We start from the raw sequence: 55967 nt of genomic DNA, 5'->3' as shown, positions 1-55967 counted from the left end.
GAGAACGTGGCCCTCAAATTCTTTGCCACCGTGACCAGCTTCGCGGCCGTTCGTCCCCTGGTCATCGCACATGGCGGCCAGCTGTGGGAGCAGTCCTGGCAGGGGCCGGGCTTTCGCGTCTGCAACGCCATGGACCCCGAAGGCAACCTGTTCCAGCTGCGCGAGCCGCTGCCCGCATGATGCAGATCCTCACCTGGAACACCCAATGGTGCCTGGGCCTGGACGGCCGCATGGACCCGCAGCGCATCGTGGCGCATGCGCTGTCCATGGCCGATATCGACGTGCTGTGCCTGCAGGAAATCGCTATCCACTATCCCGGCCTGCAGGGCGCGCCCGGCGACCAGGTGGAGCAGATCCGCCAGGCCCTGCCCGAAGGCTGGAAGGTCTTCTTCGGCGCCGCCGTGGACGAGTTCACGGCCGTGGGCCGGCAGCGCTTTGGCAACCTGGTGGCCACGCGCCTGCCGGTGCTGCAACTGGCCCACCACCGCCTGCCGTATCCGCACGACGGCGGCGTGCGCAGCATGCCGCGCTGCTGCACGGCGGCCACGGTGATGGATGCCGCGCTGGGCCCCGTGCGGGTGATGAGCACCCACCTCGAATATTTCTCGCGCCGCCAGCGCATGGCCCAGGCGCTGGCGCTGCGTTCCCTGCAGATCGAGGCCCTGGGCCAGGCCGAGGCGCCGCCCCAGCCTGCCAGCGACGGCTCGCCCCAGCAGACCAAGCCGCACACGCCGCATGCCGTGCTCTGCGGCGACTTCAACTTCGAGCCCCATGAGGACGAATACGCCGGCCTGTCCGCCCCCTGGGCGGCCGGCGAGCAGGGCGCCCTGAGTGCCGGCCAGTGGCACAACAGCTGGAGCGTGCTGCACCCGGACCAGCCCCAGCCGCCCACCTTCCGGTTGTTCGACCGCCAGTGGGGCCCCGAGCCCGGCGCCTGCGATTTCGCCTGGGTCAGCGACAGCCTGCGCGGCCATGTGCGTGGCTGGGCCGTGGACAGCGACACAAGGCTCTCGGACCACCAGCCCGTGCTGCTGCAACTGGATTGATCCAGGTCAGGGTCCGCCGCCAAGCCGGCCTTCGCCTACAGACAGTGTGGCGGGCCTGCTCCAAGGTCATGGGGACTGTTTTGAAGGAGCATCCATGAGCCCCAATCCGCTGTCCACGATTCTTCACCGCACCTGGTGGGTGCTGCTGCTGCGCGGTCTGGTCGCCATCGCCTTCGGCGTGCTGACCTGGGCGCAGCCGGCGGTATCGCTGGCGGCGCTGGTGCTGACCTTCGGCGCCTTCACCTTCGTCGATGGCCTGCTGGGCGTGTACTCGGCCATCCAGGGGCGCGACCAGATGCGCCATTGGTGGGTGCTGCTGCTGTGGGGCCTGGCCGGCGTGGTGGTGGGCGTGCTCACCGTGGTCGCGCCCGGCGTCACGGCGCTGGTGATGACGCTGTACATCGGCGCCTGGGCCCTGGTCACGGGCCTGCTGCAGATCGTGGCGGCCGTGCGGCTGCGCAAGGAGATCACGGGCGAGTGGCTGCTGATCCTGGGCGGCGTGCTGTCCGTGCTGTTCGGCGCCTTCGTGCTGGCCCAGCCGGGCGCGGGCATGATGGCCATGCTCTGGGTGCTGGCCACGTATGCGGTGGTCTTCGGCGTGCTCATGGTGCTGCTGTCCTTCAAGCTCAAGAAGGGCATACGCCATTCTTCCTGAGCCGCTGGTGCAAAGGCGGACAATGCCGGCTCCATGATCGAATCCCGGCGACCTTCTCCCTTCATGCGTCTTCCCCGCGCGGCCCTGGCGGCCGCGCTGCTGTTCGCGGCGGCAGGTGCCGCCCAGGCGCTGCCCAGCTTTTCCGAAGTCCGCGAAGGCCACCGCTCCTCCGAGACCGAACTGCTCTCGCGCGAGGGCGAGGTGCTGCAGCGCCAGCGCACCGACGCCAGCGTGCGCCGTGGCGACTGGGTGGCCCTGGCTGACATCTCGCCCGCGTTGCGCACGGCCCTGGTGCTCAGCGAGGACAAGCGCTTCTACGAGCACAGCGGCGTGGACTGGGCGGCCGTGTCCTCCGCAGCCTGGGGCAACCTCTGGAACCAGCGCACGCGCGGCGCCAGCACCATCACCATGCAGTTGGCGGGCCTGCTCGACGGCGACTGGCGCCAGGGCCCGGGCGGGCGCAGCGTGGTGCAGAAACTGGGCCAGACCGTCTCGGCCCAGGTGCTGGACCGGCGCTGGCGCAAGGACCAGATCCTGGAGGCCTACCTGAACCTGGTGCCCTTCCGTGGCGAGATCGTGGGCATCGATGCGCTGTCGCGCACCCTGTTCGGCAAGGCCGCGCACGGGCTGGACGCGCGCGAGGCCGCCATTGCCGCCGCCCTGGTGCGTGCCCCCAACGCCTCGCCCGAGCGCGTGGGCCGGCGCGCCTGCGGCGTGCTGCAGTCGCTGGCGCCCGAGGATGCGGCGGCGCGCGACTGCACGGCCATGGAATTGCTCACCGCCAGTGTGCTGCTGCGCCGGCAATGGGCGGCCAGCGAAGGCCAGGCCCCGCACCTGGCGCGCCGCCTGCTGGCCGAGCCGCAGTCCAAAGGCCAGGCCCGCGTGCGATCCACGCTGAGCGCGCCCGTGCAGCGCTTTGCCGTGCAAAGCCTGCAGCAGCAACTGCGCGAGCTGCAGGGCCGCAACGTGGAGGACGGCGCCATCGTCGTGCTGGACAACGCCACGGGCGAGGTGCTGGCCTGGGTGGGCTCATCGGGCGAATTGAGCCAGGCGGCCGAGGTGGACGGTGTCACGGCCATGCGCCAGCCCGGCTCCACGCTCAAGCCCTTTCTCTATGCCCAGGCGATTGCCGAGCGGCGGCTGACGGCGGCCTCGCTGATCGAGGATTCATCGGCCCACATTCCCACGCAGAACGGGCTCTACATCCCGCAGAACTACGACCGGCGCTTCAAGGGCTGGGTCTCGGCCCGCACGGCGCTGGCGTCGTCGCTCAACGTGCCGGCCGTGCGCACCCTGGTCATGGTCACGCCCGATGCCTTCTTCTCGCAACTGCAGCGCCTGGGCCTGCCGCTGCGCGAAAGCGGCGGCTACCACGGCTTCAGCCTGGCGCTGGGCAGCGCCGAGGTGCCGCTGCTGCAGCTCACCAACGCCTACCGCGCCCTGGCCAACGGCGGGCAACTGACGCCCGTGCGCTGGGCGGCGCAGCCCACGGGCGCGGGGTCCGCAGCGCAAAAGTCGGCTGCGCCCGTGCAGGCCATCGACGCACGCGCGGCCTTCATCGTGGGCGACATCCTGTCCGATCCCATGGCGCGCGCGCCTACCTTCGGCACGGACAGCGTGCTGGCCACACGCTTCTGGTCGGCCGTCAAGACCGGCACCAGCAAGGACATGCGCGACAACTGGGCCGTGGGCTGGTCGCAGCGCTACACCGTGGGCGTGTGGGTGGGCAATGCGCGCGGCGAGGCCATGCACTCGGTCAGCGGCACCAGCGGCGCGGCACCTGTCTGGGCCGCCGTGATGGGTTTCCTGCATGCCCGCACACCCAGCCGCGCGCCCAAGGCGCCGGCGGGCGTGCTGCAACAGGCGGTGCGCTTCGGTCCCGATGCCTCGGGCCTGCCGCTGGAGAGCGCGCGCAGCGAATGGTTCGTGGCGGGCACGCAGCAGAGCCTGTTCGCCATGGCGGGCAGCGGCCTGCCTGCCGCATCCGCATCGACACGCGGGACTTCGGCGGCCTCGCCCGTGCGCATTGCGCGCCCGGCCAACGGCACCATCCTCGCGCTGGACCCCGACATTCCGCCGGACCGACAGCGCGTGCAGCTGTCGGCCCGGCCCTCGGGCACGGCCGCCACGCAGGAATGGCAGGATGCGAGCCTGCGCTGGCGCATGGTCAGCGCCGCCCCGCCCGGCGCGGCCGAGCCGCCGCCCAAGGAGATCGGCCGGGGTGCTGCCGCTGCCTGGATGCCCTGGCCCGGCCGGCACCGGCTGGAACTGGTCGATGCCAAGGGGCAGGTGCTGGACAGCGTGCAGGTGGAGGTGCGCGGCGCCGGCGTGGTGGCTTCGCGCGCGGGCGGGCGCTGATCAGGCGCCGGTCGTGATCACTGCGCCGCGCGGGGGCCCGCCGCGCGGAAGCCCGCCGCACGGAAGCCCGCCGCACGGAAGCCCGCCGCAGTGAAGGCCACCAGCTCGTCGATCACATGCTCCACGGGGTCGGCGCGGTGGCCGCCGCCCAGCATGCGGCTGACTCGGCCGTTGTCGGAGCGGATGTACATCATGGCGCCGTACATGCATTCCAGGCGCCACTGGAAATCGTGCTGCGACAGCTGCGGCAGAGCCTGGCGCAGCAGGGCCGCAAAGCGTTTGGCAGCCTCGTCGTAGGCGGCAAACACCACTTCCCTGACTGCCTGGTCGGGATCGACCGAGCACAGGGCCGTGACGCGGTTGAAGTCGGCCTCGCCCTCGCTATGGGCGGCGCGCAGCGCAGGGGCGATGAAGGCCCGAAGAATGTCCTCCACGGCGGGCTGCGGCGACTGCTGCTCCAGCCTTTGCAGCAGCGCATGGCGCTGTCCGTTGACGGCCATCACGCGCTGCTCGAACAAGGCCTTGAGCAGGCCCAGCTTGTTGCGGAAGTGGTAGTGGATGGCGCCCGTGTCTACCTCGGCCAGCGCCATGACGGCGCGCAGCGACGTGCCCGCGTAGCCATGCCGCGCAAACAGCTGCTCGGCGGCTTGCAGAAGGCGTTCGCGGGCCTGGGCGCGGGGTTCCTCGGCCGCGGTGTCATCGGTGCTGGACGTCATGGCTGCGGATCATAGACAGCGCCAGGCCCTTGCCGCACCAAACCATGGCATGGTGGTGACATGGATTGATTCAGTCGACTGACTGAATTAACATGCGCAGCCATCACACAACGACAAGGAGACACAGCATGACCACCCGCAAGTGGCTCGGCGCCCTGATGGCGCTGGGCTGCACCCTGGCCACCGCGCAGGAGCCGTTCCCGTCGCGGCCGCTGACCCTCATCAACCCCTGGGCGGCGGGCAGCTCCACCGATGTGATGGCGCGTACGTTGGCAGAGGAATTCCGCAAGCAGCTGGGCCAGAGCGTGGTCGTGGTCTCGCGCGACGGGGGCTCGGGCGTGATCGGCATGAATGTGCTGGCCCAGGCGCCGGCCGACGGGCTGACGCTGGCCTTCACGCCCATGACCCCCATCACCGTGCAGCCCCACTACGTCAAGGGCCTGAAGCTGGGGCCCGACAGCGTGCAGCCGCTGTGCGGCGTGACGGAGAACATCCTGGGCGTCAGCGTGCGCGCAGACAGCCCTTTCAAGACGATAGGCGAGCTGGTGGCGGCGGCGAAGAAGGGCTCGCTGAGCTACGGATCGCCGGGACCGAACTCGGCGCCCTTCCTGGCCATGGACCAGCTGGAGCGCGACCAGGGCCTCAAGCTCGTGCATGTGCCCTACAAGGGCGATGCCGGCTCGATACAGGAATTGCTGGCCGGGCGGCTGGACTTCGTCAGCAGCATCGCGGCCTCGGCTGCGCCCCAGATACGCGCGGGCAAGCTGCGCCTGCTGGCCGTGGCCTCGGAGCGCCGCCACCCGGCCTTCCCCGAGGTGCCCACCTTCAAGGAACTGGGCATGGCGGTGCAGGAGGAATCGTTTGCGGGCCTGTTCGTGCCGCGTGGCGTGCCCGAGGCGGTGCTGGGCCGGCTGGACGCTGCCTGCGCCGCCGCAGCTCGGTCCGATGCCGTCAGGCAGGTGGCCCAGCGCGGCGACCAGGTGGTCTTCCACCAGGACCGCCGCCAGTGGGACCGGCGCATCCACGACGAATTCCGCAAACAGGGCGCAGCGGCCGAACGCCATGCGCAGTGAACTCCTTTCCGCCAGCTCTTCATCCATGACCGATTCCAGCCTGCCCCCCATCCGCCGCGTGATCACGGCCAACGACGCACAGGGCCGCTCCTTCATCGCCGAGGACGGCGCCTCGCCCGCCGTGCGCCTGGTCGAGGAACGCCCCGGCTACCGCATCACCAACCTGTGGCGCACCGATGCCTCACCCGCGCAGATCAATGCGCCCGACACCATTGCCATCCATCAGGGCGTGGCACCGCCGCCCTATGGCACGGTGCTGCGCATCCTGGACATTCCGCCCGAACCTGCCGATCCGCAGGAGCTGGCGCGTGCCCTGCATGCCACCTTTACACGCATGTACGGCGACGCCCACCGCAACGTGCAGCCCGGCGAGCATCCGGGCATGCACCGCACGGATACCGTGGACTACGCGCTGATGCTGGAGGGCGAGCTGGTCGCCATCCTGGACCGCCATGAAACCGTGCTGCGCGCCGGTGACGTGCTCATACAGCGCGGCACCAACCATGCCTGGGCCAACCGCTCGGGCCGGCCTGCGCGCATTGCCTTCGTGCTGGTGGCGGGCGAGCAGGGCTCCTGACTCAGGTTGCCTGGCCTGCCCATGCCGCCGCGGCAGGGCGTGGCCGCACGAAGCGCTGCTCGATCACGGTCTCGCCCCATTGCTGGCCCGGCCATTCCTCGGCCAGGGTGAAGCCTGACGATTCGTAGAGCCGGCGTGCTGCATCCAGGCCCCGGAAGGTCCACAGCTGGGTGGCCTCGAAGGCCTGCTGGTCGCAGAACGCCAAGGCCTGCTGCAGCAGCTGGCGCCCCGTGCCGGCGCCGCGCAGGCCGTCTTCCAGGATGAACCAGCGCAGATGCGCCTGGCGGTCCTCGGGGTGCTTGCCCAGGTCCTCTCCATCGATGGCCACGGAGCCCACGATGCGGTCGCCGTCCAGCGCCGTCCACAGCTGGTTGCAGGGCTTGTCCAGCCGGCCCGCGAACTCGGCCAGGCCGCTGGCCACGCGGCTTTCGAAGAAGACGCCAAAGCCTGCGTGGCGCGCATAAAAGCGCGCATGCATGTCCACGATGCGGCCCAGGCAGCCGGGCCGGTATCCGGGCAGGACCTGTATCTGTGCGGGCACGGGTACGGGCTGGGGCAGGGGCTCCTCCTGCCGGTGCGCCTGCAGCGCCCGGGCGTACAGTGCCAGCCCTTGGGCGACGGCCTGCTGCTGCGGCGCCTGCATGCGGTCCAGCGCCGCCGTCACCTGCTGGCGCCCGAAGGCCTCGATGGCGGCCAGCGTGCGCCGGCCCTTGGCGGTCAGGGCCAGCTGCTTGACGCGGCCATCCTCTCCATCGGCGGCTTCCTTCAGCTCGCCCGCCTCCACCAGCTTGCGCACCATGCGGCTGACGCTGGATTTCTCCAGCCCCAGGACCAGGGCCAGCTGCGAGGCCGCCATGCGCCCCTGTGCGCCGATCTCCAGAATGGCATGCACGGCCGAGGGCGGATAGTCCGTGGCCGCCAGCGTGGCCTGCATGAAGCCCAGCTCGCGCACCATCTGGCGCGAGGCGGCGCGGATGCCATCCACCAGGGAAAGATCGTGCTGCGGCATGGGTGCTCCTTGGGGCCGTGCAAGGTTTGAATATGGTTGCATGGTACAACCATAAATGCCGCTGCGCATCTGTTGATGCAGCGATGCATGCCCCAGGCGTAAAAAAGCCGCCCGGCGCATGCGGGCGGCTGGGGCCTGGCGCAGATGCGCAGGGCTCAATTGACCATCAGGCGGAACGGCCAGACATAGGCCTGCAGCGTCACGAAGATGCCCATCAGGCAGGCCAGGGCGACGGAGTGGAAGAACACGTAGCGCAGGATGTCGCCCTCATGGTTGAACCAGCGCGTGGCCGTGGAGGCGACGACGATGGACTGCGCATCGATCATTTTGCCCATCACGCCGCCCGAGCTGTTGGCCGCGCCCATGAGGTTGGGCGACAGGCCCAGCTGCTCGGCCGCCACCTTCTGCATGCCGCCGAACAGCACATTCGATGCCGTGTCCGAACCCGTCAGCGCCACGCCCAGCCAACCCATCAGGGTGCCGAAGAAGGGGTAGAACACGCCCGTGTTGGCGAAGGCCAGGCCCAGCGTGGTGTCCGTGCCCGAGTAGCGCGTCAGCGTGCCCAGGGCCAGCATCAGCACGATGGTGATGAGCGAATAGCGCACCAGCCAGATGGTGCGCACGAACTGGCTGACCAGCTGCACGGGGTTGTACTTCATGACCAGGCCGCCCACGATGGCCGACAGCAGGATGCCCGTGCCCGTGGCCGACAGCAGGTTCAGCGTGTAGATGGCGCCTTCCTTGGTGGGCTGGCGCACGACGGGCGGCACCTTCTCGATCAGGTTGTGCAGGCCTTCCATGGGAAAGGCCGGGGCGAACAGGCCGTTGAGCGCGGCCTTGACCGAGGGCAGGCCCCAGATGAAGACGAAGACCGTGAGGATGGCCCAGGGCGTCCAGGCGCGGATCACGTCGGCGCGCGGGTGCTGGGTCACGGCGCGGGGCGCCTGGGCCTCGCCGCCGCTGTTCTCATGGCCCTTGAGCGAGGTCGAGCGCCAGATGGTCCTGGGCTGCCACATGCGCAGGAAGCCGACCGTGCAGACCATGGAGACGATGGCCGCGATGATGTCCACCAGCTCGGGGCCGATGAAGTTGGACACCAGGTACTGCGGAATGGCGAAGGACACGCCGGTCACCAAAATGATGGGCCAGATCTCCATCATGGCCTTGCGCCCGGCAAAGGCCCAGATCAGCCAGAACGGCACCAGCACCGAGAAAAACGGCAGCTGGCGGCCGACCATGGCAGTGACCTCCATCAGGTCGTAGCCGTGCACCTTGGCCAGCGTGATCACCGGCGTGCCCAGCGCGCCGAAGGCCACGGGCGCGGTATTGGCGATCAGCGACAGGCCCGAGGCGGCCAGCGGCGAAAAGCCCAGTCCGATGAGGATGGCCGCCGTCACGGCCACGGGCGTGCCGAAGCCGGCCGCGCCCTCGAAGAAGGCGCCGAAGGCGAAGGCGATCAGCAGCAGCTGGATGCGCCTGTCCTCGGTGATGCCGGCAATGGAGTCCTGCAGGATCTTGAAGCTGCCGTTCTTCTCGGTCAGCTGGTGCAGGAAGATGATGTTCAGGACGATCCAGCCGATGGGCAGCAGCCCCGTGAAGCCGCCGAACAGCGCCGCGCGCCCGGCCATGCCTGCCGGCATGTTGTAGACGAAGACCGCGATCACCAGCGCCGCAATCAGCCCGGCGCCGGCCGCCAGGTGGGCCTTCATGTGCAAAAAGCCCAATCCCACCAGCATGACCACGACCGGGATGGCCGCGAGCAGTGTGGACAGCCACATGTTGGAAAGAGGGTCGTAGACCTGCTGCCAAACCATAGGAGCGTCTCCTGAAGAGTTTTTAGGATGTTGTGCGGGGCGGATCGTCGCTCTCATGGCTGGTTGGCACACTAGCGTTAGCCCTCGGTTGGGCTGCGAGAGAGAAAATTTCAATCGGCGCACAAATCACTTCAAACCCGAACGGGTGACTGGAACGCGCCCTGCGCACTACCATGCTCGGCAGTCCCGCGGCATGCGGGTTCCAGAAAGCCAGAAAACGTGTCCACCGACCTTTCCAAAATCACCTGCATCGAAGACCTGCGCGTCGTGGCCCAGCGCCGCGTGCCGCGCATGTTCTATGACTACGCCGACTCGGGCTCCTACACCCAGGGCACCTACCGGGCCAACGAGGACGACTTCCAGAAGATCAAGCTGCGCCAGCGCGTGGCCGTGAACATGGAGGGGCGCAGCACGCGCACCACCATGATCGGCCAGCAGGTGGCCATGCCCGTGGCCATTGCGCCCACGGGCCTGACCGGCATGCAGCACGCCGACGGCGAGATCCTGGGCGCGCGCGCGGCCCAGGCCTTCGGCATTCCGTTCACGCTGTCCACCATGAGCATCTGCTCCATTGAGGACATTGCCGAACACACGGCCCGCCATCCGTTCTGGTTCCAGCTCTATGTGATGCGCGACCGCCGGTTCATGGAGCGCCTGATCGAGCGCGCCCGTGCCGCCAACTGCTCGGCCCTGGTGCTGACGCTGGACCTGCAGATCCTGGGCCAGCGCCACAAGGACATCAAGAACGGCCTGTCCACGCCCCCGAAGCCCACGCTGCGCAACCTGGCCAACCTGGCGACCAAGCCGCACTGGTGCCTGGGCATGCTGGGCACCAAGCGCCGCACCTTCGGCAACATCGTCGGCCATGTGGATGGCGTGGCCGACATGAGTTCGCTGTCGTCGTGGACCGCCAGCCAATTCGACCCCAGCCTGAACTGGGGCGATGTGGAGCGCATCAAGAAGCTCTGGGGCGGCAAGCTCATCCTCAAGGGCGTCATGGACGCCGAGGACGCGCGACTGGCGGCCGACAGCGGCGCCGATGCGCTCATCGTCAGCAACCACGGCGGCCGCCAGCTCGACGGCGCACCCTCGTCCATCGAGGCGCTGCCCGGCATTGCCGAGGCGGCGGGCAAGGACATCGAGGTCTGGATGGACGGCGGCATCCGCAGCGGCCAGGACGTGCTCAAGGCGCGTGCCCTGGGCGCCCAGGGCACCATGATCGGCCGCAGCTTCCTCTACGGCCTGGGCGCTTATGGCCAGGACGGCGTGACGCGTGCACTGCAGATCATCCAGAAGGAGCTGGAGACCACGATGGCCTTCTGCGGCCATACGCAGATCGATACCGTGGACCGCAGCATCCTGCTGCCCGGAACCTATCCGGGCGCCGTGCGCTGAACCGGCAAAAGCCGCACGAGAAAAGGACCGCCTCGGCGGTCCTTTTTCCTTTCAGGCTGCGCCTCAGGCTTGGGCAGGTACGCGCCGGCTTTCCGGCTGCGCCGCCACCAGCCGGCCCGCCGCATGCAGCACCGCCAGGATGGACGCGGTCACGATGTTGGCATGGCGCCCCGCACCGAAGCGCGTGCCCGCCACGCCGGGCAGGGCGGCCTCGACGATGGCCAGCGCCATGGCCCCGGCGCCCTGGCCCAGGCTGCGCTCCTCGTAGTGGTCAATGCGCAGCGCCACGCCCAGGTGCTGGCCGAGGGCGGCGGCCACGGCATCGATGGGGCCGCTGCCTTCGCCATACAGCTGCAGTCGAAGGCCGTCTGGCCGCACCACTTCCAGCGCAATGCCCTGGCCCTGGGCGCTGTCGAACAGGTGGTGGCTGCGGTAGTGCCAGGGAAGCTGCAGGGGTGCGAGGTAGGTCGCCTCGAACAGCTTCCACAGGTCGTCGCTGGCCAGCTCGGCCTCGCAGGCGTCCGCCTGTTTTTGCACCACGGCGCTGAACTCCACCTGCATGCGGCGCGGCATGGTCACGCCATGGTCGCGCTGCAGCAAAAAGGCAATGCCGCCCTTGCCCGACTGGCTGTTGACGCGAACGATGCTGTCGTAGGTGCGGCCCAGGTCCTGCGGGTCGATGGGCAGGTAGGGAACGCGCCAGGGCGCATCGGGCCGCTGCGCCGCAAAGCCCTTGGCGATGGCGTCCTGGTGCGAGCCCGAGAACGCCGTGAACACCAGGTCGCCCACATAGGGGTGGCGCGGGTGGATGGGCAGGGCCGTGCATTCCTCCGCAATGCGCGCCACGGCGGCGATGTCCGAGAAATCCAGGCCCGGCGCGATGCCCTGCGTGTACAGGTTCAGCGCCAGCGTCACCACATCGAGGTTGCCGCTGCGCTCGCCGTTGCCGAACAGGCAGCCTTCCACGCGCTGGGCGCCGGCCAGCAGCGCCTGCTCGGCGCAGGCCACGCCCGTGCCCCGGTCGTTGTGCGGGTGCACGGACAGCACGATGTGCTCGCGCCGTTCCAGGCGGCGGTGCATCCACTCGATCTGGTCGGCGAAGACATTGGCCGTGCTCACCTCCACCGTGGTCGGCAGGTTGATGATCATGGGCCGCGCGGGGCCTGCATCCCAGGCGCGGATGGCTGCGTTGCACACGGCCAGCGACACGTCGAGCTCGGCCATGCAGAAGGTCTCGGGTGAGTACTGCAGCACCCATTCGGTCTCGGGATGGGCATCGGTCAGTTCGCGCAGCAGGGCGATGTGGTGCTCCACCATGGCGATGATCTCGGGCACCTGCATGCCGAAGACGATCTCGCGCCAGGCCGGGGCAATGGCGTTGTAGAAGTGCACGATGGCGCGCCGCGCTCCGGCCACGCTGTCCACCGTGGCGCGGATCAGGTCCTCGCGCAGCTGGGTGATGACCATGGGCGTCACGTCGCCGGGGATCAGCCCGTTGTCGATCAGGTGGCGCACGATGCCGTAGTCGGTCTGCGAGGCCGAGGGAAAGCCCACCTCGATCTCCTTGAAGCCTATGCGCACCAGTTCGTGGAACAGGCGCAGCTTGCGCTCGCGGTTCATGGGCTCGAACAGGGCCTGGTTGCCATCACGCAGGTCGGTGGACAGCCACACGGGCGCCTGGCTCAACTGGCGTGAGGGCCATTGGCGCTCGGGCAGGTCGACGGCGGGGAAGGGAAGGTATCTGGACGCGGGATTCTTCAGCATGCGGGCCTCGCAGGAAACGCTGGGGTTTGCAGCCACCGGATCGGCCGGTGGCCCCGCTCTCCTGGCTTCCCGGTGTGGGGAAGCTGCGCCAGGCCGGGATCAGGGAGAGTCGGTGCGAAATGCGGCGCCTGCGCAGGCGCCCGGACCCCGGCCATGGGCCAGGGGTGGTAGGGAGGGCGAGGGCAGGCAGTGCATGGTGCGATGGCGGTGAATCACAGGGAACGGATGCCAGTTTGCGGGCAGGGTGTCTGTCTGTCTTTATAGAATTTCTCATTTTCTATATGGATCTGGACAATATGCGCACGACCCATGCCCCGGCTTCGGCAGCCGCCGTTCCCTGCAGCCATGCCGGGCTGCCCGAGCTGCAGGCCGCCGCACCGCTGCCGGTCACGGGCGTGGCCGCCGACTATCCGGCGGGGCTGGAGGTGGAGGAACACTCCCACGAATGCTGCCAGCTGCTCTACGCCGTGCAGGGGGTGCTGGAGGTGCGCGCAGGCAGCGGGCGCTGGGTGGTGCCGCCCACGCGCGGCGTCTGGCTGCGCTCGGGCGTGCCCCACGGCCTGCGCATGCGCGGCGCGGTACAGGTGCGCAGCCTGTTCGTCGATGCGCAGGCCGCTGCAGATCTGCCGGGTACGGACTGCGTGATCGAGGTCTCTCCCCTGCTGCGCGAGCTCATCAGCGAGGTGGCGCGCTGGCCTGCATCGGCACCGCCGGGGCGGCGTGAATCCATGGTGGTCGAGCTATTGCTGCAGGAACTGCGCCAGCCGCCCGTGGTGCCGTTTCACCTGCCCTGGCCGCAGGATGCGCGCATGGCCGCTGTCTGCCATGCGCTGGCCGAAGGAGACGGGGCGGATGGCTTTGCCGCCACAGCCGCCGCAACTGCCACAGCCGCCGACTGGGCCGCACGGCTGGCCATGGGCGAGAAGACCTTCCATCGCCACTTTTTGCAGGCCACGGGAATGAGTTTTGGCCGCTGGCGTCAGCGCGCACGGCTGCTGTCATCCATGCAGGCGCTGCTGGCCGGACGGCCCATCGTGCAGGTGGCGCTGGAGGCCGGCTATGAAAGCCACAGCGCCTATTCGCTGGCCTTCAGGCGCCAGTTCGGCATGCCGCCCTCGGCCTTCGGGGCCAGGGGCGACAGGCTGTAGGGGGGGCAGGCCGCGTCAGGCGGCCTTCCAGATGATGTAGTCGGCCTGGTACTGCACGACCTGCTTCTGGCCCAGCGTGGAGCTGTTGCAGGCCATGGCAGGGGCCACGCCGCCGCGCGTGGCCACGCGCTGGATATAGGTCACGCCCTGCATGGCGCCCATGCCGGTGGCGGGCTCGGCCTTGACCAGCTGCATGGGGATGTTGCCCGCGCTGGACGGCGCCACGGCGACCTGGGTGGCCGTGACCTTGGAGCCGTCCTGGTGCGCCCAGGTGGCGGGCGGGCCGAAGTAGCGGCCGATGACGCGGCCCTGGCGGTCCGTCAAACGCGCATCGGGGCCGACAAAGGCCCATTCCTGCTCCATCGCCTGGTCCTTCTTGGCGCGGCATTCATAGGTGATCTGGCCTATGCCCACCGTCTCCATGGCAACCTTGTGGCCTGCGGGCACCTGCACGGCGGCCGGCAGGTCGGACTGGGAATAGCTCTTGCCCATGTCCATGGAGGAGCAGGCGCCAAGGGTCAGTGCGGCCATGGTGGCCAGGCCGAGGGGGAGGATGTAGCTCATGAAGGTCTCCAGGTCGATGGGTTGAGGGGTGTCGCCTTGGACCGCTTTCCGGGGCGCGACACAGGGAATACGCAGCAAGGCAGCGGCTGGATTCACCTGAATGGAAAAAAAATTTATCCGCATCCGGTTCGCAATGTGCTGCGTATTGCTCACGGAGGGCCGGTGCAAGCCGGGAGACCCCTGCCAGACCTTCTGCAAACCCCGGCTGAGCACCGATATGCCCCTTGAATCCGATCGAAAGACAGAACAAGCCCCCGGGCGGCCACGCAACAGTGCGGGCCACGGGGCCGCCCGCTCGCCCACAATGCGTGCATGGGCACCACACCAACCGACCAAGAGCTGATGGACCTTCTGGACCGCATCGCAGCGCAGGACGAGCCCGCGCTCCGCAGCCTGTACGAGGCCACCTCGTCCCGGCTGTACGGGCTGGCGTTGCGCATCCTGCGGCACAAGGACTGGGCCGAAGACGTGCTGCAGGACAGCTACCTGCACATCTGGCGCAGCGCCTCGGGCTACCGGGGCACGCTCAGCCCGCCGCTGGCCTGGATGGGCCTGGTGGTGCGCAGCCGGGCCCTGGACTTTCTGCGCCGGCGCCGCGCCGAACGCCTGCACCTGAACGAAGAGTTCGACGAGGCGCAACTGGCGGCCCATGGCGGTGGGGACGATGAAAGCCAGGGCCCGCTGCAACTGGCCGAGGCCAGCGAACAGGCCGTGGCGCTGTACCAGTGCCTGGAGCGGCTGGAAGGCCGCCAGCGCGAGGTGGTCAGCCTGGCCTATCTGCGCGACCTCAGCCATGGCGAGCTGGCGGGCCAGCTGCAACTGCCGCTGGGCACGGTCAAGACCTGGATACGGCGCGGCCTGGAGCAGCTGCGCCGCTGCCTGTCACGCCATGCGTGAAGCAGTTGACATGCTCTGAGCGGCCAAAGGATTTGCCATGAATATTTCCCGACACCCCGAACTGCTGGACCGGCTGGCCGCCGCTTACGCCCTGGGCACGCTGCGGGGCGCGGCGCGCCGCCGCTTCGAGCAACTGGCCCGTGACCAGGCTCCGGTGCGCGCCGCCGCCCTGCTGTGGCAGGGCCGCTGGTCGGCCCTGTCCGAAATGCAGGCGCCCGTGCGCCCTGACGATGCGGTCTGGGTCCGTATCGACAACCTGCTGCAGGCCGAAAAGGCCCGCGCCGCCCAGGCGCACCGGCGGCGCGCCGACGATGCGCCTGGCATGGCCCGGCGCACGGAATCCGCCGTGGGGCGCGCCCTGGCCTGGTGGCGCGGCGCCGCCGTGCTGGGCGCCTGCGCCACCGTAGCGGCCGTGGCCGTGGGGCTGTGGTCGCACCAGGACCTGCGCCAAAGCGGCGAGCGCCAGCTGGCCGTGCTGAACAACCAGCTGCAGGCCACCCAGGCTGCGCTGCAGGCCGCGCCCCAGATCCAGTACGTGGCCGTGCTGGCCGACGACAAGGCCGATGCCTCCATGCTCGTGACCTTCGACCCCGGCAAGAACACCCTGGTGCTGCAGCGCGTGGGCGACTTCCATGAGGCCTCCGACAAATCACTGCAGCTGTGGGCCCTGCCGCCCCAGGGCGGCCCGCAATCGCTGGGCGTGCTGGGACGCGACAAGCTGGTCAAGCTGACCGCCGCGGCCGCCGAGGTCCAGGGCGTGCCTGCCCTGGCCATCAGCCTGGAGCCCAAGGGCGGCGTGCCCAGCCAGACCGGGCCCACGGGGCCGGTGCTGTTCAAGGGCGCTCTGATCCGGCGCGACCTGTAGCGCGCCGCGCAGGCCCGCTCGCCATTGGCGACGGCCGTGCTGCTGCACAACGCAGCCTGCTTGCCCTGGCCAGAGCAGGGCGCGCGTGCAGCGCTGGCTGGCCGGCCTCTGTTTCGCTGCCGGGCGCGGCAGCCTTCTCCAAGCGCGTGCGCCTGGTGCCCGACCGGCGGCTATGCTGGCCGGCACTCAGTCGCCCGCGCCTTGCCGGCGGTGCCTTCCCTTTTTTGCCGACATGCTTTCTTCCCTCCAAGACCTGACCTGGCTGTGGGTGCCCGTGGTGCTGTTCGCCGCAGCCGCCCAGACCGTGCGCAACACGGCCCAGCGCTCGCTGACCGCCGAGCTCGGCACCCTGCCGGCCACCCTGGTGCGCTTTCTGTACGGCCTGCCGTTTGCCGGCATCTACCTGCTGGCGCTGTACCTGGGAGGCGATGGCGCCTGGACGCTGCCCCGGTTCTCATGGGCCTACCTGGGCTGGATCGCGCTGGGCGCCTTCTTCCAGGTCGCGGCCACGGCGGCGCTGCTGCTGGCCATGAAGGAGCGCAACTTCGCCGTGGCCGTCACCCTGTCCAAGACCGAGGTGCTGCAGGTGGCCCTGTTCGCCGGCATCTTCCTGCACGAGATGCCCACGGTCGTGGCCCTGTTGGCCATGGGGTTGGCCACCTTTGGCGTGCTCATCCTGTCGCTGCCGCCGCGCGGCCAGATGCTGTCGCTGTCGGCCTGGGCCAGCCGTTCGGCGCTCTACGGCCTGGCCTGCGGTGCCTGCTTTGCCATCGCCACCGTGGGCTATCGGGGCGGCGCCGTGGAACTGGCGCGCCTGGGCGAGATATCTCCCTGGCTGTCAGGCGCTTGGGGCGTGCTGATCGCCCAGCTCATGCAGACCCTGGGCCTGGGCGCCTGGATCGCGCGCACCCACGCGCAGGGCCTGCGCCCCATCTTCCGCGCCTGGCGCGTCTCGCTGCTGGCCGGCGGCATGGGCGCGGCCGCCTCGCTGGCCTGGTTCACCGCCTACGCCATGCAGGGCGCGGCACCCGTGCGCACGCTGGGCATGGTCGAGGTGGTGTTCAGCTATATCGTTTCGCGCCGCGTGCTCAGCGAAAGCCTGAGCCGCCAGGAGAAGATCGGCATGAGCCTGATGGTGTTGGGACTGGTGCTGATCTGCCTGCAGGGATGAATGGTCCAGGGTCTGTGTGAACAAGCCTTGCAGGCTGTATGAATGCACAGTTGCCGCAATAATGGCGGCGTGCCTGAAACGACACCCACGACACCCACGACACCCGCAAGCCCTGCCGATGCTGCGCCCCCGCGCCGCATCGCCCACCTGGACATGGACGCCTTCTATGCCTCGGTGGAGCTGCTGCGCTATCCGCAGCTCAAGGGACTGCCCGTGGTCATCGGCGGCGGACGCCGCGCGCACGACGAGGCGCTGGATGCGCGCTACGCCGGCCGGCTGCACGAGATTCCGGTGGACGAGTTCTCGCGCCTCAAGGACTACGTGGGCCGGGGCGTGATCACCACGGCCACCTACCCGGCGCGGCAGTTTGGCGTGGGCTCGGCCATGGGCATGATGAAGGCCGCGCGCCTGTGCCCCCAGGCCATCCTGCTGCCCGTGGACTTTGCCGAGGTGCGGCGCTTCTCACGCATGTTCAAGGAAATCATCGTCTCCATCGCCCCGCTGATGGAGGACCGCGGCGTGGACGAGGTCTACATCGACTTCACCGACGTGCCTGGCGGCCAGCGCGAAGGCGGGCGCGTGCTGGCTCGGCTGATCCAGAAAACCATCACCGACGCCACGGGCCTGACCTGCTCCATCGGCGTGGCGCCCAACAAGCTGCTGGCCAAGATGGCCAGCGAATTCAACAAGCCCAACGGCATCTCCATCGTCCAGCCCGACGATCTGCAGGCCGTGATCTGGCCGCTGGCCTGCCGCAAGATCAACGGCATAGGCCCCAAGGCCGATGCCAAGCTGCAATCGCTGGGCATACAGACCATTGGCGAGCTGGCCACGCAAAGCCTGCCCCAGCTCGTGCAGTGGTTCGGCCGCGCCTACGGCAACTGGCTGCATGGCGTGTCCTGGGGGCGCGACGAGCGGCCCGTGGTCACGCACAGCGAGCCCGTCTCCATGAGCCGCGAAACCACCTTCGAGCGCGACCTGCACGCCGTGCGCGACCGGGCCGAACTGAGCGCCATCTTCACCGACCTGTGCGAACGCCTGGCCCAGGACCTGCAGCGCAAGGGCTACATGGGCCGCACCGTCGGCATCAAGCTGCGCTACGACGACTTCAAGACCGCCACGCGCGACCACACGCTGGAGCTGCCCATGGCCGATGCCGCCACCCTGCGCCGCGCCGCAGGCCAATGCCTCAAGCGCGTGCCCCTGGCCAAGCGGCTGCGCCTGCTGGGCGTGCGCGTGGGCAACCTCGTTCGCACGGCCGACTGGAACGCCACCGCCCACGACCCGCTGGCGCGCGAGCAACTGCTCAGGGGACCGGCCCAGCCCGCGCCGGACAGCGATCCCTTTACACCTCAACTGTTCTGAATCATCACCACAAATCTGGCGCACACGCTGTAAACCCATGCACCAGTTCCGAGCATGAGACTGCGGTTGCCTTGCTGTGAGATGATTTGGAAATGTGAATTTGTGTTTCCGTTTGATGGATTCCGGTGGCTTCTGAGCGTTTTGCCATGCCATTTCACAAGAACAAGAGACATCCCAAAGGAGTGGTACCCATGCGCGTGAATTTGCCCGTCAGCCAGCTCAACTACGACTTTCCGGGCGATGAGCTGCTGGTATCCGTCACCAACACCAAGGGCGAGATCACCCATTGCAACCCGGCCTTCGTGCGGGTCAGCGGCTATTCCTACGAGGAACTGATCGAGCAGCCGCACAACCTGATCCGCCACCCGGACATGCCGGCCGCCGCCTTCAAGGACATGTGGCGCACCATCGCCCACGGCTACCCGTGGACTGCCCTGGTCAAGAACCGGCGCAAGAACGGCGACCACTACTGGGTGCGCGCCAACGTCACGCCCATCATGGAAGGCGGCCGGCCGCGCGGCTACCTGTCGGTGCGCACCAAGCCCCGGCCGGACGAGATCGAGGCCGCCGAAGCCCTCTATGCCCGCATGCGCGCCGAAGCCGATGCCGGCCAGGAAACCCTGCGACTGCGCGGCGGCGAACTGCGCCGCCTGGGCCTGGCAGGCCTGTGGGACCGCCGCAGCGACCTGGGCCTGACAGCCCGCATGGCGCTGATGCTGGGCGGCGTGGGCCTGGCCGCCATGCTGCCCGACCTGCTGGGCTGGCAGGGCGCCGCAGCCTGGGGCACGCGCCTGGCCGCCTTGCTGGCGGGAGGCAGCTTTGTTCTGTGGCGCTTCCAGCAGCGCTGCGTGGCGGGCCTGGAGCAGGCCAGCGGCTTTGCCGCCGACATCGCCAGCTGCCAGCTGGGCACCAACATGCAGCACGACTACAGCGGCCCCATGGGCGCCCTGATGCAGCGGCTGCAGCAAATCCAGATCAATCTGCGCGCCGTGGTCGGCGACGTGCGCACCGAAATGCGCGGCTTTGCCACCACCGCCCACGAGATCGCCCAGGGCAGCTTCGACCTCGCGCAGCGCACAGAATCCCAGGCCACCAGCCTGCAGCAGACGGCGGCCTCGATGGAAGAGATATCGGGCACCGTGGCGCAGACCGCCGACACGGCCCAGCTCATGGCTCATGAAAGCGACCAGAGCCGCCAGGTCGCCGGCAAGAGCGGCGCCGCCATCCAGGAAGTGGGCTCTGCCATGGAGCACATCCGCGGCTCCTCGCGCCGCATGGGCGAGATCATCGGCGTGATCGAAAGCATTGCCTTCCAGACCAACCTGCTGGCCCTGAATGCCGCCGTCGAAGCGGCACGCGCAGGCGAGCAGGGCCGCGGCTTTGCCGTCGTGGCCGGCGAAGTGCGCGCCCTGGCCCAGCGCAGCGCCTCCGCCGCCAAGGAAATCAGCGGCCTCATCAACCGCACCGTGGACGGCATCAACGACGGCAACGCCCGCATGGACGCCGCAGGCCGCACCATCGACGGCATGGTCGACGCCGTGGGCCGCGTCAGCGACCTGGTCCACCAGATCAGCATCGCCACGCGCGAACAATCCGTAGGCATCGCCCAGGTCAACGACGCCGTGGCCCAGCTCGACTCCGTCACCCAGCAAAACGCCGCCCTGGTCGAACAATCGGCCGGCGCGGCGGGCTCACTGCGCGCCAGCGCCCAGTCGCTGGAGCGGTCGCTGGAGGTGTTTACGTTGCGGTGAGGGGTAGGGGCCGGCCGCCTCTTTTACTGCCGTGCAGAGCGCACGTTGGCCGGCAAGGCGCCAGGATGGCTGGTGCGGAATGGGTTGATGTCCAGGCCACCACGGCGCGTGTAGCGTGCGTAGACCGAGAGCTTGAGGGGGCGGCAGCGCGTCCAGATGTCCATGAAGATGCGTTCCACGCACTGCTCATGGAATTCGTTGTGGTTGCGGAAGCTCACCAGGTATTGCAGCAGGCCTTCCTGGTCGATCTGCGCGCCGCTGTAGCGGATCTGCACGCTGCCCCAGTCGGGCTGGCCCGTGACCAGGCAGTTGCTCTTGAGCAGGTGGCTGACCAGGGTTTCGGTGACGGGGCCTTCTTCATGGTTGGCGCGCAGCAGCTCGGGGGCGGGCTGGTATTGCGTGCACTCCACATCCAGGCGGTCCAGCAGCAGGCCGTCGAGCTCCTGCACCATTTCCTGGTCGAAGCGGTCCAGGCCGATGATCTTCACGCCGATGCTGCCCTTTTGCTCGCTGCCGCGCCACAGCGCTTCGGCCAGGTCGGTGCGCAGGCGTGCCTGGACTTCGGACGCGTCGGCCAGGCGGGTGTTGTTAAAGCTGTTGAGGTAGAGCTTGAAGGACTTGCTTTCGATGAGATTGGGGGTCTCGCAGGGAATCGTGAAATGCACGAGCGCCACCTGCGGCTTGCCGCGCAGGTTGAGCCAGGACAGCTCGAAGGCCGTCCACAGGTCGGCGCCGAAGAAGGGCATCTGTCTGCCCTGAATGCCGATTTCTTCGCGCTTGGGCGCGCGGGGCAGGGGGAACAGCAGCGAGGGGGCGTACTGGTCGATGTAGGCGGAGCTTTTGCCCAGCTGGGATTGTTCGGGAGTGTTCATGGAAAAAGGGCCGGCCGTGCCGGCGCTGGTCAGGCCTGGACGGTCCGCGCGGAGCGCGTGGACCCAGGCTTTGAAGCTAACTGAATTTCCATGCCCGCAGGCATGGGCGGCCATATAAGGTCAATAAGGGTGGGTGCGCCCGGGTCCGATGGTGCTCAGTGGAATTCGCGTTCGCGCAGCCATTTGGTGGCGATCCATTTTTCGCCGGCCAGCACGGGCGCGCCGCCGTGCAGGGTACGCGTGGAGGGGTCGGGGCGCTCATAGCTGAAGAAGACGGCGTTGCCCCGGCGCGGCACCACTTGCAGCGGCACTTCGGGAAAGATGGTGGCGCCGCCGCGCTCGGGCTCGTTCAGGTAGATGACCAGGGTGCCCACGCGCTGGCCGCCGCGCTTGAGGATGGTGGGCGTGCCGGGTTCGCCAGGCGCGAAGTAGTCGTGGTGGGGCTTGTATTCGGCGCCAGGGCCGTAGTGCAGCACCTGCAGGCCTTCGCCATGGTCCAGCGGCCAGCGCAACAGGCGGGCAATGCGTTCTTCCAGCTGGCTGACGATGCCGGTTTCTCCGCGCTGGAAGAACATGCCGTTGCTGGTTCGGTCGTCATTGATCTCTTCGCCGCCGCTTTGCGTGGCCACGGTGAGCGAGCGCGCCATGCGCGGGCGTGCGGCGGCGATGATGGCGTCGCACTCCTCGTGCGCGAGCAGGTTGCCAAAGACCACGATGCGCGGGTTGCGCATGCTGACCAGCACCTGGACCTGGCGGTCGCCGACATCAATGCTGCTGGGGTCCTGGGCAAGGTCCGGCTCGGGCAGGCTCGAGGCCGAGACGACGACGGCCGGTGGCGCTACATCGCCCTGTTCGGGCAGGTCCAGCGCCCGCCTTGCCAGTTCTTCGCTCCAGCCCACGTCGCGCATGGAGCGCAGCAGGGCCGCAGGCCCTATGCCGGATGCGCGCTGGTCGCGCACCCATTGCATGAGTTCAGGCGTGAGACCCACGGGCAGGTCCTGCGCGGCGGTCTGGGAATCTGGTGAGGATTTGAGGCTCATGGCGTGCAGTGCGGCCCTTGCCGCAGTGAATGGACTCCAAAGGCATCGAGGCCGGGGCCGGCCGGTGGCCGGCGAGGCTCAGTCAGCGGTCTTGCGACGGAACACCAGGCGCGCAGGCGTCGAGGAAGCTGGCGCCAGCGCGTAGCCCTCCAGATCGAAGGCTTCGAGTTCAGCCGCGCTGCGAGCGCGTCGTTGTATGGCAAATCGTGCCATCAGCCCGCGCGCACGTTTGGCATGGAAGCTGATGATCTTGTAGGCGCCGTTCTTGTAATCCTCGAATGCGCATTCCACCACCGGGGGCTTGAGGTGCTTCAAGTCTACCGATTTGAAGTATTCCTGCGAAGCCAGGTTGACGATGACGCGTTCGCCCGCCGGCTGCCGGGCCGCGCGCTGGTTCAGGTGCTCGGCAATGCGGCTGCCCCAGAACTGGTAGAGGTTGCTGCCATGCGCGGTTTCCAGCCGGGTGCCCATTTCCAGGCGGTAGGGCTGCATGCGGTCCAGCGGACGCAGCACGCCGTACAGGCCGCTGAGGATGGCCAGGTGCTGCTGTGCCCAGTCCAGGTCCTCGGCATCCAGGCTGCGTGCCTGCAGGCCCTCGTAGACATCGCCGTTGAATGCGAGCAGCGCCTGCCGGGCGTTGGTGGCCGTGAAGCGCGGGCTGAAGGCCTCGTAGCGCGCCACGTTGAGCGCGGCCAGCTTGTCGCTGATACCCATCAGTTCCGACAGTTGCTGGGGCGACTGGCGGCGCAGCACTTCGATCAGCTCCAGTGGCTGTTCGGAGAAGACGGGCAGCGTGTGCGGCAGTTTCGGGGGCAGTGGCGTGTCGTAGTCCAGCGATTTGGCGGGGGAGAGCAGCAACAGCATGGCGGGACGGAAGCTCCTGGAAAGAGGTGGACGGAAGGCGTGGGGAGACGGATGAGGTGAGGGCGGAGGCGGAAACAAACAGGGGCCGCGAGGGCCCCTGTGTTGTCACTGTCTGTGGTCAGACCTGGGCCGCGCCCTGTGGCTGCGGCTGCTGCTCGAACGGCAGTTGCAGCTCGCTGAGGTCCTTGCGTGTTTCCACGAGGATCAGCGGGCCGTCATCCAGAGCGACCACGGGCGGGCGCTCGCGCACGACGCGCTCGGGCTGCGGTTCGGCGGCGATGGCTGCCTGGGCTGCCGCCACCTTGTCGGCATCGGAGCCCACCCATTGCAGGCCCGAAGCGGCGGCCAGCGCCTGCAGCTCGGACATGGGCAGCTGGTAGGCCTGGACCTTGGGCAGGCCGCGTTCGGCGGTTGCTTCAAGGGCCTTGGCTGCTGCGGGCGCGACTGCCACTGCGGCAGGTGCGGCCACGGGTGCCACCACGGGGGCGGGTGCTACCGGCGCGGGGGTCACCGCAGCCACGGGCACGGGAGCGGCAATCTGCTGCTCGGGCACGGGGGCCGCGACGGGTTGCTGCACTGCTTGGGCTGCTGCGGCTGCTGCGGGCTGCGCAGGCACTTGCGCTTCGGCCATAGCTTCAGGAGCCTGGGCTTCGGCGGCAGGGCTGGCTGCGTTGAAGTAGCTGCGGCGGGCAGGCTGGTCCTGCTCGGGAGCGGCGGCTTCGAAGGACTGGACGGCTTCGCCCTCCGCTTCGCGCGGTGCGCGCTCTGCACGGTCACCGCGATCGCCACGCTCGCGGCGGTCACGGCCATAGCGGTCGCGCGAACGGCGCTGGCGCGGCTGCTCTTCGCCGGAGGCGGGGGCAGCGTTGTCCAGGGACGGGTCCTGTTGCTGGGCCTGGTTGTCCAGGTTCTCTTCGGTCTCGGGAGCGACTTCGAACTGGCGGGGCTGGCGCTCGCTGCGTTCGGCGCGTTCACCACGTTCACCGCGCTCGCCACGTTCGCGGCGGCCTTCACCGCGCTCCTGGCGCTCGCCACGCGGGGCGCGCTCGGGACGCTGCTCGATGGTGCTGCCATCTGCAGCGACAGCGGCCACGCCGTTCACGGCTTCCAGCGGCTGGCGGCTTTCACCGTCACGGCTGCGTTCACCACGGCCACGGCGTTCGCCGCGGTCGGCGCGCTCACCGCGCTCGCCACGATCCGGGCGCTCTCCACGCTCCGGGCGTTCACCGCGTTCAGTGCGCTCGCCACGCTCGGCATTGCGGCGGTTGCGGTCGCCGTTGCCGGCCTGGCGTTCGGCATTGGGGGCGCCAGCGCGCTCGCCATTGCGCTCCGAGCGCTCGCCACGCTCACCATTGCGTTCGTTGCGGCGGCCACGGTTGTCGTTGCGGCCGTCACGGCGTGCTTCGCGAGCGGGGGCTTCGGCGGCCGGAGCGGGCGCTGCGACCGGCGCAGGTGCCGCGCTAAAGCCGAACAGGCTCTTGAGCCAGGCAAAGAAGCCTTGCTCGCGGACCACGACGGGGGCGACGGCCGGTGCGGGCGCTGCAGCAGTTGCCGCAGGCTTGGCATCGCGCTGCTGGCCGTTGGCCGGGCGGTTGCGGCTGCCTTCGGGACGGGGCTCGGCGATGGGGGCCGGCATGTCGGGCAGCACGCCCTTGATCATGGGCGTCTGCTTGTTGGTGGGCTCCTGCGAGCGGCGCGTCACCGTGGTTTCCGCGTCCAGCTCCTCGGCCAGCTTGTAGCTGGCTTCCATGCTTTCCAGGCGCACGTCGTCGTGCTTGAGGCGCTCGAGCTTGTAGTGCGGCGTGTCCATGGACTTGTTGGGAACCATGATCACGTTGACGCGCTGCTTGAGTTCGATCTTGGTGATCTCGCCGCGCTTTTCGTTGAGCAGGAAGCTGGCCACTTCCACGGGCACCTGGCAGTGCACGGCGGCCGTGTTGTCCTTCATGGACTCTTCTTGGATGATGCGCAGGATCTGCAGCGCCGAGCTTTCCGTGTCACGCACGTGGCCGGAGCCACCGCAGCGCGGGCAGTTGATGTGCGCGCCTTCGGACAGGGCCGGCTTGAGGCGCTGGCGGCTCATCTCCATGAGGCCGAACTTGCTGATGGTGCCGAACTGCACGCGGGCACGGTCCTGGCGCAGCGCGTCGCGCAGGCGGTTCTCGACCTCGCGGCGGTTCTTGCTCTCCTCCATGTCGATGAAGTCGATGACGATCAGGCCGCCCAGGTCACGCAGGCGCATCTGGCGCGCGACTTCGTCGGCGGCTTCCAGGTTGGTGCGTGTGGCGGTTTCCTCGATGTCGCCGCCCTTGATGGCGCGGGCCGAGTTCACGTCGATGGAGACCAGCGCTTCGGTGTGGTCGATGACGATGGCGCCGCCCGAGGGCAGGGTCACGGTGCGCGCGTAGGCCGATTCGATCTGGTGCTCGATCTGGAAGCGGCTGAACAGCGGGGCGTCGTCACGGTAGCGCTTGACGCGGGCGGCATGCTCGGGCATGACGTGCTGCATGAACTGCTGCGCCTGCTCGTAGATGTCGTCGGTGTCGATGAGGATGTCGCCGATGTCGCCGTTGAAGTAGTCGCGGATGGCGCGGATCACCAGGCTCGATTCCTGGTAGATCAGGAAGGCGCCCTTGGCCGACTTGGCGGCGCCGTCGATGGCGTTCCACAGCTTGAGCAGGTAGTTCAGGTCCCACTGCAGCTCGGGCGCGGTGCGGCCGATGCCGGCGGTGCGCGCAATGATGGACATGCCCTTGGGGTACTCAAGCTGGTCCATCGCCTCCTTGAGTTCGGCACGGTCCTCGCCCTCGATGCGGCGCGAGACGCCACCGCCGCGCGGGTTGTTGGGCATCAGCACCACGTAGCGGCCGGCCAGCGAGATGAAGGTGGTCAGGGCCGCGCCCTTGTTGCCGCGCTCTTCCTTCTCGACCTGGACGATCAGTTCCTGGCCTTCGCGGATGACTTCGTTGATGCGGGCCTGGCTGGGGGAGACGCCTTCGGCGAAATACTGCTTGGAGATTTCCTTGAAGGGCAGGAAGCCGTGGCGGTCCTCGCCGTAATCGACGAAGCAGGCCTCGAGGCTGGGCTCCACGCGCGTGACCACGGCCTTGTAGATGTTGCCCTTGCGCTGCTCGCGCCCTTCGATTTCGATTTCGTAGTCGAGCAGCTTCTGGCCATCGACGATGGCAAGGCGACGTTCTTCCGACTGCGTGGCGTTGATGAGCATCCGTTTCATGATGCGTTTCCTTTATTCGTTTTCTCTGGGGCGCGCCGGAGTGCAGCCTCTGCTGCCAGACCGTCACGCCTTTGACTTGTAATCAAAGACAGGCTCGCGAGGGAGCCGAGATGCCGGACTGACGCGTCGAAACGAAAGGAATCGCCGGATGCCTTGATGCTTGAGACCTGGCTCAAGTCAGCAATGGGGGCAAGGGCAGGGGGACGAGAGCGATGAGAGAGGCACGCCGTCCAGCTTCAAGCGAAGCTGCTGCACGTGCGGGGCAGGCGGGAGGCTTGGGGGCGGCAATGATCCTGGGCGCAGGCGTTTTCCTGCTCCACAGCGTGACCATCCATGCCCAAAAGATCCACATGCTCGCTTTTGATCCGCTGGCAGCGGTGGACGCCGGGTCCGACCCCTTCTGCCAGCTTGAGATTCCGTATCAGTGTTTCAATTCGTCAGCCACAACCGATGCAACGACGAACTTCGCAGGCCATCTTTTCCTGCTGTTTCGCGTGCATGACACCGGATGGCATCGACCTGCCTGTGCGGGGAAATGGTTGTTTGGACTAAACTCCATGAGAATCAACCACTTATAAATAGTTCGGCACAGGTGAAACACATTATAGAGGGCAAACCGGCAGACGACCGTTCCCTGAACGCAGCCACTGCCGCAGTGCGGCTGATCGAAGTCGATGACGATTCGGCCGGACAGCGGTTGGACAACTTTCTCATACGCCATCTCAAGGGCGTTCCCAAGACCCATGTCTATCGCATCATCCGCAGTGGAGAAGTGCGCATCAACAAAGGGCGCGTCAGTGCGGAGACCCGCGTTTCGACCGGCGATATCGTCCGCATACCGCCCGTGCGCATTTCCGAAAAAGTCGCCGAAAAGGCCGAGCGGCCAGCGCCAGCCAGGGATTTCCCCAGTCTGCTGGAAGACGAGCACCTGATCGCCATCGACAAGCCCGCCGGTGTGGCCGTGCATGGCGGCTCGGGTGTGAGTTTTGGTGTCATCGAGCAACTGCGCCAGGCGCGGCCGCAAAGCCGTTTTCTGGAGCTGGTGCATCGGCTAGACCGAGAGACATCCGGCATCTTGCTGGTGGCCAAGAAGCGCTCGGCGCTGACGCATCTGCAGGACCAGTTCCGCGAGCGCGAGACCGGCAAGACCTATCTGGCCCTGGTCCAGGGCACCTGGCCGGCCAACCACAAGGTGATTGATCTGCCACTGCACAAATACCTGCAGGCCGACGGTGAACGCCGCGTGCGGGTGACCACGGCCGATGATCCTGACGGCATGCGCTCCGTCACGCTGGTGCGCGTTCGCAGCACGCTGGCGCCCCAGCCCCTGCTGGGGCTGCCGGCCATGAGCCTGCTGGAGGTGACCATCAAGACCGGGCGCACGCACCAGATCCGCGTGCACCTGTCCAGCCAGGGGCACCCGATTGCGGGCGATGACAAATATGGCGACTTCGACCTGAACCGACGCCTGCAGAAACAGGGTCTCAAACGCATGTTCCTGCACGCATGGCGGCTACAGTTCACCCACCCGGCCAGTGGCGAGCGGGTGGAGCTGCGCGCCGAGCTTCCCGAAGAACTGGCCCGTTTCGCCGGCTGATGCTGGCTCTGACTCCTTGTAGATATGACAAATCCTGGTTCTTCCGAGATGCACCGTGCGCGCCGCTTCGATCTCATTGCCTTCGACTGGGATGGGACGCTGTCGGATTCCACCGCGGTGATCGTCAAGTGCATTCAGGCGGCCGTGGCCGATGTGGGGGGCACGCCTCCCAGCGATGAGGCGGCGTCCTATGTGATCGGCATGGCGCTGATGCCCGCATTGGCGCGTGCAGCGCCCGATGTGCCGCCCGAAAAATACCCCGAGCTGGGCAACCGCTATCGCCACCATTTCATCAAACACCAGGACGACATCAGCCTGTTTGCCGGCGTGCTGCCCATGCTGGCGGCGCTGCGCGAGCGAGGGCACCTGCTGGCCGTGGCCACGGGCAAGAGCCGCCGTGGTCTGAACGATGCGCTGCAGGACCCGCAGCTGCGCGGCATGTTCGACAGCTCGCGCACGGCGGACGAGACCGCCGGCAAGCCGAATCCGCTGATGCTGCAGGAGCTGATGGCCGAGTTTGGTGCGGATCCTTCGCGGGTGCTGATGATCGGCGACACCACGCACGACCTGGAACTGGCCCGCAACGCAGGCTGTGCCAGCGTGGGCGTGGGCTATGGCGCGCATCCCACCGACGGCTTTGGCGTGCTGAAGCCGTTGCATGTGGCGCAGAGTGTTGCGGATTTGCATCAGTGGCTGTTGGCCCATGGCTGAGTCGTCATGCCCGCGTCAGCGCGTGGATTCATGCTCGTGAGGTGTGCCGTTGACCGTTGAACGCATCGTTCTGTGCGCCAGCGATGCCCTGCAGGAAGGGGCGAATGCCGTGCCTTTCGACGTGGTCTACGCGGGTCATGCCTGCCGCGCATTCGCCATCCGCTTCGAGGGACAGGTGCATGCCTATCTGAATCGCTGCACCCATGTGGCCATGGAGATGGACTACCAGCCGGACCGCTTTTTCGATGACACCGGACGCTGGCTGCTGTGCGCCACCCATGGAGCGGCCTACGCGCCCGACAGTGGCGCGTGCGCTGGCGGCCCCTGCCGTGGCGGCCTTGTGAAAATCTCCCTGAGCGAAAGCGCGGGGGTGGTGCACTGGCATACTGCCGATAACCTGAAACCCGTCGAGTTCTGACATGACTTCCCCCATACCTCCGGAAAATCCTGGCTCCGCATCGCACCCATCCCCGGGGGCGGACCTGTGGGCCCGGGCCACGCCCGCCACGGCGGCTGCCGATGCGCGCACGGCGGCATCGAGCGGCTGGGAGCGGGAGGTGCTGGAAAAGCTGGTCTTCGCCACCATCAACGAGCAGCGTGCCTCGCGCCGCTGGCGCCTGTTTGGCCGCCTGCTGTGGACGGCGCTCATCCTCGTGGTGCTGTGGGTGCTGTTTGCCAAGGACACGGCGACCACGACCAGTTCCTCCCCGCACACGGCCGTGGTCGAGGTCAAGGGCGAGATCGCCGCAGGTGCCGACGCCAGCGCGGAATTCGTGGTGGCCGCCATGCGCAGTGCCTTCGAGGATTCGGGCTCGCGCGCCGTGGTGCTGCTGATCAACTCGCCGGGCGGCAGCCCTGTGCAGGCCGGCATCATCAATGACGAAATCGTGCGGCTCAAGGGCAAGTACGACAAGCCCCTGTATGCCGTGGTGGAAGAGACCTGCGCTTCGGCCGCCTACTACATTGCCGCCGCCGCCGATGAGATCTTTGTGGACAAGGCCAGCATCGTGGGCAGCATCGGTGTGCTCATGGATGGCTTTGGCTTCACCGGCGCCATGGAAAAGCTCGGCGTGGAACGCCGCCTGCTGACGGCTGGCGAGAACAAGGGTTTCCTGGACCCGTTCAGCCCCATGTCCGAAGGGCAGCGCGAACATGCCCACAAGATGCTGGGCCAGATCCACTCGCAGTTCATCAACGTGGTCAAGGCTGGCCGTGGTGACCGCCTGCATGAGACGCCCGAGACTTTCAGCGGCCTGTTCTGGACCGGCCAGCAGGCGGTGGAGATGGGCCTGGCCGACAAGCTGGGCAGTCTTGACTATGTGGCCCGTGAAGTGGTCAAGGCGGAAGAGGTGGTGGATTACACGCGCCGCGACAACGTGGCCGAGCGCCTGGCCAAGCGTTTCGGCGCGGCCTTTGGCGGCGGTGCGGTGCAGGCACTGCGTTCCAGCCTCCCGGCTCTGCGCTGATTCTTGCGGGTTTCCTGCTCGGGTCTGCCAAGACGAAAAAGCCCGCCTTCTTGTCGAAGGCGGGCTTTTTCGCTGGTGGGTGGCTTCAGCGGCCGATGGAGAACACCACCGGCGTGCGGTTGTCCGGCGCTTCCTTGTGCTGGCGCCATTCGCGCACCAGCCGGCTTTCGATGCGGGCGCTTTCCAGTGTCAGGCCGCAGGCCAACGCCAAACGGGTATGGGGTTGCAGCGTCTGCAGCAGGGCTTGCCAAAGCGCGGCGTTGCGGTAGGGCGTCTCGATGAACTGCTGGGTCTGGCCTTGGCGCAATGCCAGGGCTTCAAGCTCCTTGATGCGCTGTACCCGTCCGCCGGCATCCTGGGGCAGGTAGCCCACAAAGGCATAGTTCTGTCCGTTGAGCCCGCTGGCGGCCAGCGCCAGCAGCAGCGATACGGGTCCGATCAGCGGCACGACGCGTATGCCCAAATCGTGCGCGGCGCGCACGATGGAGCTGCCGGGGTCGGCCACGGCGGGCATTCCGGCCTCGCTGACCAGTCCCATGTCGTGTCCGGCCAGCAAGGGGGTGAGCAGTGGCTTGGCGTCAAAGACGGCGGCACCCTTGTCGCCATGGTCCCCCTTCTTGTGTGCCTCGCGCGGCAGCTCGGTGATCTGCTGGGTCTGCAAGGGCTGGGCCAGTGCATGCAGCGCGTCGATGCGCTTGAGATAGGCGCGTGTGCTCTTGGCGTTTTCGCAGATCCAGTGGGTCAGCCGCGCAGCGGTGCGCAGTGTCCCGTCGGGCAGGACCTGCGTCAGCGGCGTTTGCTGATCGCAGCCGAAGTCCAGCGGCGCGGGTACCAGGTAGAGCGTTCCTGTCAGGGGCTTGGTGATGGCATCGCTCATGGCAGCACGGCTCCTGCGGCGCGCAGCAACTGGCATGTGCGGATCAGCGGAAGGCCGATCAGTGCCGTGGGGTCGTCGCTGACGATGGCGTCGAGCAGGGCAATGCCCAGGCCCTCGCTCTTGGCGCTGCCTGCGCAGTCATACGGCTGCTCGGCGCGCAGGTAGCGCTCGATTTCCGCATCGTTGAGATCGCGAAAGCGCACCTGAACCGTCACCACGTCGGTCTCGGAAAAGCCGGTTTCCTGGCAGACCACACTCACGGCAGTGTGGAAATTCATCTGGCGCCCGCTCATCTGGCGCAACTGTTCGGTGGCGCGTTCATGGTTGCCGGGCTTGGACAGCGGCAGGCCATCGAGCTCGGGCACCTGGTCGGAGCCGATGACAACGGCGCGGGGGTGCAGCGCAGCCACGGCCTGGGCCTTGGCCAGGGCCAGGCGCAGGGAAAGGGCGTGCGGTGTCTCTCCGGCCAGAGGTGTTTCATCGACTTCCGGGGAGACGGTCTGGAATGGCAGCCGCAGCCGCTCCAGGAGTTCGCGGCGGTAGCGTGAGGTGGAGCCAAGGATCAGGGGACGCGCCAGGCCGGGAGCCTGGGCTAAGGCGGGGTGGGGAGCTTGCATGCCCGGATTCTCTTACACTGCCCGCATGAGCAAGGAATTTTCTGCGGCCCGCCTCGATGTTCGCGCTTTCGCGCAATCGCAGGGCCATCTTCAGGACCAGACAACACTGTCAGTCTTCCCGCGTCTGGCCCAGGATGCGCAGCCGGATGCCGGTGACACGCATGGCCAGGTGCACTGGCAGGCGGACTGCGAGCTGGTCGAGCAGACCGGCGGCCCCGGTCAGGTGTGGCTGCATCTGCAGGCCGATGCCGTCGTGCCCATGGTGTGCCAGCGCTGCCTGGCCCTGGCGCCCATCACCCTGCAGGTTGATCGGTCTTTTCGCTTTGTTGCGGATGAAGCCACAGCCGAGTCCGAGGACGACGAAAGCGATGAGGACCTGCTGGTGCTCAGCCGCGAGTTCAATCTGCTCGAACTCATAGAGGACGAGTTGCTCATGGAACTGCCCGTGGTGCCGCGTCACGATGTCTGCCCCGAGTCTGTGAGCTTGCAGTCCAGCGACGCGGACTTCGAGCAGGCCATCGAGGACAAGCCCAATCCGTTCGCCGTCCTTCGCGGCCTGGATGTGGGCAAATCCGCAGACTGATCGAGATGCCCGGAAAAAAGGTCGAGGCCGGGAAAAGCGATTGCGCTATAATCAAGGGCTTCGCGCGAAACCCCCTCGTGTCTTTAATGGGCTGATCGCGTTTTTTACCAACCCTTTTCAGATACACAGGAGCCATCATGGCTGTTCAGCAGAACAAGAAGTCCCCCTCCAAGCGCGGTATGCACCGTTCGCACAATGCACTGAATGTGCCTGGCATCGCCGTGGAACCCACCACCGGTGAAACCCACCTGCGTCACCACATCAGCCCCAACGGCGTGTACCGCGGCCGTCAAGTGCTGAAGAACAAGTCCGAAGCCTGACCTTCGACCGTTCCCGCAGAGCCCGCGGCTACAGTTTTCGTAGCGCGGGCTTTTGTTTTTTCTGATGGCCGTTCCTATCTTTCCAGGCCTTGCAACAGGCTTGCCAGTCGCTCATGATCACTTTGGCCGTTGACTGCATGGGGGGTGATCACGGCCCCCGCGTCACGCTCGCGGCGTGCCGCCAGTTCCTCGATTCCCATTCCGACGCCCGGCTGCTGCTGGTCGGCCAGCCCGATGCGCTGGCTGGCTTCGCGCATGAGCGCGCCAGTGTGGTGCCGGCCTCGGAAGTCGTCGGCATGGATGACCCGATCGAGGTGGCGCTGCGCAGGAAGAAGGATTCCTCGATGCGCGTCGCCATCCAGCAGGTCAAGGATGGCCAGGCTGCTGCTGCCGTGTCGGCTGGGAATACGGGTGCGCTGATGGCCATCTCGCGCTACCTGCTCAAGACGCTGGATGGCATCGATCGCCCCGCCATCGCTCCCCAGTTGCCCAATGCCAAGGGTGGTGCCACCACGGTGCTGGACCTGGGTGCCAACGTGGATTGCTCGGCCGAGCATCTGCTGCAGTTCGCCGTCATGGGCTCGGCCCTGGTGTCTGCGCTGAACAACGAAGAGGCGCCTTCGGTGGGCCTGCTCAATATCGGCGAAGAGCAGATCAAGGGCAGCGAAGTTATCAAGCGTGCGGGCGAACTGTTGCGCGCGGCAGGCAAGGCCGGTCACCTGAACTTCTACGGAAACGTCGAAGGCAACGATATCTTCAAGGGCACGACCCAGGTCGTGGTCTGTGACGGCTTTGTGGGCAACGTGGCCCTCAAGTCTTCCGAGGGGGTGGCGTCCATGATCTCCAATGCCCTCAAGCAGGAGTTCAAGCGCAACATCTTCACCAAAATGGCTGCAATCGTTGCCTATCCGGTGTTAACTGCGCTGATGAATCGCGTCGACCATCGGCGTCACAACGGTGCGGCGCTGCTGGGCCTTCGTGGGCTGGTGTTCAAAAGCCATGGGTCAGCCGATGCCTTGGCTTTCGAGCACGCGCTGAACCGCGCGTATGATGCGGCCCGCAACAACCTGCTCGACCGTGTCCGTACCCGCATCTCCGCAGCCCTGCCTCTTTTGCTGGCTGCGCACTCGGAATCGGGACCGTCGGCGCCCTAATACAGATGAGACGCTACGCACGCATCACCGGCACGGGCAGCTACCTGCCACCCCGCCGACTCACCAATCACGATCTGGCTGCCGAACTGGCCCAGCGTGGCATAGAGACCTCGGACGAGTGGATCGTCGAGCGCACCGGCATCCATGCCCGTCACTTTGCCGCGCCCGACGTGGCCAGCAGCGATCTGGCCCTGGAGGCGTCGAAGAAGGCGCTGGAGGCCGCTGGCTGCCAGCCACAGGACATCGACCTGATCATCGTCGCCACCTCGACGCCCGACATGGTCTTCCCGTCCACTGCCTGCATCCTGCAGAACAAGCTTGGCGCCAATGGCTGCGCGGCCTTTGACGTGCAGGCTGTGTGCAGCGGCTTTGTCTACGCTCTCACGGTGGCCGATGCCATGATCCAGTCCGGCGCCGCAAGCCGCGCGCTGGTGGTGGGTTCCGAAGTCTTCAGCCGCATCCTTGATTTCAACGACCGCACGACCTGCGTGCTGTTCGGCGACGGCGCCGGCGCGGTGGTGCTGGAGGCGTCCGAGCAGCCTGGGATTCTGGCGTCCGACCTGCATGCCGATGGCAAGCATGTCGGCATCCTCTGCGTGCCGGGCAATGTGTCCGGCGGACAGGTGCTCGGCGATCCGCTGCTGAAGATGGATGGACAGGCCGTGTTCAAGCTGGCGGTCGGCGTGCTGGAAAAGGCCGCCCGTGCGACGCTGGACAAGGCCGGGCTCACCGATGCCGATATCGACTGGCTGATCCCTCACCAGGCCAACATCCGCATCATGCAAAGCACGGCGCGCAAGCTCAAGCTGTCCATGGACAAGGTGGTGGTGACCGTGGACCAGCATGGCAATACCTCGGCCGCCTCGATCCCGCTGGCGCTGGACCACGGCGTGCGCAATGGCCAGGTCAAGCCTGGGCAGACCGTGCTGCTGGAAGGCGTGGGCGGTGGCTTCACCTGGGGTGCGGTGCTTCTCAAGATGTGATGCGGGATGCCTGCCTGTCGGCAGGCTCCCATGGCGCGGCTTTTATTTTTGAAAATATGAAGAAGTTTGCATTCGTCTTTCCTGGCCAGGGCTCGCAATCGGTGGGCATGCTCGACGGATGGGGTGACCATCCTGTCGTGGCGCAGACGCTGGCCGAAGCCTCCGAGGCGCTGGGTGAAAACATCGGCCAGCTGATCCAGCAAGGACCGAAGGAAGCCCTGGCGCTCACCACCAACACCCAGCCCGTGATGCTGGTGGCCGGTGTGGCCGCCTGGCGCGTGTGGCAGGCCGAAGGCGGCGCGCTGCCCGATGTCGTGGCAGGCCATTCGCTGGGCGAGTATTCCGCCCTGGTCGCCTCGGGCGTGCTGACGCTGGCCCAGGCTGCCCCGCTGGTGCGCCTGCGTGCTGCAGCCATGCAGGAGGCCGTGCCCGTGGGCACGGGCGCCATGGCGGCCATCCTGGGCCTGGACGCCGACAAGGTGCGCGCAGGCTGCGCCGAGGTCACGGCTGCCCTGGGTGGCGCTGAAGTCGTCGAAGCCGTCAATTTCAACGATCCTTCGCAGACCGTGATCGCTGGCAGCAAGGCTGCTGTCGAAAAGGCCTGCGAAGCCCTCAAGGCCGCAGGCGCCAAGCGTGCCCTGCCGTTGCCTGTGTCGGCGCCGTTCCATTCCAGCCTGATGAAGCCTGCGGCCGAAAAGCTCAAGGCGGCGCTGGCTGCCACGGCGCTGGCTGCACCGCAGATTCCCGTGCTCAACAACATCGACGTGGCGGTCGAGCAAGACGCCGACGCCATCCGCGATGCGCTGTATCGCCAGGCCTTTGGCCCGGTGCGCTGGGTTGAATGCGTTCAGGCCATGAAGGCGCGCGGCATCGTGCATCTCGTCGAGTGCGGTCCCGGCAAGGTGCTCATGGGCCTGACCAAGCGGATTGACGCGGACCTGACGGCCGCTGCCCTCTATGATCCGGCCACGCTGGCCGACGTGAAAGAATCCCTCGCATGACTGACAACCAGAACAAGCCCCAGGTTGCCCTGGTGACGGGCGCCTCGCGTGGCATTGGTGCTGCCATTGCCCAGGAGTTGGCGGCGCGCGGCTACCGCGTGATCGGCACGGCCACCACCGACGGTGGCGCGGAAAAGATCGGCCAGGCCCTGTCGGCCCATGAGGGCTGCCGCGGCGTGAACCTCAATGTCACGGATGGGGCGGCCGTCGACGCCTTGATCGACAGCATCGTCAAGAATGACGGCGGCCTGCATGTGCTGGTCAACAACGCCGGCATCACACGCGACACGCTGGCCATGCGCATGAAGGACGACGACTGGGATGCGGTGATCGACACCAATCTCAAGGCCGTTTTCCGAGTCAGCCGTACGGCCATTCGGCCCATGATGAAGCAGCGTTTTGGCCGCATCATCAACATCACCAGCGTCGTTGGCGCCTCCGGCAACCCCGGTCAGGCCAACTATGCAGCCGCCAAGGCCGGCGTTGCCGGCATGACGCGCGCGCTGGCCCGTGAACTGGGCAGCCGCGGCATCACGGTCAATTGCGTGGCGCCTGGCTTCATTGCCACCGACATGACGGCGGAGCTGCCCGAAGAGCAGAAGAACGCCCTCAAATCGCAGATCGCCATGGGCGATCTGGGCCAGCCCAGTGATATCGCCCATGCCGTGGCCTACCTCGCATCTGCGGGTGCGGGATACGTCACCGGCCAGGAATTGCACGTCAACGGCGGCATGTACATGTAAGTGCTGCGGCGGCTTCGGGCAGACCCCTGCCAGAAGCCGGCGTTGCTTGCAACAGAAGAGGCCGTTTCCTCGCGACGGCCGGCTGAAGAGGGCCTGAGGCCCGAAGCAGCTAGAATCGCGGGTTCATTCACAACCCCCAGAGGGAAACCATGAGCGATATCGAAGCACGTGTCAAAAAAATCATTGCCGAACAACTCGGCGTTGAAGAGTCTCAAGTCACCAACGAAAAGGCCTTCGTGGCTGATCTGGGTGCTGACTCCCTGGACACGGTGGAGCTGGTGATGGCCCTGGAAGATGAATTCGGCATCGAGATCCCCGACGAAGACGCGGAAAAGATCACGACGGTGCAAAACGCCATCGACTACGCCAACACCCACCAGAAGGCCTGATAGGGCCCTGACCCGAGCGATCAGCAGAAGGTTTTACGCATGAGCCGTCGTCGCGTTGTCGTGACCGGCCTGGGTTGCATCTCCCCCGTGGGTAACACGGTGGGCGACGCCTGGGCCAATCTTTTGGCCGGCCAGTCCGGCATTGACCTCATCACCAAGTTCGATGCCTCGAACTTTGCCTGCAAGATTGCGGGTGAGGTCAAGGGATTCGATGTGGAGTCGTACATGAGCGCCAAGGATGCGCGCTCCATGGACACCTTCATCCATTACGGCATCGCTGCTGCGGCGCAAGCCGTGCAGGACTCAGGTCTGCCCACGGGCGAGGCCTTGTCGGATGATCTGGCCACGCGCATCGGCTGCGTGATCGGTTCGGGCATCGGCGGCTTGCCGCTGATCGAGAACACCCACGCGGAACTGGCTGCGCGCGGACCGCGCCGCATCACGCCGTTCTTCGTGCCTGCCTCCATCATCAACATGGTGGCTGGCCATGTGTCCATGCGCTTCGGCTTCAAGGGGCCGAATCTTGCTGTTGTGACTGCCTGCACGACCGGGCTGCACTGCATAGGCGAGGCGGGACGCATGATCGAATACGGCGATGCCGATGTGGTGGTGGCTGGTGGCACGGAAGCCACGGTCTCCCCCCTGGGCGTCGGCGGCTTTGCCGCCATGCGCGCCCTGTCCACGCGCAATGATGATCCCAAGGCCGCTTCGCGCCCCTGGGACAAGGACCGCGACGGCTTCGTGCTGGGCGAAGGCGCGGGCGTGCTGGTGCTGGAAGAGTACGAGCATGCCAAGGCCCGCGGTGCCAAGATCTACGCCGAACTGTGCGGCTACGGCATGAGTGCCGACGCCGGCCACATGACGGCACCCAACATGGACGGCCCGCGCCGCGCCATGCTGGCAGCTTTGCGAAATGCCGGCATCAATGCCGACCAGATCGACTATCTGAATGCGCACGGCACTTCCACGCCGCTGGGCGACCTCAACGAGACCAACGCCATCAAGGCGGCTCTGGGCGATCACGCCAAGAAAATCGTTGTCAGTTCGACCAAGTCCATGACAGGTCACCTGCTGGGCGGTGCTGGTGGCATCGAGAGCGTCTTCACCGTGCTGGCACTGCACGAGCAAAAGATTCCTCCGACCATCAACCTGGACAACCAGGACCCGGAGTGCGATCTCGACTACTGCGCCAATACGGCGCGGGACGCGACGATCGAGGTGGCAGTGAAGAACAACTTCGGCTTCGGAGGCACCAACGGAACGCTGGTGTTCAAGCGGATCTGAGGCCTGCGCAACGCACATGAAAAGCCCGCCCCGCAAGGGAGCGGGCTTTTTTATTTCGCGCATGTGCCAGGTGAAAGCAGGATAAATGTCGGTCATGCTGCGGTTTTGCGACACTGCAGGCATGCCGTCTCGCCATGCGCCGCCCGCAGTTCGCCATCCGCTGAAGCCATCGCGCACCGTGGCAGTGTGTCTTTGTGCGCTTTGGCTGCTGTCCGCCATGCTTTTGCTGGCATGGGCCTTGAATCTCCAGTTAGGGTGGTGGCCTGCAGCCGTGGCCGTTGCGGTTTGCCTGGTTGCTGCTGCAGGCATGTGGCATGGATGGCACAGCCTGGGTAAAGGTTTCATCGCCTGGGATGGCGTGCAGTGGTCGATCTGCGAGTCGGACCCAGGCCAGGCTGCGCAGCCGGTGCTGCTGCAGGTGCGAGCCGATGGTGGATCGTGGTTGTGGGCGCAGGTCCGTTCCCTGAGTTCCATGGTGCCGGCGGGGCCCTTGCGTTGGCGCAGCTCCCGCTGGCTGCTCCTGTTGTGCAGGCAGAGTCCGGAAACCTGGGGTGATTTGCGGCGTGCTGTATATTCCCCGGCCAGACCTACAGAACGGGCGCAATGACTGCGCCAGGGCCGCCGCGGCCCGTCTTCACCGATTTCATGACGCCTCCCGAATTCCCGCCTTCTTCTGCCGATAGCGACCTGGCTCTGGTCGAGCGCACCAACGCAGGAGACATGCGGGCCTTCGAGCTGCTGGTCATCAAGTACCAGCGCCGCATCGAGCGCCTCATCGGCCGCATGGTGCGCGATGTGGACCTGGTGCCGGACATTGCGCAGGAAACCTTCATTCGCGCCTATCGGGCCCTGCACCAGTTTAGGGGTGATGCCCAGTTCTATACCTGGCTGTACCGCATTGCCGTGAATACTGCCAAGAAGGCGCTGCTGGACATGAAGCGCTCGCCGCTGATCACCGAAAGCGCGTTACACAACGGGGATGACGATGATGAAACTTCCCGGGTCAGCCAGGAACTAACCACCGAAGAAACGCCCGAAACGATCCTGGCAGCCCAGGAAATTGCCCAGGCAGTCAACGCCGCCATGGAGGCTTTGCCCGAGGATCTCCGACAGGCTGTCACGTTACGGGAAATCGAAGGCCTGAGCTACGAGGAAATCTCGAACGCCATGGGTTGCCCCATCGGCACCGTGCGCTCACGGATTTTTCGCGCACGGGAAGCGATTTCAGCCAGGGTCAAGCCTTTGCTGGAGCGCCAGTCGGGCAAGCGTTGGTAGGCGTGACGGGGTTGTGGCCGCCGGGTGGTGCATTTTTTGGGTACAGGGTCTCAAAGCAGACAAGCAGGTGATTGATCATGAATGACGATCTGACGAAGCGCGAACAATTGTCGGCATTGGCTGATGGTGAACTCTCTGCCGCAGAGTTGCAGGCCGTGCTGGCCTATGCGGAAAGCGATGCAGGCCAGCAGGAGTGGCGCATGTACCACCTCGTGGGCGATGTGCTGCGTTCCCCGGAATTGGCGCATCACAGCCGGCACGATGTGCTCTCCGGAATCCGCGCCCAACTGGCCAACGAGCCTCGCCGTCCGCTGGTCTCCGTGGCCACCGAAGAGCTGGCGCAAATTGCGCATCCGGCGCAGGATCGGGCTGTGATCAATGGAGCGCCGCTGCGCGATGCGGCCAATGCCTCGGTATTCCGCTGGAAGATGGCGGCGGGCTTTGCCTCCGTGGCGGCCGTGGCTGCCATTGGCTGGAGCGTGATGCTGGGCGCGCCTGCCGGTCCCGGCGCGGCGCCGGGCCGGGCCCTGGCGGCCCTTGAGACGGGTGCTCCGTCGGCGCCGGTTGCGGTGGCTGGCAATGCCCAGGACTTCCCGCTTGGCGATACGGCCCAGTCTTCCTCGGTCGTGGCGGTGGCCGGACCCTACGGGCAGAGCGTGATGCTGCGTGATCCGCGCCTGGATGCGCTGCTGGCCTCCCATCCGCAATACAGTGGCCCGGCCACGTTGCAGATGCCTGCCAGCTTCTTGCGCAACGCCAACTTCGCCTCGGCACCGCGCGCCAACCAGCGCTGAATCTCACAGGAGAGCATTGCTCTCCTGCTTTCTTTTGCACCCGCGTCCAGCCTTTCGGCATTGAAATGGACGCGGGTGCAGTCATTTGTGCTCCATGCACGGCGGTTCGCGCCGCATGCATGCTGCCGATTCGGGAACTAACCGCGTCTTTCAGGCTTCTGAGCCATCGTCTGGCCGATGCTCGCCAGGACTGCGCCAGAATGTGACGTTCGTCCGAAAGCAAGTCGGCTGCCATGTGTCCGAACAAACCGCCTGGGCGCGATGGCGTCGGGGCAACGTAATGATTGAGATGGAAAGGATGACCATGACCACTGTTCGATGGAAGACGCTGCAGTCCTGCACACTGGCCGGCGTTCTGGCGCTGGCTGCAGGCAGCGCAGGAATGCTGGTGCCGGTGAGTGCCGCCCATGCGCAAAGTGGCGCCGTGGTGCGGGGGCTGCCGGACTTCACCGATCTGGTCGAGCAGGTCGGCCCGTCCGTGGTCAACATCCGCACGCTGGAGAAGGTGTCGGCCAACTCCGCCGAGGCGCTGGGCATGGACGAGGACATGCTCGAATTCTTCCGCCGCTTTGGCCTGCCCGTGCCCAATGTGCCGCGCCAGCGCCCACAGCCGCGTTCACAGCCTGACGAGGAGCAGCCGCGCGGCGTGGGTTCCGGCTTCATCCTGACGGCCGATGGCTTTGTGATGACCAATGCCCACGTGGTCGAAGGCGCTGACGAAGTCATCGTCACGCTGACCGACAAGCGTGAGTTCAAGGCCAAGATCGTGGGCAGCGACAAGCGCACCGACGTGGCCGTGGTCAAGATCGACGCCACAGGGCTGCCGGCCGTGAAGATCGGCGATGTGAACCGCCTCAAGGTCGGCGAGTGGGTGATGGCCATCGGCTCGCCCTTCGGCCTCGACAACTCCGTCACGGCGGGCATCGTCAGTGCCAAGCAGCGCGATACGGGCGACTATCTGCCGTTCATCCAGACCGATGTGGCCATCAACCCCGGCAACTCGGGCGGCCCGTTGCTGAATATGCGCGGCGAGGTCGTGGGCATCAACAGCCAGATCTATTCGCGCTCCGGCGGCTTCATGGGCATCAGCTTCGCGATTCCGATCGATGAGGCCGTGCGTGTCAGCGACCAGCTGCGCGCCACCGGCAAGGTCACGCGAGGCCGCATTGGCGTGCAGATCGGTCCGGTCACCAAGGACATTGCCGAATCCATTGGCCTGGGCAAGGCGCAGGGAGCACTGGTCTCGGCCGTCGAGCCGGATTCGCCCGCTGCCAAGGCGGGCGTCGAGGCCGGTGACGTGATCATCAAGTTCGACGGCAAGGCCATCGACAAGGTGGCCGACCTGCCGCGCCTGGTGGGCAATACCAAGCCCGGCACACGCAGTACCATCACCGTCTTCCGTCGCGGCGCAGCCAAGGATCTGACCATGGTGATCGCCGAGGTCGAGCCGGACGGCGCGGCTCCGCAGGCCAAGGCCACCGGCAAGGGCAGCACCCTGGTTTCCCAGCCGCTGGGCCTGACGCTGGCCGAGCTCACGGATGCCCAGAAGAAGGAGCTGGGCATCAAGGGCGGCGTGCGCGTGACGGCGGCCGTCGAGGCTGCGGCACGTGCGGGCCTGCGCGAAGGCGACGTGATCCTGCAACTGGCCAATGTCGAGATCACGGGGCTCAAGAGCTTCGAGGCCACGCTGGCCAAGGTGGACAAGAGCAAGCCCGTGAACCTGCTGGTGCGCCGTGGGGAATGGGCACAGTACGTGCTGATCCGTCCGGCGCGCTGAGGCCGCAGGGGAGGGCGGTTTTCCGGATCCTGGGGAATACCCTCGGAATCCTGACCCGGAGCCGCCCATGCCCCTTGGGGCATTGGGTAAAATGCCCCACCAAAGCGTGACGGCTCAAGGCGTCAGAAACCTGTTTTCAAAGGGGATTGTTGCGGTGCAAAAGCACCGCACTATCCGGTGATCGACGGGCGAGAAATGGCTCGGCGGTTCTGTTGATAAACTGTTGATAAATAATTGTGACAGATCAAGCCCGGACCTTTGCAGGCCTTGTCAGGGCTTGGTTTTCAGCCCGTTTTGCCTACAATAAAGTCCCAACTATCGCAGTTGCCAGAGATTGTTGGTTCGGGGCGCGTCGTTCATGGACGCGCCCTTTTTTCTTGCGCGCCGGCCCTGTCGTTTTCCACTTTCACTAGCAGTCCTTCCCGTTGATGAACCACATCAGAAATTTTTCCATCATTGCGCACATCGACCATGGCAAGTCGACGCTGGCTGACCGCCTCATCCAGCGTTGCGGAGGCTTGGCTGACCGTGACATGGAAGCCCAGGTGCTGGACTCGATGGATATCGAGAAAGAGCGCGGCATCACCATCAAGGCGCAGACCGCAGCCCTGCAGTACAAGGCCAAGGATGGCCAGGTCTACAACCTCAACCTCATCGACACGCCCGGCCACGTTGACTTCTCTTATGAAGTCTCGCGTTCGCTGTCGGCCTGCGAGGGAGCGCTGCTGGTGGTGGACGCCTCGCAGGGCGTCGAGGCGCAGACCGTGGCCAACTGCTACACCGCGCTGGAACTCGGCGTGGAAGTGACGGCTGTTCTCAACAAGATGGATCTGCCCCAGGCCGATCCCGAAAATGCCAGGGCCGAGATCGAGGATGTCATCGGCATCGATGCCAGCGACGCCATTCCCTGCTCGGCCAAGACCGGCATGGGCATCGAAGAGATCCTGGAGGCGGTGGTCGCCAAGGTGCCGCCGCCAAAGGGCGATCCCAATGGCCAGCTGCGCGCCATGATCATCGACAGCTGGTTCGACACCTATGTCGGCGTCGTGATGCTGGTGCGTGTGGTCGATGGTGAACTCAAGCGTGGCGAGCGCTTCAAGATGATGGCCTCGGGCGCTGCCTATGAAGCCAACAACCTGGGCGTGTTCACTCCGGCCGACGTGCCCCGCGACGTGCTGCGCGCCGGCGAGGTGGGCTACATCATTGCCGGCATCAAGGAGCTCAAGGCAGCCAAGGTGGGCGATACCATCACGCTGGAAAAGAAGCTTCCCAACAACCTGGGCCCCGCCACCGAGGCCCTGCCCGGCTTCAAGGAAATCAAGCCCCAGGTGTTCGCGGGCCTGTATCCCACCGAAGCCAGCGAGTACGACCAGCTGCGCGATGCGCTGGAGAAGCTGCAGCTCAACGATTCGTCCCTGCAGTTCGAGCCTGAAGTCTCGCAGGCGCTGGGCTTTGGCTTTCGCTGCGGCTTCCTGGGCCTGCTGCACATGGAAATCGTGCAGGAGCGCCTGGAGCGCGAATTCGACCAGGACCTGATCACCACCGCGCCCAGCGTGGTCTACGAAGTGGTCAAGGGCGATGGCGAGGTCATCCAGGTCGAGAACCCGTCCAAGATGCCCGATGCCGGCCGTATCGAGGAGGTGCGCGAGCCCATCGTCACCGTCCACCTGTACATGCCCCAGGACTATGTGGGCCCGGTGATGACGCTGGCCAACCAGAAGCGCGGCGTGCAGATCAACATGCAGTACCACGGCCGCCAGGTGATGCTCACCTATGAGATGCCGCTGGGCGAAATCGTGCTGGACTTCTTCGACAAGCTCAAGTCGGTCTCGCGCGGCTACGCCTCCATGGACTATGAGTTCAAGGAGTACCGCGCCTCCGACGTGGTGAAGGTGGACATCCTGCTCAACGGCGAGAAGGTCGATGCGCTGTCCATCATCGTGCACCGCTCCCAGGCCACGTACCGCGGCCGGGCCGTGGTGGCCAAGATGCGCGAGATCATCAGCCGCCAGATGTTCGATGTGGCCATCCAGGCCGCCATCGGCGCCAACATCATTGCGCGGGAAACCGTCAAGGCCATGCGCAAGAACGTGCTGGCCAAGTGCTACGGCGGCGACATCACCCGCAAGCGTAAGCTGCTGGAAAAGCAAAAGGCCGGCAAGAAGCGCATGAAGCAGATCGGATCGGTGGAAGTGCCCCAGGAGGCCTTCCTGGCCATCCTGCAAGTGGAGGATTGATGCAAGCCATGCAATGGATTACGGCCGTCGTACTCGCGGCCTTCGTGGGCTATATCGGCGCCTGGTACACAGGCTTCATCGAGGGCAACTTCGCGCTGCTGCTGTTCCTGGCCACCGTGGTCACGGGCCTGTACTGGGTGGCCGAGCGGCTGTACTTCCTGCCGCGCCGCCGCCGCGCTGCCGTGGCCATCGAGGAGGCTGCCGTGGCACGCCGCGCAGAACTCGACCGCATGGGCATCGCCAAGACCGACATCGAGGTGTCTGAAGAGGCCAAGGGCCGCATCCTCATGCAGCCCTGGTGGCTGGACTGGACGGCAGGCCTGTTCCCGGTGATCGCGATCGTCTTCGTGCTGCGCTCGTTCCTGTTCGAGCCGTTCAAGATCCCGTCTGGCTCCATGATCCCCACGCTGCTCGTGGGCGACCTGATCCTGGTGAACAAGTTCACCTATGGCGTGCGCCTGCCGGTGATCAACACCAAGATCACACAGGGAACGCCGCTGCAGCGTGGCGATGTGGTGGTGTTCCGCTACCCGCCCCAGCCCAGCCTGGACTACATCAAGCGGGTGGTGGGCCTGCCGGGCGACGAGATCGCCTACCTGAACAAGCGGCTGACGATCAATGGCAAGGAAGTCCCGGTCAATGCACTGCCCGACTTCTTCGACAAGGATGCGATGCGCTACTTCAAGCAGTACGAGGAGTCGCTGGGCGACAAGCCGCACCGCATGATCGTGAACCAGGACGTGCCCGCCTTCATCCAGGGCGCCAGCGGCTTCGAGTTCCGCGAGAACTGCCGCTACAGCGTCGAAGGCATCACCTGCAAGGTGCCGGAGGGCCAGTACTTCATGATGGGCGACAACCGCGACAACTCGCTGGATTCCCGCTACTGGGGCTTTGTGCCCGACAAGAACATCGTGGGCCGGGCTTTCTTTGTCTGGATGAACTTCGGGGATTTCAAGCGCATCGGCAGCTTCCATTGATCAGGTGCATGCCTGAGGACCGGATCGGACCGGGCATGCGCGAGGGATTCGCATCGGAGGAGGAAAAAGCATGTTGACATCGAACAACCGGCGTTCGCGCCAGCGCGGCCTGTCCTTTCTGGGACTGGTGTTTGTGGTTGCCCTGGGCGTGGGCGTGGTGGCCGTGGGCGCACAATCCGTGCCTGTCTTCCTGGAGTACCAGGCCATCGTCAAGGCTGCCAACAAGGCGGCCAGCGAAGGCAATTCCGTGGCTGAAGTGAGGGCCAGTTTTGAGCGTTCCTCCGCCATCGATGACTTCACTTCAGTGAAGCCGGCTGACCTCGAAGTGACCAAAATCAACGACCGTGTGGTCGTTGGGTTCGAGTACTCACGCGAGATACACCTCGTGGGCCCCGCCTACCTGACCTATCGTTTTAAGAAGTAGACCCAATAGGTGCCTCCCTTACTGAATGCGCTGCAGCTGAGGCTGCAGCATCAATTTGCCGAGCCTGCATTGCTGCAGCGTGCTGTCACGCACCGCAGCTTCTCGGCAGACAACAACGAGCGCCTGGAATTCCTCGGTGACTCGGTGCTGAACCTTGCCATTTCCAGCCTGCTCTACCAGCGGCTCAGTTCCATGCCCGAGGGCGATCTGTCCCGCGTGCGCGCCAACCTGGTCAAGGAAGGCACGCTGCACCAGATCGCGCTGAGGCTGCAGTTGCCCGATCTGCTGCGCCTGGGCGAGGGTGAATCCAAGTCGGGCGGCAAGCAACGCCCCTCCATCCTGGCCGATGCGGTCGAGGCCCTGATCGGCGCGGTCTATCTGGATGCCGGCTACGCGGCGGGCGAGAAGGTGGTACACCATCTTTTCGAGGGCGTGGACATCAATCCCCACATGCGCGCAGCCGAAAAGGATGCGAAGACGGCCCTGCAGGAATGGTTGCAGGGACGGCGCATGAAGCTGCCGCAGTACGAGGTGGTCGCCACCACGGGAGCCGCCCACCGCCAGACCTTTGAAGTGGCCTGCGCGATTGCAGAGCTGCAATTGCAGGCCCGGGGAACGGGTGCCTCGCGCAGAGCCGCAGAGCAGACGGCTGCCACAGCCATGCTGGAACTATTGAAAGCAAGACACGCATGAACCAAGACAAACCTCCGGCGCCGGCACAGACCGCCGCCGAACTCGATGCCCTGCTGGCTGCGGCCAAGCCCGGCGCCGGCGCAGCACGCACGGCATCCGCCCCTGATGAAGCCCTGGCACCCGAGGTGCCGACGGGCCCGCAGCGCTGCGGCCTGATCGCCATCGTCGGCAAGCCCAATGTGGGCAAGTCCACGCTGATGAATGCGCTGGTGGGCCAGAAGATCAGCATCACCTCGCGCAAGGCGCAGACCACGCGCCACCGCATCACGGGCATTCGCTCGCGTGCCGCGACGCAGTTCATCTTCGTCGATACACCGGGCTTCCAGACCAAGCACAGTACGGCGCTGAACAAGTCGCTCAACAAGACCGTGATGGGCGCCATCGGCGACGTGGACCTGATCCTGTTCGTCGTGGAAGCCGGCCAGTTCACGCTGGCCGATGCCAAGGTGCTGTCGCTGTTCAAGCCCGGCATTCCCACGCTGCTGATCGCCAACAAGCTCGATACCGTGGGCCGCCGTGCCGAGATCGCCCCCTGGCTCAAGAGCATGCAGGAGCGCCATCCGTTTGCCGAGTTCGTGCCCATGTCGGCCAAGAGCAAGGGCGACATCGAGCGCCTGTTCGGCATCTGCGAGAAGTACCTGCCCGAGCAGGACTGGATGTATGCGCCCGACGAGCTGACCGACCGCAGCGAGAAGTTCCTCGCCTCGGAAACCGTGCGCGAGAAGCTGTTCCGCTTCACGGGCGACGAGCTGCCCTACACCTCCACGGTGGTCATCGACAAGTTCGAGGAAGAGGCCAGCAAGCAGCACAAGCGCTTCATCCGCGTGGCGGCCACCATCGTGGTCGAGCGCGACGGACACAAGGCCATGATCATCGGAGAGAAGGGCGAGCGCCTCAAGCGCATCAGCACCGAGGCCCGCCAGGAGCTGGAAAAGCTCATGGATGCCAAGGTCTTCCTCGAAGTCTGGGTCAAGGTGCGCTCGGGCTGGGCCGACGACGAGGCCCGCGTGCGCTCCTTCGGCTACGAGTGAGAAACCTCCCCGCAAGGCCCTCTGTCCATGGCTAGCGCCAAGCGTGTCTCGGATGAGCCGGCCTATGTGCTGCACAGCTATGACTGGAGCGAGTCCAGCCTGATCCTCGAGGTCTTCACGCGGCACCGGGGCCGCGTGGCGCTGGCGGCCAAGGGCGTCAAGCGCCCGACCTCGAACTTTCGCCCCGTGCTGCTGCCGCTGCAGCCGCTGAGCCTGAGCTACAGCCTGGGCGGCGAGGGCAATGCCGAGATCCACACCCTCAAGGGCGCCGAGTGGGTGGGAGGGCATGTCATGCCCCAGGGCGACGCCCTGATGTCGGGCCTGTACCTCAACGAGCTGCTGATGCGCCTGCTGGCGCGAGACGATCCCTATGCGGCGCTGTTCGACATCTATGCCGGCGTGGTGCGCGTGCTGGCGGGCCAGCATGGCGATGCCATCGAGCCCGTGCTGCGCACCTTCGAGCTGCTGCTGCTGCGCGAACTGGGCCATCTGCCCGCCTTGAATGAGGAAAGCGCCACGCTGGCGCCGCTGGCCGAAGGCCGCCGCTATGCGCTGGTGGCCGAAGGCGGCCTGCGCCCGGCGCTGCAGGGCGAGCGCGCCGTGCTGGGCGCTGCGCAATGGCAGGCCATTGAAAGCGCGCTGCAGGCCCGGCAGGCCTTCAATGCCACGCTGCATGTGGTGGCCCAACCTGAGCAGGCGCTGGCCCTCAAGCCCCAACTGAGGGCCCTGCTGCAATACCATTGCGGCAGTCCCATGCTGCGCACCCGCCAGCTGATGATGGATCTGCAATCGCTATGAATCTTTCCCACGCTTCGCAGCGCACGGCGCTGTCGGTCAATGTCAACAAGGTTGCGCTGCTGCGCAACACGCGCCACCTGGGCATTCCCAGCGTGACGCGCGCCGCGCGCATCTGCCTGGAGGCCGGTGCCCAGGGCATCACCATCCATCCGCGTCCCGACCAGCGCCATATCCGCAGCGAGGATGTCTATGAACTGCAGGCGCTGATGACACAGTGGCCGCAGGCGGAGTTCAACATCGAGGGCAACCCGACGCAGAACCTCATGGACTTCATCCGCGACACGCGCCCGCACCAGGCCACCTTCGTGCCCGACAGCGAGGACCAGTTCACCAGCGACCATGGCTGGAACTTCCCGCAGGACGCCGAGCGCCTGAAGCCGCTGATTGCCGAATGCCGCCAACTCGGCGTGCGCGTCAGCCTGTTCATGGACCCCGTGCCCGCCCAGATGGCCGCTGCGCGCGCCGTGGGCGCCGACCGGGTCGAGCTGTATACCGAACCCTACGCAGCTGCCTGGGGCACGGCAGACCAGGAAGCGCAACTGCAGGCCTATGCGGCGGCGGCCCAGGCGGCTTTGGATGCCGGGCTGGGCATCAATGCCGGCCACGACCTCAGCCGTGACAACCTGGCCGCCTTCGTGGCGCGCGTGCCGGGCCTGCTCGAAGTCTCCATCGGCCATGCGCTGATCGCCGACGCGCTGGAGCTGGGCTACGCCGAAACCGTGCGCGCCTACCAGCAGTGCATAGACCAGGGCATGGCGGCGCGCGCCTGAAGCTTTCGCGGAGCGAATCCATGATCTACGGCATCGGTACCGACATCTGCGACGTGCGCCGCATCCGCGCCAGCCTGGAGCGCCATGGCGACCGTTTCGCCGAGAAGGTGCTGGCCGAGGGCGAGCTGGCCACCTGGCGTGCCCGCCGCGCGCGCTGGCCTGAGCGCGGCATCCGCTTCGTGGCCACGCGCTTTTCCGCCAAGGAGGCCTTTTCCAAGGCCATAGGCATGGGCATGGTCATGCCCATGACCTGGCGCAGTTGCGAGGTCATCAAACTGCCCAGTGGCCAGCCTGCCATCGTGCTGCACGGCGCGCTCAAGGAATGGTTCGAGGCGCGCAACCTGCAGGTGCACCTGTCCGTGACCGACGAGAGCGACTACGCGGCCAGCTTCTGCGTGGTCGAGCGCCGCGCCTGATACCCGGCCAGCGTGACGCTGGCTTTTTTGACTCCACAGGATTCATAGGAATTCCCGGCATGACCGAGCACGCACCCCTCATCATCGACATCGCCGGCAAGGCACTCACCGATGTGGACCGCCAGCGCCTGGCGCATCCGCTGGTCGGCGGCATCATCCTCTTTGCCCGCAACTGGGAAAGCCGCGAGCAGCTGGTGCAGCTGTGCGCCGATATCAAGGCGGTCAAGCCCGATTTGCTGATCTGCGTGGACCATGAGGGCGGGCGCGTGCAGCGTTTTCGCGCTGACGGCTTCACGCACCTGCCGCCCATGCGCGCCTTCGGCCAGATGTGGATGGACGACGGCAAGGGCAGCAAGCACCGTGAAGGCAGCGGCGCCCTGGCCGCCATGAATGCCGCCACGGCGGCCGGCTACGTGCTGGGCACCGAGCTGCGTGCCTGCGGCGTGGATTTCAGCTTCACCCCGGTGCTGGACCTTGACTACGGTGCCAGCAGCGTCATCGGCGACCGCAGCTTCCACCGCGACCCGCGCGTGGTGGCCGCGCTGGCCCGCAGCCTCATGCACGGCCTGCTGCAGGCCGGCATGGGCAACTGCGGCAAGCACTTTCCCGGCCACGGCTTCGTCAAGGCCGATTCGCATGTGGACATTCCGGTCGATGGCCGCAGCCTCACCGCCATCCTGGGCGAGGACGCCGCGCCCTATCCCTGGTTGTCCAGCGTGCTCACGGCCGTGATGCCGGCCCATGTGATCTACCCCAAGGTGGACAAGCGCCCGGCCGGCTTTTCTGCCAAGTGGCTCAAGGACATCCTGCGCAGCCGCCTGCGCTACGACGGCGCCATTTTCAGCGACGACCTGAGCATGGAGGGCGCGCGCCGCATCGACGGCGAGCTCATCGGCTATACCGACGCGGCGCTGGCCGCGCTGGAGGCGGGCTGCGACATGGTGCTGCTGTGCAACCAGAGCCTGGGCTTGGGCGAGCATGTGGACGAGCTGCTGGCCGGCATGGAGGCCGCGCAGCGCAGCGGCCGCTGGCAGCCCGATGCCGACAGCGAATCGCGCCGCGTGGCCCTGCTGCCGGAGACCGTGCCCCAGCCCTGGGACGACCTCATGCGCCAGCCTGCCTATCTGCAGGCGTTGGACCTGCTGCCTTGATGGATTGATGGACGCCGCCGCTGGCCGCTCCGAGGGCCAAGGCGGGCTTTGCAAAGGCATGTGCGTGTCGTAACGGGCGCGTCGGCCGGTGTTTCACAGGAGAGTTTTCCCATGCGCGTTGGCGTGCTGACCGGAGGTGGCGACTGCCCCGGCCTGAATGCGGTGATCCGTGCTGTCACCAAGTCCCTGATCAACCACGGCCAGTGCGAGGTGCTGGGCATTGCCGACGGCTTCGAGGGCCTGATGCTCGACCCGCCCGGCGTCAAGCCGCTGGGCTGGGACGAGGTCTCGGGCATCCTGCATGTGGGCGGCACCATACTGGGCACCAGCAACAGCGCCAACCCCCTGCGCGATGCGGCCACGCTGGAGCATGTGGGCCGCAATGTCCGGGCGCTGGGCCTGGACGTGGTGGTGGCCATCGGCGGCGACGGCACCATGAGCCTGGCGCATGGCCTGGCCGAACAGGTGGGGCTGACCTGCGTGGGCGTGCCCAAGACCATCGACAACGACATTGCCAATTGCGAGCGCAGCTTTGGCTTCGACACCGCCGTGGCAACGGCCACCGAGGCGCTGCGCCGCATCGAGAGCACGGCCAACAGCCACCACCGCGTGATGATCGTCGAGACCATGGGGCGCCATGCCGGATGGCTGGCGCTGGAGGCCGGCATTGCCGGTGCGGCCGACGTCATCCTGCTGCCCGAGATCGATTACGACCTGCAGGCCATCGTCGATTTCTGCCGGGGCCGCGAGCAGCGCCAGCGCTACACCATCATCTGCATCGGCGAGGGCGCCAAGGAAAGCGGCGCCAGCCTCACGGTGCGCGAGCGCATCGAGCAAAGCCCCGACCCGGTCCGCCTGGGCGGTGTCGGCCATGTGCTGCGCGAGCGCCTGCAGCCCCACCTCAGGAGCGAGGTGCGCACCACGGTCCTCGGCCATGTACAGCGTGGCGGCGACCCCACGCCCTTTGACCGCGTGCTGGCCACGCAGTACGGCCACCATGCGGCGCAACTGGTGCTGTCGGGGCGCTTCGGCCGCATGGTCACGCTGCAGGGGGGCGAGATCGGCAGCGTGGAAATCTCACGCGTGGCCAACACCCAGCGCACCGTGCCCCTGGACCACGGCCTGCTCACCATGGCGCGCGACATAGGCATTTGCCTGGGCGAGCCAGGCAAGCAGGATGTGCGGCCGGCCGCAGCCGGCAGCCACTGAGCCCGCCATGCGGCAGCAGGGACGTCTCACCGGCTGGAAGGACGAGCAGGGCTTTGGCTTCATCGAACCCGATGGAGGCGGCGCGCAGGTCTTTGTCCATATCAAGTCCTTCACCGATCGCCGCCGCAGGCCCGAGGGCGGAGAGCGCGTCAGCTACGTGCCCAGCCGCAACGCCCAGGGAAAATGGCGCGCGCAGGATGTGGCCTTCATTGACGAACCAAGGACCGGCCGCCCGCAGCCTGCGCGGCGAAGCCGTGCCGGCATGCCTTCGCGGCCTCTACCGCCTGTGCGAGGCCCGGTGGCGGTAGGCTTGGCCGCTGCCTTCTTCTGCGTGCTGCTGGCTGTTGCCTGGAGCGGCCGCATGCCCTGGACACTGGTCGGCCTGTATGCGGCGGCAAGCTTTGTGACCTTCATGGTCTATGGATTCGACAAGTCCGCCGCCAGGAACGACCGCTGGCGCACCAGCGAAAGCCGTCTGCACCTGCTGGCACTGCTGTGCGGCTGGCCCGGCGCATTGCTGGCGCAAGGGCTGCTGCGGCACAAGTCCAGCAAGGCCTCGTTCCAGTTGGTGTTCTGGATCACCGTGGTGCTCAACTGCGGCCTGCTGGCATGGCTGCTGTCATCGGCAGGTGCGCCGCTGCGGGCGCTGGCGCCCGGCATCTTCTGAAAATTGAAGGAACTGGCGATGACCCATGCTGGACCACGGGCCAAAATGCCCTCCGCAAACGATGCATCGCTGCAGACCTGGCAGGCTTCTTGGGAGAGCGCCTGGTCCGCACTGGGTGCCAGCGCTCCGCAGACTGTGCTGGCCGAGCTGCTGCAAAGCTACAGCGAGCCCCAGCGCCACTACCACACGCTGCAGCATCTGGGTGAGGCCATGGGCCTGCTGCAACCGGCGCTGTGCCTGGCCGAGCACTCCGGCGAGGTGGCACTGGCGCTGTGGTTCCATGACGCTATCTACCAAACGCAAGCCAAGGACAACGAGGCGCGCAGCGCCGACTGGGCCGCCGCCGTACTGCGCGGGCAGGGTCTGCCGGCGGAAGTGGCCGGGCGCGTGCACGGCCTGATCATGGCGACTTGCCACGCTGCACAGCCGTCCGGAATCGACGCCCAACTGCTGGTGGATGCCGACCTGGGCATTCTGGCGGCCGACCCCCTGCGGTTTGCTGAGTACGAAGTGCAGGTGCGGGCCGAGTACGAATGGGTGCCCTTGCCGCTGTACCGCGCCAAGCGCCGCGAGGTGCTGCAGGGCTTCATGCAGCGCGAGGCCATCTACTGTACCGACTGGTTCCGGCAACGGCTGGAGGCGCGGGCGCGGCGCAACCTCGCGCAGGCGCTGGGTTTGTAGGCGGCGCCTGCGTCGGCGTCCTATGATCGGGGGCTGCTGCGGGCCGTGCAGGCCTGCCTCCCTCTCTTTCTTATCTTGCCCAGGCTCCGCCTGGCTCACCGGACGCGCAGATGACCACCCTTGGAACCCCTTACTCCCCCCATGCCACCAAAGTCATGCTGCTGGGCAGCGGCGAACTCGGCAAGGAAGTACTGATCGCGCTGCAGCGCCTGGGCGTGGAGACGATCGCCGTGGACCGCTACGAGAACGCGCCCGGCCAGCAGGTGGCCCACCACGCGCGCACCATCACCATGAGCGATCCGGCCCAGCTCAAGGCCTTGATCGAGGCCGAGAAGCCCGACCTGGTCGTGCCCGAGATCGAGGCCATTGCCACGCCCATGCTCGAAGAGCTGGAAGCATCAGGCAGGGTCACCGTGATCCCCACGGCCCGCGCCGCGCGCCTGACCATGGACCGCGAAGGCATCCGCCGCCTGGCCGCCGAGACGCTGGGCCTGGCCACCAGTCCCTACCGTTTCTGCGACTCGCAGCAGGAGCTGCAGGCCGCCATCGACGGCACGGATGGCCAGCCCGCCATCGGCTTCCCTTGCGTGGTCAAGCCCGTGATGAGCAGCTCGGGCAAGGGCCAGAGCAAGCTGGACGGCCCGGACGACGTGGCCAAGGCCTGGGACTACGCCATGGCCGGCGGCCGCGTGAGCCATGGCCGTGTGATCGTCGAAGGCTTCATCGACTTCGACTACGAAATCACCCAGCTCACGGTGCGCGCCAAGGGTGCGGACGGCCAGGTGCAGACGCATTTCTGCGATCCGATCGGTCACATCCAGCAGTCTGGTGACTATGTGGAGAGCTGGCAGCCCCATCCCATGCACCCGGCGGCGCTGCAGAAGTCGCGCGACATCGCCAAGGCGGTGACCGATGACCTGGGCGGCCTGGGCCTGTTTGGCGTGGAGCTGTTCGTCAAGGGCGAGCAGGTCTGGTTCAGCGAGGTCTCGCCACGCCCGCACGACACGGGGCTGGTCACGCTGGCCACGCAGTGGCAAAGCGAGTTCGAGCTGCATGCGCGCGCCATTCTGGGCCTGCCCGTGGATGCCTCGCTGCGCAACCCCGGAGCCAGCGCCGTGATCTATGGCGGGCAGGATGCCGAAGGCCTGGTGTTCGACGGCGTGGACGAGGCCCTGGCCGTGCCGGGCACGGACCTGCGCCTGTTCGGCAAGCCAGAGAGCTTCGTCAAGCGCCGCATGGGCGTGGCCCTGGCGCGCGCCCAGGATGTGGAGCAGGCGCGCACCAACGCCAAGCTGGCCGCCAGCAAGGTCCGGCCGCGCAAGCCCTGAGGCGCGCTGCTCAATGGCGAAGCCGCCGTCCCTTTGCCGGGCGGCGGCTTTTTTCATGCGGTGTCGGGGCCTTAGTTGGTCGTGTGCATGGGCAGCTGCGAGGGCTGGGCATCATGCGGCGTGGTCAGCCGGATGGCGCGCTCCTCCTCGCCATGGCTGGCATGCTCGCCATCCACACCCAGGCCGCCCTTCCAGCGCCGGACCACGCGCTGGAAGATCAGCGAGTTGGGGATCTGCAGCAGGTTGGGTGAGCCATCGGGCGCATGGGCGTCCTGCAAGGTGGTGTAGAGCATGTTGATGTCGATCACGCGGCCCTTGGCACCGGGCTTTTCGGCCGTGTCCAGCACCTCGATGTAGTCACCCAGGCGAAAAGGCCCGACGATGACGATGAGCAGGGCGCAGAACAGATTGGACAGCACGCTCCAGGCCGCGAAGAAGGCCACGGCGCCCACGGTGGCAAAGCCGGTGAAGGCCGTCCACAGGACGGTGGCCGAGACGCCCAGGCGCTCCAGTACCAGGGGCACGGTGGCGGCGATGAGAATCCAGCGGAACACGCCGCGCAGCGGCACCAGCAGCTCCGGCGGCAGGCCGTAGTGCCGGCCTGCGCGTGCGATCAGCCGGCGAACCAGGCGATTGAGCAGCCAGGCCGCACCGATGATCAGCAGGATCTGGGCACCGGGGATGATGAACTCCAGCCAATCCTGCATCCAGGTGGGCAGGTGCGCTTGAAAACGACGCATAACTTCAAACATTCAGGAAACAGGAATCCGCTTTCGGGACCCGGATGCGCAGCTCGCGCGCGCCCGGCATTGAGCTGCGATCGTAAGCGCAGGCGCAAGGCCCGGCAGTCAGGTGCGGCGCTGCTCCACCGTGTCCATCTGCATCTCGAAGCTGAAGAAGCGGTCGCGCCCCTGCGCCTTGGCCGCGTACAGAGCCTGGTCGGCGCGCATGAGCATGGCTTCGGCGCTGGTGTATTCGTCGGGAATGCAGGTGGTGATGCCGCCCGACAGCGTGAGACCCGATTCATGGGGCGAATCGGGGTGGCGTATGCGCAGCACGCGCAGCATCTGGCCCACGGCGCGCGCAAACGTCATGGCGCCCGAGCGCGGCGTGCGCGGCAGGATGAGCGCGAATTCCTCGCCGCCATAGCGCGCCGCCACGTCACGGGGGCGTACGCAGACCTCGCGCAGCAGGCGTCCGATCTGTTTCAGGCATTCATCGCCATGCACGTGGCCATAGGTGTCGTTGTAGCGCTTGAAATGGTCCAGGTCGCAGAGCATCAGCGTCAGCGGCTGGCCTTCGCGCCGGGCCGAGGCGATCTCTGCATGCAGGATGCGGTCGAAGCCTCGGCGGTTGACCAGGCCCGTGAGCTGGTCGAGCTCGACCATTTCATTGAGCTTCTGGTTGGCCTCGTGCAGTTCGGCCGACAGTGATACCAGGCGTCTGCGCATGTCCAGCAGGCGGCGCATGGCGCGCAGCTTGGCCACGAGCACGATGGGCTTGACGGGCTTGACCAGGTAGTCGTCGCCTCCGGCCTCGATGCCGCGCCACACATCCAGGTCATTGTCCAGGCCGGACAGGAAGATGACGGGCGTCCACTCGCCGGGCTCGGCCTCGCGCAGCTGGCGGGCAACCCAGTAGCCATCCTCGCCGGGCAGGCGGATGTCCAGCAGCACCAGGTCGGGGCGCTGCTCGCGGAACAGGATCAGGGCGCTGGGGCCATCGGCAGCCTCCAGCACGCGGGTCACGCCTGCGTGCAGCAGCTCGCTGACCAGGCTGGTGCGCACCGAGGCCTGGTCTTCCACGACCAGCACGCAAAAGGGCGCGGACTCGTC

The 55967-nt window shown here is 66.7% G+C and carries 55 protein-coding genes (1 of these 55 running past the window's edge); 42 read left to right on the top strand and 13 right to left on the bottom strand.

Annotated features, from left to right (window positions below):
- The 4 genes from INR38_RS23370 to pbpC all read left to right on the top strand — a co-directional run.
- On the top strand, positions 1-180 hold the final stretch of the coding sequence (locus INR38_RS23370) for a VOC family protein (RefSeq protein ID WP_012207101.1). The gene continues 210 nt to the left of window position 1, outside the view; 180 of the gene's 390 nt are visible here — the last part of the coding sequence; its start codon lies beyond the left edge, outside the window; the stop codon is at positions 178-180.
- Complete coding sequence (locus INR38_RS23365) at positions 177-1046, top strand: endonuclease/exonuclease/phosphatase family protein (protein ID WP_207443524.1); 870 nt, start codon at positions 177-179, stop codon at positions 1044-1046. The genes INR38_RS23370 and INR38_RS23365 overlap by 4 nt, the downstream gene beginning before the upstream one ends.
- 94 nt (positions 1047-1140) lie before the next feature.
- Positions 1141-1701: an HdeD family acid-resistance protein gene (locus INR38_RS23360; protein ID WP_012207099.1), complete on the top strand. Its 561-nt coding sequence runs from the start codon at positions 1141-1143 to the stop codon at positions 1699-1701.
- Positions 1702-1764: 63 nt separating this feature from the next.
- Complete coding sequence (gene pbpC / locus INR38_RS23355) at positions 1765-4059, top strand: penicillin-binding protein 1C (protein WP_242699171.1); 2295 nt, start codon at positions 1765-1767, stop codon at positions 4057-4059.
- Positions 4060-4076: 17 nt separating this feature from the next.
- Here the strand turns inward: pbpC and INR38_RS23350 are convergent, their stop codons facing one another.
- A complete protein-coding gene (locus tag INR38_RS23350; protein ID WP_063328149.1) occupies positions 4077-4775 on the bottom strand; it encodes a TetR/AcrR family transcriptional regulator in 699 nt (232 codons plus the stop codon).
- A gap of 128 nt (positions 4776-4903) precedes the next feature.
- Between INR38_RS23350 and INR38_RS23345 the strand changes: the two genes are divergently transcribed.
- Together INR38_RS23345 and INR38_RS23340 are read left to right on the top strand one after the other, a co-directional pair.
- Positions 4904-5848, top strand: a complete 945-nt coding sequence (locus INR38_RS23345) for a tripartite tricarboxylate transporter substrate binding protein (protein WP_012207096.1) — start codon at positions 4904-4906, stop codon at positions 5846-5848.
- A 25-nt stretch (positions 5849-5873) separates the two neighbouring features.
- Positions 5874-6425, top strand: a complete 552-nt coding sequence (locus tag INR38_RS23340) for a cupin domain-containing protein (RefSeq protein WP_207443522.1) — start codon at positions 5874-5876, stop codon at positions 6423-6425.
- 1 nt (position 6426) lies between these two features.
- Here INR38_RS23340 and INR38_RS23335 read toward each other — a convergent pair whose 3' ends face one another.
- Together INR38_RS23335 and INR38_RS23330 are read right to left on the bottom strand one after the other, a co-directional pair.
- Positions 6427-7434, bottom strand: a complete 1008-nt coding sequence (locus INR38_RS23335) for a helix-turn-helix domain-containing GNAT family N-acetyltransferase (RefSeq protein WP_207443521.1) — start codon at positions 7432-7434, stop codon at positions 6427-6429.
- Between the two features lie 155 nt (positions 7435-7589).
- On the bottom strand, positions 7590-9248 hold the full coding sequence (locus INR38_RS23330; protein ID WP_013800968.1) for an L-lactate permease: 1659 nt from the start codon (positions 9246-9248) through the stop codon (positions 7590-7592).
- A gap of 219 nt (positions 9249-9467) precedes the next feature.
- Between INR38_RS23330 and INR38_RS23325 the strand changes: the two genes are divergently transcribed.
- Complete coding sequence (locus INR38_RS23325) at positions 9468-10643, top strand: alpha-hydroxy acid oxidase (RefSeq protein ID WP_034396710.1); 1176 nt, start codon at positions 9468-9470, stop codon at positions 10641-10643.
- Between the two features lie 63 nt (positions 10644-10706).
- Here the strand turns inward: INR38_RS23325 and INR38_RS23320 are convergent, their stop codons facing one another.
- The gene (locus tag INR38_RS23320) at positions 10707-12407 is read right to left on the bottom strand and encodes a 2-isopropylmalate synthase (protein ID WP_063328147.1); all 1701 of its coding nucleotides are present in this window, start codon (positions 12405-12407) and stop codon (positions 10707-10709) included.
- A 296-nt stretch (positions 12408-12703) separates the two neighbouring features.
- On the opposite strand from INR38_RS23320, the gene INR38_RS23315 reads away from it, so the two are divergent.
- Positions 12704-13555 carry a helix-turn-helix transcriptional regulator gene (locus INR38_RS23315; RefSeq protein WP_207443520.1) on the top strand — a complete coding sequence of 284 codons (852 nt, stop codon included), beginning with the start codon at positions 12704-12706 and terminating at the stop codon, positions 13553-13555.
- 15 nt (positions 13556-13570) lie between these two features.
- Here INR38_RS23315 and INR38_RS23310 read toward each other — a convergent pair whose 3' ends face one another.
- Positions 13571-14119, bottom strand: coding sequence for a DUF3455 domain-containing protein (locus tag INR38_RS23310; protein ID WP_013800972.1), 549 nt, complete (start codon positions 14117-14119; stop codon positions 13571-13573).
- A gap of 312 nt (positions 14120-14431) precedes the next feature.
- Between INR38_RS23310 and INR38_RS23305 the strand changes: the two genes are divergently transcribed.
- The 5 genes from INR38_RS23305 to INR38_RS23285 all read left to right on the top strand — a co-directional run bounded on the left by INR38_RS23305 (position 14432) and on the right by INR38_RS23285 (position 20168).
- Positions 14432-15016 (top strand): sigma-70 family RNA polymerase sigma factor, encoded by a 585-nt coding sequence (locus INR38_RS23305; protein ID WP_012207088.1) that lies wholly within the window; start codon positions 14432-14434, stop codon positions 15014-15016.
- 37 nt (positions 15017-15053) lie between these two features.
- Positions 15054-15881, top strand: coding sequence for an anti-sigma factor (locus INR38_RS23300; RefSeq protein ID WP_043821459.1), 828 nt, complete (start codon positions 15054-15056; stop codon positions 15879-15881).
- 232 nt (positions 15882-16113) lie between these two features.
- Positions 16114-17052, top strand: coding sequence for a DMT family transporter (locus INR38_RS23295; RefSeq protein ID WP_207443519.1), 939 nt, complete (start codon positions 16114-16116; stop codon positions 17050-17052).
- A gap of 42 nt (positions 17053-17094) precedes the next feature.
- Positions 17095-18417, top strand: coding sequence for a DNA polymerase IV (gene dinB, locus INR38_RS23290; protein ID WP_207443518.1), 1323 nt, complete (start codon positions 17095-17097; stop codon positions 18415-18417).
- A 191-nt stretch (positions 18418-18608) separates the two neighbouring features.
- Positions 18609-20168: a PAS domain-containing methyl-accepting chemotaxis protein gene (locus INR38_RS23285; RefSeq protein WP_013800977.1), complete on the top strand. Its 1560-nt coding sequence runs from the start codon at positions 18609-18611 to the stop codon at positions 20166-20168.
- Between the two features lie 23 nt (positions 20169-20191).
- Here the strand turns inward: INR38_RS23285 and queF are convergent, their stop codons facing one another.
- The 4 genes from queF to INR38_RS23265 form a co-directional block, all read right to left on the bottom strand.
- A complete protein-coding gene (gene queF, locus INR38_RS23280; RefSeq protein ID WP_207443517.1) occupies positions 20192-21040 on the bottom strand; it encodes an NADPH-dependent 7-cyano-7-deazaguanine reductase QueF in 849 nt (282 codons plus the stop codon).
- A 155-nt stretch (positions 21041-21195) separates the two neighbouring features.
- Positions 21196-22080 (bottom strand): 2OG-Fe(II) oxygenase, encoded by an 885-nt coding sequence (locus INR38_RS23275; protein WP_207443516.1) that lies wholly within the window; start codon positions 22078-22080, stop codon positions 21196-21198.
- Positions 22081-22158: 78 nt separating this feature from the next.
- Positions 22159-22944 (bottom strand): peroxide stress protein YaaA, encoded by a 786-nt coding sequence (yaaA, locus tag INR38_RS23270; RefSeq protein ID WP_012207081.1) that lies wholly within the window; start codon positions 22942-22944, stop codon positions 22159-22161.
- 118 nt (positions 22945-23062) lie between these two features.
- A complete protein-coding gene (locus INR38_RS23265) occupies positions 23063-26179 on the bottom strand; it encodes an Rne/Rng family ribonuclease (RefSeq protein WP_207443515.1) in 3117 nt (1038 codons plus the stop codon).
- 323 nt (positions 26180-26502) lie between these two features.
- Between INR38_RS23265 and INR38_RS23260 the strand changes: the two genes are divergently transcribed.
- From INR38_RS23260 to INR38_RS23240, 5 genes are read left to right on the top strand one after another with little or no spacing between them, the layout of a single operon-like run.
- A complete protein-coding gene (locus INR38_RS23260; RefSeq protein WP_230355005.1) occupies positions 26503-26757 on the top strand; it encodes a hypothetical protein in 255 nt (84 codons plus the stop codon).
- The gene (locus INR38_RS23255) at positions 26715-27776 is read left to right on the top strand and encodes an RluA family pseudouridine synthase (RefSeq protein ID WP_034396692.1); all 1062 of its coding nucleotides are present in this window, start codon (positions 26715-26717) and stop codon (positions 27774-27776) included. Before INR38_RS23260 ends, INR38_RS23255 begins: the two co-directional genes overlap by 43 nt.
- Before the next feature lie 24 nt (positions 27777-27800).
- Positions 27801-28487 carry an HAD-IA family hydrolase gene (locus INR38_RS23250; protein ID WP_012207078.1) on the top strand — a complete coding sequence of 229 codons (687 nt, stop codon included), beginning with the start codon at positions 27801-27803 and terminating at the stop codon, positions 28485-28487.
- A gap of 49 nt (positions 28488-28536) precedes the next feature.
- Positions 28537-28905 carry a Rieske 2Fe-2S domain-containing protein gene (locus INR38_RS23245; RefSeq protein WP_013800985.1) on the top strand — a complete coding sequence of 123 codons (369 nt, stop codon included), beginning with the start codon at positions 28537-28539 and terminating at the stop codon, positions 28903-28905.
- A 1-nt stretch (position 28906) separates the two neighbouring features.
- Positions 28907-29953: a S49 family peptidase gene (locus INR38_RS23240; protein ID WP_012207076.1), complete on the top strand. Its 1047-nt coding sequence runs from the start codon at positions 28907-28909 to the stop codon at positions 29951-29953.
- Positions 29954-30038: 85 nt separating this feature from the next.
- On the opposite strand, the gene INR38_RS23235 is transcribed toward INR38_RS23240, so the two are convergent.
- Both INR38_RS23235 and INR38_RS23230 read right to left on the bottom strand, forming a co-directional pair.
- A complete protein-coding gene (locus tag INR38_RS23235) occupies positions 30039-30830 on the bottom strand; it encodes an SAM-dependent methyltransferase (protein WP_207443514.1) in 792 nt (263 codons plus the stop codon).
- On the bottom strand, positions 30827-31447 hold the full coding sequence (locus tag INR38_RS23230; protein WP_013800988.1) for a Maf family nucleotide pyrophosphatase: 621 nt from the start codon (positions 31445-31447) through the stop codon (positions 30827-30829). Before INR38_RS23230 ends, INR38_RS23235 begins: the two co-directional genes overlap by 4 nt.
- A gap of 25 nt (positions 31448-31472) precedes the next feature.
- On the opposite strand from INR38_RS23230, the gene INR38_RS23225 reads away from it, so the two are divergent.
- The 24 genes from INR38_RS23225 to purT all read left to right on the top strand — a co-directional run bounded on the left by INR38_RS23225 (position 31473) and on the right by purT (position 54132).
- Positions 31473-32030, top strand: coding sequence for a YceD family protein (locus tag INR38_RS23225; protein ID WP_207443513.1), 558 nt, complete (start codon positions 31473-31475; stop codon positions 32028-32030).
- A 137-nt stretch (positions 32031-32167) separates the two neighbouring features.
- Positions 32168-32350, top strand: a complete 183-nt coding sequence (rpmF, locus tag INR38_RS23220) for a 50S ribosomal protein L32 (protein ID WP_012207072.1) — start codon at positions 32168-32170, stop codon at positions 32348-32350.
- A 113-nt stretch (positions 32351-32463) separates the two neighbouring features.
- On the top strand, positions 32464-33504 hold the full coding sequence (gene plsX / locus INR38_RS23215; RefSeq protein WP_207443512.1) for a phosphate acyltransferase PlsX: 1041 nt from the start codon (positions 32464-32466) through the stop codon (positions 33502-33504).
- A gap of 5 nt (positions 33505-33509) precedes the next feature.
- The gene (locus tag INR38_RS23210) at positions 33510-34487 is read left to right on the top strand and encodes a beta-ketoacyl-ACP synthase III (protein WP_012207070.1); all 978 of its coding nucleotides are present in this window, start codon (positions 33510-33512) and stop codon (positions 34485-34487) included.
- 56 nt (positions 34488-34543) lie between these two features.
- The gene (fabD, locus tag INR38_RS23205; protein WP_043796600.1) at positions 34544-35488 is read left to right on the top strand and encodes an ACP S-malonyltransferase; all 945 of its coding nucleotides are present in this window, start codon (positions 34544-34546) and stop codon (positions 35486-35488) included.
- On the top strand, positions 35485-36231 hold the full coding sequence (fabG, locus tag INR38_RS23200; RefSeq protein WP_013800993.1) for a 3-oxoacyl-ACP reductase FabG: 747 nt from the start codon (positions 35485-35487) through the stop codon (positions 36229-36231). Before fabD ends, fabG begins: the two co-directional genes overlap by 4 nt.
- Before the next feature lie 149 nt (positions 36232-36380).
- A complete protein-coding gene (acpP, locus tag INR38_RS23195) occupies positions 36381-36620 on the top strand; it encodes an acyl carrier protein (RefSeq protein ID WP_003058049.1) in 240 nt (79 codons plus the stop codon).
- 39 nt (positions 36621-36659) lie between these two features.
- Positions 36660-37904 carry a beta-ketoacyl-ACP synthase II gene (gene fabF, locus INR38_RS23190; RefSeq protein ID WP_013800994.1) on the top strand — a complete coding sequence of 415 codons (1245 nt, stop codon included), beginning with the start codon at positions 36660-36662 and terminating at the stop codon, positions 37902-37904.
- Between the two features lie 645 nt (positions 37905-38549).
- Complete coding sequence (gene rpoE, locus INR38_RS23185) at positions 38550-39179, top strand: RNA polymerase sigma factor RpoE (RefSeq protein WP_043783676.1); 630 nt, start codon at positions 38550-38552, stop codon at positions 39177-39179.
- Between the two features lie 77 nt (positions 39180-39256).
- Entirely contained in the window at positions 39257-39973 is a 717-nt protein-coding gene (locus tag INR38_RS23180; protein WP_013800997.1) for a sigma-E factor negative regulatory protein, read from the top strand.
- A 304-nt stretch (positions 39974-40277) separates the two neighbouring features.
- Complete coding sequence (locus INR38_RS23175) at positions 40278-41750, top strand: DegQ family serine endoprotease (protein ID WP_043783674.1); 1473 nt, start codon at positions 40278-40280, stop codon at positions 41748-41750.
- 428 nt (positions 41751-42178) lie between these two features.
- Complete coding sequence (gene lepA / locus INR38_RS23170) at positions 42179-43987, top strand: translation elongation factor 4 (protein WP_012207063.1); 1809 nt, start codon at positions 42179-42181, stop codon at positions 43985-43987.
- Complete coding sequence (lepB, locus tag INR38_RS23165) at positions 43987-44964, top strand: signal peptidase I (protein WP_012207062.1); 978 nt, start codon at positions 43987-43989, stop codon at positions 44962-44964. The genes lepA and lepB overlap by 1 nt, the downstream gene beginning before the upstream one ends.
- A 70-nt stretch (positions 44965-45034) precedes the next feature.
- On the top strand, positions 45035-45388 hold the full coding sequence (locus INR38_RS23160) for a DUF4845 domain-containing protein (protein ID WP_043821478.1): 354 nt from the start codon (positions 45035-45037) through the stop codon (positions 45386-45388).
- A gap of 9 nt (positions 45389-45397) precedes the next feature.
- A complete protein-coding gene (gene rnc, locus INR38_RS23155; RefSeq protein ID WP_012207060.1) occupies positions 45398-46081 on the top strand; it encodes a ribonuclease III in 684 nt (227 codons plus the stop codon).
- Positions 46078-47112, top strand: coding sequence for a GTPase Era (gene era, locus INR38_RS23150; RefSeq protein WP_097201544.1), 1035 nt, complete (start codon positions 46078-46080; stop codon positions 47110-47112). Before rnc ends, era begins: the two co-directional genes overlap by 4 nt.
- A 27-nt stretch (positions 47113-47139) precedes the next feature.
- Complete coding sequence (recO, locus tag INR38_RS23145; protein ID WP_012207058.1) at positions 47140-47910, top strand: DNA repair protein RecO; 771 nt, start codon at positions 47140-47142, stop codon at positions 47908-47910.
- Positions 47907-48680 (top strand): pyridoxine 5'-phosphate synthase, encoded by a 774-nt coding sequence (locus INR38_RS23140; protein ID WP_043821481.1) that lies wholly within the window; start codon positions 47907-47909, stop codon positions 48678-48680. Before recO ends, INR38_RS23140 begins: the two co-directional genes overlap by 4 nt.
- Positions 48681-48700: 20 nt before the next feature.
- Positions 48701-49096, top strand: coding sequence for a holo-ACP synthase (gene acpS, locus INR38_RS23135; protein ID WP_012207056.1), 396 nt, complete (start codon positions 48701-48703; stop codon positions 49094-49096).
- A 59-nt stretch (positions 49097-49155) separates the two neighbouring features.
- Complete coding sequence (gene nagZ / locus INR38_RS23130; RefSeq protein WP_043821482.1) at positions 49156-50247, top strand: beta-N-acetylhexosaminidase; 1092 nt, start codon at positions 49156-49158, stop codon at positions 50245-50247.
- A gap of 111 nt (positions 50248-50358) precedes the next feature.
- The gene (locus INR38_RS23125) at positions 50359-51456 is read left to right on the top strand and encodes an ATP-dependent 6-phosphofructokinase (protein ID WP_043821484.1); all 1098 of its coding nucleotides are present in this window, start codon (positions 50359-50361) and stop codon (positions 51454-51456) included.
- A gap of 7 nt (positions 51457-51463) precedes the next feature.
- Positions 51464-52123, top strand: coding sequence for a cold shock and DUF1294 domain-containing protein (locus INR38_RS23120; RefSeq protein WP_097205021.1), 660 nt, complete (start codon positions 51464-51466; stop codon positions 52121-52123).
- An 18-nt stretch (positions 52124-52141) separates the two neighbouring features.
- The gene (locus INR38_RS23115) at positions 52142-52804 is read left to right on the top strand and encodes an N-methyl-D-aspartate receptor NMDAR2C subunit (protein WP_207443511.1); all 663 of its coding nucleotides are present in this window, start codon (positions 52142-52144) and stop codon (positions 52802-52804) included.
- 110 nt (positions 52805-52914) lie between these two features.
- Positions 52915-54132 carry a formate-dependent phosphoribosylglycinamide formyltransferase gene (gene purT, locus INR38_RS23110; RefSeq protein ID WP_207443510.1) on the top strand — a complete coding sequence of 406 codons (1218 nt, stop codon included), beginning with the start codon at positions 52915-52917 and terminating at the stop codon, positions 54130-54132.
- A gap of 71 nt (positions 54133-54203) precedes the next feature.
- On the opposite strand, the gene INR38_RS23105 is transcribed toward purT, so the two are convergent.
- Together INR38_RS23105 and INR38_RS23100 are read right to left on the bottom strand one after the other, a co-directional pair.
- On the bottom strand, positions 54204-54872 hold the full coding sequence (locus INR38_RS23105; RefSeq protein ID WP_207443509.1) for a mechanosensitive ion channel family protein: 669 nt from the start codon (positions 54870-54872) through the stop codon (positions 54204-54206).
- A 108-nt stretch (positions 54873-54980) separates the two neighbouring features.
- Positions 54981-55967, bottom strand: a 987-nt coding sequence (locus INR38_RS23100) for a diguanylate cyclase (RefSeq protein ID WP_242699170.1), incomplete at its 5' end; no start/stop codon positions are given.

It is taken from the genome of Delftia sp. SD018 (assembly GCF_017355445.1).
Classification (GTDB): Bacteria; Pseudomonadota; Gammaproteobacteria; order Burkholderiales; family Burkholderiaceae_C; genus Comamonas; species Comamonas acidovorans.
Note: the sequence above shows the minus strand (reverse complement) of the source record. Positions and strands in the feature narration are given on the sequence as shown.

Bases quoted from the DNA above. Each gene is read 5' to 3' on its own strand.
- INR38_RS23350 (WP_063328149.1), bottom strand. From the start codon at position 4,775: ATGACGTCCAGCACCGATGACACCGCGGCCGAGGAACCCCGCGCCCAG.
- fabD (WP_043796600.1), top strand. From the start codon at position 34,544: ATGAAGAAGTTTGCATTCGTCTTTCCTGGCCAGGGCTCGCAATCGGTG.
- rpmF (WP_012207072.1), top strand. From the start codon at position 32,168: ATGGCTGTTCAGCAGAACAAGAAGTCCCCCTCCAAGCGCGGTATGCAC.
- lepA (WP_012207063.1), top strand. From the start codon at position 42,179: ATGAACCACATCAGAAATTTTTCCATCATTGCGCACATCGACCATGGC.
- fabG (WP_013800993.1), top strand. From the start codon at position 35,485: ATGACTGACAACCAGAACAAGCCCCAGGTTGCCCTGGTGACGGGCGCC.
- INR38_RS23160 (WP_043821478.1), top strand. From the start codon at position 45,035: ATGTTGACATCGAACAACCGGCGTTCGCGCCAGCGCGGCCTGTCCTTT.
- INR38_RS23265 (WP_207443515.1), bottom strand. From the start codon at position 26,179: ATGAAACGGATGCTCATCAACGCCACGCAGTCGGAAGAACGTCGCCTT.
- recO (WP_012207058.1), top strand. From the start codon at position 47,140: ATGGCTAGCGCCAAGCGTGTCTCGGATGAGCCGGCCTATGTGCTGCAC.
- INR38_RS23175 (WP_043783674.1), top strand. From the start codon at position 40,278: ATGACCACTGTTCGATGGAAGACGCTGCAGTCCTGCACACTGGCCGGC.
- INR38_RS23250 (WP_012207078.1), top strand. From the start codon at position 27,801: ATGACAAATCCTGGTTCTTCCGAGATGCACCGTGCGCGCCGCTTCGAT.
- INR38_RS23235 (WP_207443514.1), bottom strand. From the start codon at position 30,830: ATGAGCGATGCCATCACCAAGCCCCTGACAGGAACGCTCTACCTGGTA.
- INR38_RS23310 (WP_013800972.1), bottom strand. From the start codon at position 14,119: ATGAGCTACATCCTCCCCCTCGGCCTGGCCACCATGGCCGCACTGACC.
- fabF (WP_013800994.1), top strand. From the start codon at position 36,660: ATGAGCCGTCGTCGCGTTGTCGTGACCGGCCTGGGTTGCATCTCCCCC.
- queF (WP_207443517.1), bottom strand. From the start codon at position 21,040: ATGAACACTCCCGAACAATCCCAGCTGGGCAAAAGCTCCGCCTACATC.
- INR38_RS23360 (WP_012207099.1), top strand. From the start codon at position 1,141: ATGAGCCCCAATCCGCTGTCCACGATTCTTCACCGCACCTGGTGGGTG.
- yaaA (WP_012207081.1), bottom strand. From the start codon at position 22,944: ATGCTGTTGCTGCTCTCCCCCGCCAAATCGCTGGACTACGACACGCCA.
- INR38_RS23275 (WP_207443516.1), bottom strand. From the start codon at position 22,080: ATGAGCCTCAAATCCTCACCAGATTCCCAGACCGCCGCGCAGGACCTG.
- INR38_RS23295 (WP_207443519.1), top strand. From the start codon at position 16,114: ATGCTTTCTTCCCTCCAAGACCTGACCTGGCTGTGGGTGCCCGTGGTG.
- acpP (WP_003058049.1), top strand. From the start codon at position 36,381: ATGAGCGATATCGAAGCACGTGTCAAAAAAATCATTGCCGAACAACTC.
- INR38_RS23365 (WP_207443524.1), top strand. From the start codon at position 177: ATGATGCAGATCCTCACCTGGAACACCCAATGGTGCCTGGGCCTGGAC.
- INR38_RS23345 (WP_012207096.1), top strand. From the start codon at position 4,904: ATGACCACCCGCAAGTGGCTCGGCGCCCTGATGGCGCTGGGCTGCACC.
- INR38_RS23315 (WP_207443520.1), top strand. From the start codon at position 12,704: ATGCGCACGACCCATGCCCCGGCTTCGGCAGCCGCCGTTCCCTGCAGC.
- INR38_RS23125 (WP_043821484.1), top strand. From the start codon at position 50,359: ATGCGCGTTGGCGTGCTGACCGGAGGTGGCGACTGCCCCGGCCTGAAT.
- INR38_RS23330 (WP_013800968.1), bottom strand. From the start codon at position 9,248: ATGGTTTGGCAGCAGGTCTACGACCCTCTTTCCAACATGTGGCTGTCC.
- lepB (WP_012207062.1), top strand. From the start codon at position 43,987: ATGCAAGCCATGCAATGGATTACGGCCGTCGTACTCGCGGCCTTCGTG.
- nagZ (WP_043821482.1), top strand. From the start codon at position 49,156: ATGACCGAGCACGCACCCCTCATCATCGACATCGCCGGCAAGGCACTC.
- rpoE (WP_043783676.1), top strand. From the start codon at position 38,550: ATGACGCCTCCCGAATTCCCGCCTTCTTCTGCCGATAGCGACCTGGCT.
- INR38_RS23115 (WP_207443511.1), top strand. From the start codon at position 52,142: ATGACCCATGCTGGACCACGGGCCAAAATGCCCTCCGCAAACGATGCA.
- INR38_RS23140 (WP_043821481.1), top strand. From the start codon at position 47,907: ATGAATCTTTCCCACGCTTCGCAGCGCACGGCGCTGTCGGTCAATGTC.
- purT (WP_207443510.1), top strand. From the start codon at position 52,915: ATGACCACCCTTGGAACCCCTTACTCCCCCCATGCCACCAAAGTCATG.
- plsX (WP_207443512.1), top strand. From the start codon at position 32,464: ATGATCACTTTGGCCGTTGACTGCATGGGGGGTGATCACGGCCCCCGC.
- pbpC (WP_242699171.1), top strand. From the start codon at position 1,765: ATGCGTCTTCCCCGCGCGGCCCTGGCGGCCGCGCTGCTGTTCGCGGCG.
- INR38_RS23120 (WP_097205021.1), top strand. From the start codon at position 51,464: ATGCGGCAGCAGGGACGTCTCACCGGCTGGAAGGACGAGCAGGGCTTT.
- acpS (WP_012207056.1), top strand. From the start codon at position 48,701: ATGATCTACGGCATCGGTACCGACATCTGCGACGTGCGCCGCATCCGC.
- INR38_RS23340 (WP_207443522.1), top strand. From the start codon at position 5,874: ATGACCGATTCCAGCCTGCCCCCCATCCGCCGCGTGATCACGGCCAAC.
- INR38_RS23335 (WP_207443521.1), bottom strand. From the start codon at position 7,434: ATGCCGCAGCACGATCTTTCCCTGGTGGATGGCATCCGCGCCGCCTCG.
- INR38_RS23305 (WP_012207088.1), top strand. From the start codon at position 14,432: ATGGGCACCACACCAACCGACCAAGAGCTGATGGACCTTCTGGACCGC.
- INR38_RS23105 (WP_207443509.1), bottom strand. From the start codon at position 54,872: ATGCGTCGTTTTCAAGCGCACCTGCCCACCTGGATGCAGGATTGGCTG.
- INR38_RS23225 (WP_207443513.1), top strand. From the start codon at position 31,473: ATGAGCAAGGAATTTTCTGCGGCCCGCCTCGATGTTCGCGCTTTCGCG.
- INR38_RS23230 (WP_013800988.1), bottom strand. From the start codon at position 31,447: ATGCAAGCTCCCCACCCCGCCTTAGCCCAGGCTCCCGGCCTGGCGCGT.
- era (WP_097201544.1), top strand. From the start codon at position 46,078: ATGAACCAAGACAAACCTCCGGCGCCGGCACAGACCGCCGCCGAACTC.
- INR38_RS23300 (WP_043821459.1), top strand. From the start codon at position 15,054: ATGAATATTTCCCGACACCCCGAACTGCTGGACCGGCTGGCCGCCGCT.
- INR38_RS23255 (WP_034396692.1), top strand. From the start codon at position 26,715: ATGGTTGTTTGGACTAAACTCCATGAGAATCAACCACTTATAAATAGT.
- INR38_RS23240 (WP_012207076.1), top strand. From the start codon at position 28,907: ATGACTTCCCCCATACCTCCGGAAAATCCTGGCTCCGCATCGCACCCA.
- INR38_RS23180 (WP_013800997.1), top strand. From the start codon at position 39,257: ATGAATGACGATCTGACGAAGCGCGAACAATTGTCGGCATTGGCTGAT.
- INR38_RS23210 (WP_012207070.1), top strand. From the start codon at position 33,510: ATGAGACGCTACGCACGCATCACCGGCACGGGCAGCTACCTGCCACCC.
- dinB (WP_207443518.1), top strand. From the start codon at position 17,095: ATGCACAGTTGCCGCAATAATGGCGGCGTGCCTGAAACGACACCCACG.
- INR38_RS23285 (WP_013800977.1), top strand. From the start codon at position 18,609: ATGCGCGTGAATTTGCCCGTCAGCCAGCTCAACTACGACTTTCCGGGC.
- INR38_RS23320 (WP_063328147.1), bottom strand. From the start codon at position 12,407: ATGCTGAAGAATCCCGCGTCCAGATACCTTCCCTTCCCCGCCGTCGAC.